Origin of the sequence: Streptomyces sp. 142MFCol3.1 (assembly GCF_000424945.1) — a bacterium.
Classification (GTDB): Bacteria; Actinomycetota; Actinomycetes; order Streptomycetales; family Streptomycetaceae; genus Streptomyces; species Streptomyces siamensis.
The window spans coordinates 57,672-115,342 of record NZ_AUKV01000016.1; the positions used below are offsets into that span (position 1 = coordinate 57,672).

Annotated in this window: 48 protein-coding genes and 1 pseudogene (2 of these 49 cut by a window edge); 14 read left to right on the forward strand and 35 right to left on the reverse strand. The window is 69.9% G+C overall.

All coding sequences use genetic code 11. From position 1 onward, the window contains the following. The 8 genes from obgE to H305_RS0123750 all read right to left on the reverse strand — a co-directional run. Positions 1-16: the 5' end (the start) of a GTPase ObgE gene (obgE, locus tag H305_RS0123715; RefSeq protein ID WP_028802587.1), read on the reverse strand. It extends 1,421 nt beyond the left edge of the window; 16 of the gene's 1,437 nt are visible here — the first part of the coding sequence; it begins with the start codon at positions 14-16; the stop codon falls past the left edge of the window. Positions 17-211: 195 nt separating this feature from the next. After that, positions 212-466, reverse strand: a complete 255-nt coding sequence (rpmA, locus tag H305_RS0123720) for a 50S ribosomal protein L27 (protein WP_028802588.1) — start codon at positions 464-466, stop codon at positions 212-214. Positions 467-480: 14 nt separating this feature from the next. Next, positions 481-801 carry a 50S ribosomal protein L21 gene (gene rplU / locus H305_RS0123725; protein WP_028802589.1) on the reverse strand — a complete coding sequence of 107 codons (321 nt, stop codon included), beginning with the start codon at positions 799-801 and terminating at the stop codon, positions 481-483. A gap of 186 nt (positions 802-987) precedes the next feature. Beyond that, positions 988-2,067 carry an iron-containing alcohol dehydrogenase family protein gene (locus tag H305_RS0123730; protein ID WP_028802590.1) on the reverse strand — a complete coding sequence of 360 codons (1,080 nt, stop codon included), beginning with the start codon at positions 2,065-2,067 and terminating at the stop codon, positions 988-990. Beyond that, a complete protein-coding gene (locus H305_RS0123735) occupies positions 2,055-2,807 on the reverse strand; it encodes a sugar phosphate nucleotidyltransferase (RefSeq protein ID WP_028802591.1) in 753 nt (250 codons plus the stop codon). Before H305_RS0123735 ends, H305_RS0123730 begins: the two co-directional genes overlap by 13 nt. 178 nt (positions 2,808-2,985) lie before the next feature. Beyond that, entirely contained in the window at positions 2,986-7,035 is a 4,050-nt protein-coding gene (locus H305_RS0123740) for an Rne/Rng family ribonuclease (RefSeq protein WP_028802592.1), read from the reverse strand. Between the two features lie 261 nt (positions 7,036-7,296). After that, a complete protein-coding gene (locus H305_RS0123745; protein WP_028802593.1) occupies positions 7,297-8,073 on the reverse strand; it encodes a TIGR03936 family radical SAM-associated protein in 777 nt (258 codons plus the stop codon). Positions 8,074-8,121: 48 nt separating this feature from the next. Then, positions 8,122-9,321 (reverse strand): hypothetical protein, encoded by a 1,200-nt coding sequence (locus H305_RS0123750; RefSeq protein ID WP_028802594.1) that lies wholly within the window; start codon positions 9,319-9,321, stop codon positions 8,122-8,124. A gap of 356 nt (positions 9,322-9,677) precedes the next feature. Between H305_RS0123750 and H305_RS0123755 the strand changes: the two genes are divergently transcribed. Next, entirely contained in the window at positions 9,678-10,262 is a 585-nt protein-coding gene (locus tag H305_RS0123755) for a TerD family protein (protein ID WP_028802595.1), read from the forward strand. 130 nt (positions 10,263-10,392) lie between these two features. On the opposite strand, the gene H305_RS0123760 is transcribed toward H305_RS0123755, so the two are convergent. The 4 genes from H305_RS0123760 to H305_RS54980 all read right to left on the reverse strand — a co-directional run bounded on the left by H305_RS0123760 (position 10,393) and on the right by H305_RS54980 (position 15,548). Further along, positions 10,393-11,391 carry a polyphosphate kinase 2 family protein gene (locus H305_RS0123760; RefSeq protein ID WP_028802596.1) on the reverse strand — a complete coding sequence of 333 codons (999 nt, stop codon included), beginning with the start codon at positions 11,389-11,391 and terminating at the stop codon, positions 10,393-10,395. Positions 11,392-11,561: 170 nt separating this feature from the next. Further along, the gene (locus H305_RS0123765) at positions 11,562-12,326 is read right to left on the reverse strand and encodes an SDR family oxidoreductase (protein WP_028802597.1); all 765 of its coding nucleotides are present in this window, start codon (positions 12,324-12,326) and stop codon (positions 11,562-11,564) included. Between the two features lie 103 nt (positions 12,327-12,429). Beyond that, the gene (locus tag H305_RS0123770) at positions 12,430-12,840 is read right to left on the reverse strand and encodes an STAS domain-containing protein (protein ID WP_051370900.1); all 411 of its coding nucleotides are present in this window, start codon (positions 12,838-12,840) and stop codon (positions 12,430-12,432) included. Between the two features lie 161 nt (positions 12,841-13,001). Further along, entirely contained in the window at positions 13,002-15,548 is a 2,547-nt protein-coding gene (locus tag H305_RS54980; protein ID WP_063611354.1) for an amino acid permease, read from the reverse strand. A 546-nt stretch (positions 15,549-16,094) separates the two neighbouring features. Between H305_RS54980 and H305_RS0123785 the strand changes: the two genes are divergently transcribed. Next, positions 16,095-16,790, forward strand: coding sequence for a DUF899 domain-containing protein (locus tag H305_RS0123785; protein WP_028802599.1), 696 nt, complete (start codon positions 16,095-16,097; stop codon positions 16,788-16,790). Positions 16,791-16,866: 76 nt separating this feature from the next. On the opposite strand, the gene H305_RS0123790 is transcribed toward H305_RS0123785, so the two are convergent. Continuing rightward, on the reverse strand, positions 16,867-17,439 hold the full coding sequence (locus H305_RS0123790; protein ID WP_028802600.1) for a hypothetical protein: 573 nt from the start codon (positions 17,437-17,439) through the stop codon (positions 16,867-16,869). A gap of 256 nt (positions 17,440-17,695) precedes the next feature. Then, the gene (locus H305_RS0123795) at positions 17,696-18,433 is read right to left on the reverse strand and encodes a GAP family protein (protein WP_234021012.1); all 738 of its coding nucleotides are present in this window, start codon (positions 18,431-18,433) and stop codon (positions 17,696-17,698) included. 398 nt (positions 18,434-18,831) lie between these two features. Between H305_RS0123795 and H305_RS0123800 the strand changes: the two genes are divergently transcribed. From H305_RS0123800 to H305_RS0123815, 4 genes are all read left to right on the forward strand, one after another. After that, complete coding sequence (locus H305_RS0123800; protein WP_078629211.1) at positions 18,832-19,059, forward strand: ferredoxin; 228 nt, start codon at positions 18,832-18,834, stop codon at positions 19,057-19,059. Further along, complete coding sequence (locus H305_RS0123805) at positions 19,056-20,450, forward strand: NAD(P)/FAD-dependent oxidoreductase (RefSeq protein WP_028802603.1); 1,395 nt, start codon at positions 19,056-19,058, stop codon at positions 20,448-20,450. The genes H305_RS0123800 and H305_RS0123805 overlap by 4 nt, the downstream gene beginning before the upstream one ends. 8 nt (positions 20,451-20,458) lie before the next feature. Continuing rightward, positions 20,459-21,679, forward strand: coding sequence for a cytochrome P450 (locus tag H305_RS0123810; protein WP_028802604.1), 1,221 nt, complete (start codon positions 20,459-20,461; stop codon positions 21,677-21,679). Between the two features lie 293 nt (positions 21,680-21,972). Further along, positions 21,973-22,461, forward strand: coding sequence for a gluconokinase (locus H305_RS0123815; RefSeq protein WP_037765133.1), 489 nt, complete (start codon positions 21,973-21,975; stop codon positions 22,459-22,461). Between the two features lie 292 nt (positions 22,462-22,753). Here the strand turns inward: H305_RS0123815 and H305_RS0123820 are convergent, their stop codons facing one another. After that, positions 22,754-24,361 carry an MFS transporter gene (locus H305_RS0123820; RefSeq protein WP_028802606.1) on the reverse strand — a complete coding sequence of 536 codons (1,608 nt, stop codon included), beginning with the start codon at positions 24,359-24,361 and terminating at the stop codon, positions 22,754-22,756. A gap of 509 nt (positions 24,362-24,870) precedes the next feature. On the opposite strand from H305_RS0123820, the gene H305_RS0123825 reads away from it, so the two are divergent. Continuing rightward, on the forward strand, positions 24,871-25,224 hold the full coding sequence (locus tag H305_RS0123825) for a DUF190 domain-containing protein (protein WP_028802607.1): 354 nt from the start codon (positions 24,871-24,873) through the stop codon (positions 25,222-25,224). Between the two features lie 68 nt (positions 25,225-25,292). Here H305_RS0123825 and crcB read toward each other — a convergent pair whose 3' ends face one another. The 5 genes from crcB to H305_RS0123855 form a co-directional block, all read right to left on the reverse strand. Beyond that, positions 25,293-25,667, reverse strand: coding sequence for a fluoride efflux transporter CrcB (crcB, locus tag H305_RS0123830; protein WP_028802608.1), 375 nt, complete (start codon positions 25,665-25,667; stop codon positions 25,293-25,295). Next, entirely contained in the window at positions 25,664-26,014 is a 351-nt protein-coding gene (locus H305_RS0123835) for a DUF190 domain-containing protein (RefSeq protein WP_028802609.1), read from the reverse strand. The genes crcB and H305_RS0123835 overlap by 4 nt, the downstream gene beginning before the upstream one ends. After that, a complete protein-coding gene (locus H305_RS0123840) occupies positions 26,014-26,502 on the reverse strand; it encodes a fluoride efflux transporter FluC (protein ID WP_107440085.1) in 489 nt (162 codons plus the stop codon). Before H305_RS0123840 ends, H305_RS0123835 begins: the two co-directional genes overlap by 1 nt. Positions 26,503-26,915: 413 nt before the next feature. Beyond that, the gene (locus H305_RS0123845) at positions 26,916-27,488 is read right to left on the reverse strand and encodes a DUF6529 family protein (protein ID WP_199791448.1); all 573 of its coding nucleotides are present in this window, start codon (positions 27,486-27,488) and stop codon (positions 26,916-26,918) included. Between the two features lie 656 nt (positions 27,489-28,144). Further along, positions 28,145-29,212: a MerR family transcriptional regulator gene (locus H305_RS0123855; RefSeq protein WP_078629214.1), complete on the reverse strand. Its 1,068-nt coding sequence runs from the start codon at positions 29,210-29,212 to the stop codon at positions 28,145-28,147. Positions 29,213-29,604: 392 nt separating this feature from the next. On the opposite strand from H305_RS0123855, the gene H305_RS0123860 reads away from it, so the two are divergent. The 4 genes from H305_RS0123860 to H305_RS0123875 all read left to right on the forward strand — a co-directional run bounded on the left by H305_RS0123860 (position 29,605) and on the right by H305_RS0123875 (position 35,003). Further along, positions 29,605-30,936 (forward strand): ferric reductase-like transmembrane domain-containing protein, encoded by a 1,332-nt coding sequence (locus tag H305_RS0123860; RefSeq protein ID WP_051370879.1) that lies wholly within the window; start codon positions 29,605-29,607, stop codon positions 30,934-30,936. Positions 30,937-30,979: 43 nt separating this feature from the next. Next, positions 30,980-31,594 carry an FMN-binding protein gene (locus H305_RS50965; RefSeq protein ID WP_028802614.1) on the forward strand — a complete coding sequence of 205 codons (615 nt, stop codon included), beginning with the start codon at positions 30,980-30,982 and terminating at the stop codon, positions 31,592-31,594. Between the two features lie 463 nt (positions 31,595-32,057). Further along, a complete protein-coding gene (locus H305_RS46880) occupies positions 32,058-33,734 on the forward strand; it encodes a PP2C family protein-serine/threonine phosphatase (protein ID WP_051370885.1) in 1,677 nt (558 codons plus the stop codon). Between the two features lie 273 nt (positions 33,735-34,007). Beyond that, a complete protein-coding gene (locus H305_RS0123875) occupies positions 34,008-35,003 on the forward strand; it encodes a terpene synthase family protein (protein ID WP_028802615.1) in 996 nt (331 codons plus the stop codon). Between the two features lie 162 nt (positions 35,004-35,165). Here H305_RS0123875 and H305_RS0123880 read toward each other — a convergent pair. Next, positions 35,166-35,579, reverse strand: a pseudogene (locus tag H305_RS0123880) (TerD family protein); the annotation flags it as partial. Between the two features lie 155 nt (positions 35,580-35,734). Between H305_RS0123880 and H305_RS49505 the strand changes: the two are divergent. Beyond that, on the forward strand, positions 35,735-36,409 hold the full coding sequence (locus tag H305_RS49505; protein ID WP_158690568.1) for a DUF4328 domain-containing protein: 675 nt from the start codon (positions 35,735-35,737) through the stop codon (positions 36,407-36,409). Between the two features lie 323 nt (positions 36,410-36,732). Here H305_RS49505 and H305_RS0123890 read toward each other — a convergent pair whose 3' ends face one another. The 3 genes from H305_RS0123890 to H305_RS0123900 form a co-directional block, all read right to left on the reverse strand. Continuing rightward, positions 36,733-37,863 (reverse strand): catalase family protein, encoded by a 1,131-nt coding sequence (locus H305_RS0123890; RefSeq protein WP_028802618.1) that lies wholly within the window; start codon positions 37,861-37,863, stop codon positions 36,733-36,735. Between the two features lie 40 nt (positions 37,864-37,903). Next, positions 37,904-39,256 carry a Dyp-type peroxidase gene (locus H305_RS0123895; protein ID WP_051370902.1) on the reverse strand — a complete coding sequence of 451 codons (1,353 nt, stop codon included), beginning with the start codon at positions 39,254-39,256 and terminating at the stop codon, positions 37,904-37,906. A 113-nt stretch (positions 39,257-39,369) separates the two neighbouring features. Continuing rightward, positions 39,370-39,957 (reverse strand): hypothetical protein, encoded by a 588-nt coding sequence (locus H305_RS0123900; RefSeq protein ID WP_051370887.1) that lies wholly within the window; start codon positions 39,955-39,957, stop codon positions 39,370-39,372. 435 nt (positions 39,958-40,392) lie between these two features. On the opposite strand from H305_RS0123900, the gene H305_RS0123905 reads away from it, so the two are divergent. Continuing rightward, entirely contained in the window at positions 40,393-41,070 is a 678-nt protein-coding gene (locus H305_RS0123905) for a GAP family protein (RefSeq protein WP_028802621.1), read from the forward strand. 318 nt (positions 41,071-41,388) lie between these two features. Here the strand turns inward: H305_RS0123905 and H305_RS0123910 are convergent, their stop codons facing one another. The 11 genes from H305_RS0123910 to H305_RS0123960 form a co-directional block, all read right to left on the reverse strand. Then, positions 41,389-43,368 (reverse strand): TIGR03960 family B12-binding radical SAM protein, encoded by a 1,980-nt coding sequence (locus tag H305_RS0123910; protein WP_028802622.1) that lies wholly within the window; start codon positions 43,366-43,368, stop codon positions 41,389-41,391. 151 nt (positions 43,369-43,519) lie between these two features. Beyond that, on the reverse strand, positions 43,520-45,034 hold the full coding sequence (locus H305_RS0123915) for a CYTH and CHAD domain-containing protein (RefSeq protein WP_028802623.1): 1,515 nt from the start codon (positions 45,032-45,034) through the stop codon (positions 43,520-43,522). A gap of 226 nt (positions 45,035-45,260) precedes the next feature. Continuing rightward, on the reverse strand, positions 45,261-46,460 hold the full coding sequence (gene rodA, locus H305_RS0123920; protein ID WP_028802624.1) for a rod shape-determining protein RodA: 1,200 nt from the start codon (positions 46,458-46,460) through the stop codon (positions 45,261-45,263). Between the two features lie 34 nt (positions 46,461-46,494). Next, a complete protein-coding gene (gene mrdA, locus H305_RS0123925) occupies positions 46,495-48,750 on the reverse strand; it encodes a penicillin-binding protein 2 (protein WP_028802625.1) in 2,256 nt (751 codons plus the stop codon). 113 nt (positions 48,751-48,863) lie between these two features. Next, positions 48,864-49,532, reverse strand: a complete 669-nt coding sequence (gene mreD, locus H305_RS0123930) for a rod shape-determining protein MreD (protein ID WP_028802626.1) — start codon at positions 49,530-49,532, stop codon at positions 48,864-48,866. A gap of 18 nt (positions 49,533-49,550) precedes the next feature. Then, a complete protein-coding gene (gene mreC / locus H305_RS0123935; protein WP_028802627.1) occupies positions 49,551-50,489 on the reverse strand; it encodes a rod shape-determining protein MreC in 939 nt (312 codons plus the stop codon). A 189-nt stretch (positions 50,490-50,678) separates the two neighbouring features. Next, the gene (locus H305_RS0123940) at positions 50,679-51,698 is read right to left on the reverse strand and encodes a rod shape-determining protein (protein WP_028802628.1); all 1,020 of its coding nucleotides are present in this window, start codon (positions 51,696-51,698) and stop codon (positions 50,679-50,681) included. 315 nt (positions 51,699-52,013) lie between these two features. Continuing rightward, complete coding sequence (gene ndk / locus H305_RS0123945) at positions 52,014-52,427, reverse strand: nucleoside-diphosphate kinase (RefSeq protein ID WP_028802629.1); 414 nt, start codon at positions 52,425-52,427, stop codon at positions 52,014-52,016. 159 nt (positions 52,428-52,586) lie between these two features. Further along, the gene (locus H305_RS0123950) at positions 52,587-52,940 is read right to left on the reverse strand and encodes a DUF4233 domain-containing protein (protein WP_028802630.1); all 354 of its coding nucleotides are present in this window, start codon (positions 52,938-52,940) and stop codon (positions 52,587-52,589) included. Positions 52,941-52,945: 5 nt separating this feature from the next. Next, on the reverse strand, positions 52,946-54,484 hold the full coding sequence (folC, locus tag H305_RS0123955; RefSeq protein ID WP_028802631.1) for a bifunctional tetrahydrofolate synthase/dihydrofolate synthase: 1,539 nt from the start codon (positions 54,482-54,484) through the stop codon (positions 52,946-52,948). 329 nt (positions 54,485-54,813) lie between these two features. Next, the gene (locus tag H305_RS0123960; protein WP_028802632.1) at positions 54,814-57,438 is read right to left on the reverse strand and encodes a valine--tRNA ligase; all 2,625 of its coding nucleotides are present in this window, start codon (positions 57,436-57,438) and stop codon (positions 54,814-54,816) included. A gap of 136 nt (positions 57,439-57,574) precedes the next feature. Between H305_RS0123960 and H305_RS0123965 the strand changes: the two genes are divergently transcribed. Continuing rightward, a protein-coding gene (locus H305_RS0123965; protein ID WP_028802633.1) for a hypothetical protein crosses the window boundary here: on the forward strand, positions 57,575-57,671 show its start. Its footprint extends 857 nt past the window's final position; the window shows 97 of its 954 coding nt (coding positions 1-97); the start codon lies at positions 57,575-57,577; its stop codon lies off the right edge, out of view.

Here is a 57,671-nt window from a genome sequence, read left to right on the forward strand (position 1 = left end):
CCACGAAGGTGGTCATGGGGGTGCCTCCAGCACTTCGGTTACTTCGGTGGCGTACGGAAATGTCTTCCGTACGGACGCGTACGGAGTTGCCTTCCGTACGGAATGTCTCTTGCCTAACACGCGAAAGGCGGACCCGCCTTCCCGACCGGGAAGTGAGGTCCGCCTCGCGAAGAACTCTGTTCCGCGGAGCCTGCGTCCTAAAGGGACTGGATCAGGCGACCGGAACGATGTTCACGACCTTGCGGCCACGGTGGGTACCGAACTCCACCGCACCGGCGTCAAGGGCGAACAGCGTGTCGTCCTTGCCACGGCCGACGCCGTTGCCCGGGTGGAAGTGGGTACCGCGCTGGCGGACCAGGATCTCACCGGCGTTGACGACCTGACCGCCGAAGCGCTTCACGCCGAGCCGCTGAGCATTGGAGTCGCGACCGTTCCGAGTGGACGATGCGCCCTTCTTGTGTGCCATCTCTCCTCAGTCCCTTACTTCGCAGCCGCGGGGATCTCAGTGACCTTGATCGCCGTGTACTGCTGGCGGTGGCCCTGACGACGGCGGTAGCCGGTCTTGTTCTTGTAGCGAAGGATGTCGATCTTCGCGCCCTTGTGGTGGTCCACGACCTCGGCCTGGACCTTGATACCGGCCAGCACCCACGGGTCGCTGGTCACGGCGTCACCGTCGACAACGAGCAGGGTCGAGAGCTCGACCGTGTCGCCAACCTTGGCAGTGGAAATCTTGTCAACCTCAACGATGTCGCCGACAGCAACCTTGTGCTGGCGACCACCGCTGCGCACGATGGCGTACACGCGGATCTCTCTCTCGCTCGGAACGGAATCCCCGCAGTCCAGCCGCTGGCACGCACGCACGAGCGGCCTCTACCGGAGCGCAGGACGCGTGAAACGCGCCTGTTTCCGGGAGGAAGAGGTTTACGGGGATGCGGCGCATCAGTGGACACGCCGACGGTCAAGGTTACGAGACCCTCCCCACCGGGGTCAAACCGGGCCTCCGTCCCACCCGGCGATCGCCGCGACGTAGTCGGCGTACGCCTCCTTGATCCGTGTCGGTGACAGATCCAGGTGTTCCAGGACTGTGAAGCGGCCGGGCCGGGTCTCCGGGGCGAACTCCACGGCCCGGACGAACTCGTCGTCGCTGAACCCGATCTCCTCCGCCAGCACCGGCAGCCCGTGCCGACGGAGTGCGCCGGCCATCAGCTTGGACCCGTCATGATCGCCCCGCAGGTGCATGGCGAAGGCCGCGCCGAGCCCCACCTGCTCGCCGTGGCTCGCCGTGCGCTTGGGATACAGCAGATCGAGAGCGTGGCTGATCTCGTGGCAGGCCCCGGACGAAGGCCGGGTGTGCCCAGCGATCGACATGGCGATACCGGACAGCACCAGCCCCTCCGACAGCACGGTCAGGAACCCGTCGTCGCCACAGCCGCCCGGGTGCCGCAGCACGGCCTCGCCCGCCTGCCGTGCCATCGCGGCGGCAAGACCGTCGACCTTCTCACCGTTGACACGGTTGGCCAGCTCCCAGTCCGCGACCGCGGAGATGTTGGACACCACGTCGCCGATGCCGGAACGCACGAAGCGGACCGGCGCCTCGCGTATCACCGTGAGGTCGATGAGGAGCGCGATGGGTGTCGGCACGCCGTAGGAGCCACGGCCCGCGTCGTTGTCCAGGATGGACACGGGCGAGCAGATGCCGTCATGAGAGAGGTTGGTGGCGACGGCGACCATAGGCAGGCCGATACGCGCCGCGCAGTACTTCGCGCAGTCGATGACTTTGCCGCCGCCGAGCCCGACGACCGCGTCGTAACGGCCCGACTTCATCTCGTCGGCCAGCCGCACGGCGTCGTCGATGGTGCCGCCGCCGACCTCGTACCAGGTCGCGCCGGGCAGGGTCGGGGCAAGGCGCTCACGCAGCCTGGCACCGGAGCCGTTGCTGACCGCGACAGCGATCTTCCCAGAGTGCGAGATACGCTCGTCGAAGAGCACGGCCGCCAGGTCGTCCAGGACACCGGGACGGATGTCGACGACGACCGGCGAGGGGATGAGCCTCGTCAGTACTGGCACGCGATCTCACGTCCCCTGGCGAGGTCGTCGTGGTTGTCGATCTCGACCCACTCGACGTCACCGATCGGGGCGACATCGATCTTGAAGCCGCGGTTGACGAGCTCCTGGTAGCCGTGCTCGTAGAACTGCTGCGGGTCCTTCTCCCACACCGTCTTCAGGGCGTCGGCGAGCTCCGCGGCGGCCTCGCCCTCGATGAGGGTGACACCGATGTACTCGCCGGTGGCCTCGGACGGCTCCATGAGCTTGGTGATCTTCTGCACGCCCTTGTCGGGGTGCACGACGACCTTCATCTCCTCGTCGGCGAGCTTCTTCACCGTGTCGAGGGCGAGGATGATCCTCTTGCCGTCGCCGCGGGCGGCGAGCAGCGTCCGCTCGACGGAGACCGGGTGCACGGTGTCGCCGTTGGCGAGGATCACACCGTCCTTGAGGGCGTCACGACCGCACCACAGGGAGTAGGCGTTGTTCCACTCCTCGGCCTTGTCGTTGTCGATGAGGGTGAGCTTGAGGCCGTACTTCTCCTCAAGGGCCGCCTGTCGCTCGTACACGGCTTCCTTGCGGTAACCGACGATGATGCCGACCTCGGTCAGGCCGATCTCGGCGAAGTTGCCGAGGGTGAGGTCGAGCACGGTCAGGCTGTCCGATCCGTCCTCCGTTCCCACCGGCACCAGCGCCTTGGGCAGATTATCGGTGTAGGGGCGCAGACGCCGCCCGGCGCCGGCCGCCAACACGAGGCCTATCATCGCGATTCTCTCCTTGCTTGCGGACATTCCACCGAGGTTGCGCGGTGTCGTGCGCCCCGCCTCACAGCTGTCCAAACGTGTCTGAACGAGCGCGGTCCATCGCACAGTGGCTCGGTCCTGCGGGAAACGGTGTGGTCCTGCCCGGAGTGGGCAGGACCACACCGCGTCAGCGACTGCTTCAGCCCTCGTCGGCCGAAGCCGAGACGGCGGACAGGGTCTGCTCCGCCGCGGCCGTCTTCTTCGTCGTGGCCTTGGTGGCGGCCTTCTTCGCGGTCGCCTTCTTGGCCGTGGCCTTCTTGGCGGCCGTCTTCTTGGCCGCCGTCTTCTTGGTGGCGGCCTTCTTCGCCGTCGCCTTCTTGGCCGTCTTGCGCGCCGCCGCCTTCTTGGCGGCGGCCGGAGCCTCGGCCTCCTCGGCCTCGGTCTCCTCGACCACCGCCTCGGCGGTGCCGGCCGTCTCCTTCGCGGGGGCCGCGGCCGACGGGACGACCACGACGGCCGCCTCCTGGGACGCGGCGGGCGCGGTGGCCTTGCGGACGGCGCGGCGGCGCGGACGCGCCGGGGCGGCGCTCTCCGCGGGCGCCTCGGCGGCGGTCTCCGCCACGGGCTCGGGCTGCGGCTCGGCAGCCGCCTCCGGCTCGGCCACGGGCGCCGCGACCGTCACCACGGCCTCCTCGGAGGCCTTCGGCGAACCGGCCGGGGCCGACACCTTGCGGGTGGCACGACGGCGCGTACGGCCCTTGGGCGCGGCCTCGTCCTGGACGGCCTCCACGACGGCGGCTTCGGTGACCACCGGAGCCTCGGTGACCGCAGGGGCCTCGGTGACCGCAGGGGCCTCGGCGGCCTCGGCGACGAGTTCCTGCGGCGCCTCGACGACCGGGTCCTCGACGGCGACCGGCTCGGACTCTGCGGCCTCACGCGACTTGGCGGCCCGCTCGGCACGCTCCGCGCGCTTCGAGGGACGCCCCTCCGCCCGCGGCGCACCCGCCGGAGCGGACGCCCGCCGGGTGGCCCGGCGGCGCGAACGGCCCCGGCCCGCGGCGGCTTCGGCCTCGGCGGCGCTGCTGTACAGCTCCTCGTCCAGGGCGAACTCGGGTGCGGGCAGCGCGGCGGGCGCCGCGGCCTCGGCGGCCACCTCGGCCTCGGTCTCCGCCTCGACGGTCTCGGCCGCCTCGGTGGTCTCCGCGACGACGGCCTCGTGCTCGTGCGGCTGCTCGGCATCGCCGCGGCCGCGCTTCTTGCGCTTGCCTCCGCCGCCGACGGAGGCCGGCTGCTCCATGTGCACGATGACACCGCGGCCGTTGCAGTGGACGCAGGTCTCGGAGAAGGACTCCAGCAGACCCTGGCCGACACGCTTGCGCGTCATCTGCACCAGACCCAGCGAGGTGACCTCGGCCACCTGGTGCTTGGTGCGGTCGCGGCCCAGGCACTCCAGCAGGCGCCGCAGCACCAGGTCGCGGTTGGACTCCAGGACCATGTCGATGAAGTCGATGACGACGATGCCGCCCAGGTCGCGCAGCCGCAGCTGGCGCACGATCTCCTCGGCCGCCTCCAGGTTGTTCCTGGTCACGGTCTCTTCGAGGTTGCCGCCCTGACCGGTGAACTTGCCGGTGTTGACGTCGACCACGACCATGGCCTCGGTCTTGTCGATCACCAGCGAACCGCCGCTCGGCAGCCAGACCTTGCGGTCCAGCGCCTTCATCAGCTGCTCGTCGATCCGGTGCGTGGCGAACACGTCGACCTCGGAGGTCCACTTCGACAGCCGGTCCGCCAGGTCGGGCGCGACGTGGGAGACGTAGCCGTGGATGGTCTCCCACGCCTCGTCACCGCTGACGACGACCTTCGAGAAGTCCTCGTTGAAGATGTCGCGGACGACGCGGACGGTCATGTCCGGCTCGCCGTAGAGCAGCGTCGGGGCGTTGCCGCTCTTCGCCTTCTTCTGGATGTCTTCCCACTGCGCCTGGAGCCGTTCGACGTCACGGCGCAGCTCGTCCTCGCTCGCTCCCTCGGCGGCGGTGCGCACGATGACGCCCGCGTCCTCGGGGACGATCTTCTTGAGGATGGTCTTCAGCCGGGCGCGCTCGGTGTCGGGCAGCTTGCGGCTGATACCGGTCATCGAGCCCTCGGGCACGTAGACCAAGTAGCGGCCGGGCAGCGAGACCTGGCTGGTGAGGCGGGCGCCCTTGTGGCCGATCGGGTCCTTCGTGACCTGCACGAGGACGGACTGGCCGGACTTCAGCGCGGTCTCGATGCGGCGCGGCCCGTTGGCCAGGCCGAGCGCCTCGAAGTTCACCTCGCCCGCGTACAGGACGGCGTTGCGGCCCTTGCCGATGTCGATGAAGGCGGCCTCCATCGACGGCAGGACGTTCTGCACCTTGCCGAGGTACACGTTGCCGACGTACGAGGTCGACTGCTCCTTGTTCACGTAGTGCTCGACGAGCACGTCGTCCTCGAGGACGCCGATCTGCGTGCGCTCGCCGCTCTGGCGGACGACCATCACGCGCTCGACGGCTTCGCGGCGGGCCAGGAACTCGGCCTCGGTGATGATCGGGACGCGGCGGCGGCCCTGCTCGCGGCCCTCGCGGCGGCGCTGCTTCTTCGCCTCCAGACGGGTCGAGCCCTTGATGGACTGCACCTCGTCGACCGGGTGCTCGTCCTTCTTGCGGGGCTCTCGGACCTTCACGACGGTGCGCTCAGGGTCGTTCTCGCCGTGCTCGGCCTCGCCGCCGGAGTCACCGGCGCGACGACGGCGACGACGACGGCGACGGCTGCTGCTGGAGCCGGAACCGACCGCCTCCTCGCGCTCGTCCGCCTCCTCGGCGTCCTCCTCGACCTGCTCGGCGGTGTCCTCGGCGTCCTGCGCGGCCTGTTCGGCCTGTTCGGCCGCGAACTCGTCGTCCGCGGACTCGCCGTCCGCCTCGGCGGACTCGCCACGACGACGACGGCGGCCACCACGACGGCGGCGGCGACGGGAGCCCGCGGACTCCTCCTCGCCCTCGTCACCCTCGACGGCCTCCTCGGCCGACTCGGCGTCCTCCTCCGGCTCCTCCTCGGCCTCGACGGCGGCCGGCACGGTCACCGGCTCGTCCTCGACGGCCCGGCGACGGCGGCGCCGGCGTCCGCCGGTGGTCTCCTCGGCGGCTTCGGCGACCTCGGTCCCGGCAGCCTCCTCGGCGGATTCGTCGGCCGCCTCCGCGGCCTCGGCGGCCTCGGCGGCAGCCGCGGCGGCGGCCCGCTCCGGGGTCTGGAACATCGGCTCGGCGAACACGGGCGCCTGGAACACGGCGACGGCCGGACGCGCCGGGCGCCGACCGCTCTCGTCGGTCTCCTTCTCCTTCGGCGCGGGCGCGGAGAAGCCACCGGCGGCCTTACGGGTGGCGCGTCGGCGGGTGCGGCGCGGTCCGCCCTCCTCGGCCTCGCCCTCGGTCACCTCGGCGGCCGTGGCCGGCGCGGTCTCGGCGGGCGCGGTCTCGGCTACCGGCTCGGGCGTCTCGGCGCGCTCCTCGACGGCCTCGCCCTCGGGCGTGGCGGCGGGCGCGGAGACTCGGCGGGTGGCGCGTCGGCGCGTGGTGCGGCGGGGCGCGGCCTCCTCGGCCTCGGCGGCGGGTTCGGCGGGGGCGGTGACCTGCGCCGCGGCGGTCTCGGCGGGCTCCACGGCCTCGGGCGTCTCCTCGGCCTCGGCGGTCACGACGGCCTCTGTCTCCTTGGGCGCGGCGGTGGGTGCGGTGGCGCGGCGGGTCGCACGACGGCGCGTGCGCCCGGCGGGCGCGGCTTCCTCCGCCACGGGAGCCGGGGCCTCGGCCACGGGCTCGGCCGCAACCTCGGCGGTCACCGTTTCGGCGGCGGGCACCACGGTCTCGGCGGACTCGGCCGCCTCCACCGACGCGGGCGCACCGGCGGGTGCGGACGCCCGGCGGGTGGCGCGGCGGCGTGTGCGACGCGGGGCCGTGTCCTCGTCGGCAGGGGTCTCGGTGTCGGCCGGGGTCTCCGCGGCGACGGCCTGCTCGGTCTCGACGGCCTCGGCGGCCTCTTCCTCCGCGAGTTCGTCGGCCGAGGCGAGGGCCGGTATGGCCGGAGCGGTGGTCTCGGCCGCGGCCTCGGTGGCGGCGGCCGGCGGGCCCGCGGGGCGCGACGCGGCGCGGCGGCGGCGCCGCGGCGGCAGGGTGTCGCTGGGGGTGTCGTTGTTCTCGGAGCCCGTGGAGGGCTCAGTGGGTTCGGTCGGCTCAAGCATGCGGGTGGATCTCCCGTCAGGCTCCCGGGCGCCGCGCCTGGTCCGGCGATGCCGGTGACGTCCGCGGCTCGCGCGATGCGCGGTGCCGCCGTCCGGGGCGCGGGCGCCGCACGGGAGCTCTCTGTGTCCTGTCTCGCCGGTTCCGTACACCATGTGTGCGTACGGCCTGGCGAAAGTCTTCTGGTCGGTGCGCTGCCCGATCCAGGTGGCTCCCGGATTCGAGGGCGGCGCTACGACGTCCGTCCTTACGCGGGACCTTCCTTACGCCGGCGCCTTCGCGGCGGCAGATGGGGCGGCCCCGGAGCGATCGGCTGGGGCGGCCGTGACTGCCTCGCGGTCGGGCGCGAGCGGGTCGGTCACCGTGCCGGTCTCTTCATCGAACAGCCCCTGCGCCAGCCTGGTCACCGCTGCGGGGACCGGCGGCGCCAGGTCGGCCACGGCGCGGAGACCGGACAGGACGTCGTCGGGTCGAACGGCAGGCGTCACGTGCCGAACAACCAGCCGCAGTATCGCACAGGGCTGGTCGGTCGGCCTATCAGCCTGGGGGGTGTGCGTCTCCAGGCTCGCGACGGCGGCGCGGGCGTCGAAGGTCCGCATGCCGTTCTTCGTCCTGCGCTGGACCTCGACGGTCCCGGCCGCGCGGAAGGCGCCGACGGCACGCTCCGCCTCCTGAGGAACCACGCCGTCGAGGCGCAGCTCCCACACGGAGGCGGTGAGCCGGTCGGCGAGACCCGGGGTGCGGGCCTCGACGGCCTCGATGATGTCGAGCCCGTCGGGCAGCGACTCGTCGAGGAGCACACGCAGGGTTTCCGGGTCACGCGCCTCGGTGAGCGCGATCTCCAGATACTCCGCCTCACTGCCGGTGCCGGTGGGTGCGGCATTGGCGTACGACACCTTCGGGTGCGGCGTGAACCCAGCCGAGTACGCCATGGGCACCTCGGCTCGGCGCAGCGCACGCTCGAAGGCGCGCTGGAAGTCACGGTGGCTGGTGAACCGGAGGCGGCCGCGCTTGGTGTAGCGCAGTCGGATGCGCTGCACCGCGGGTGCGGGCGGCGGGCCTTCGGGCTGTCGCTTGCCCAGTGTCGTTCAGTCCTTCGTGAGAGCGGTCGTACTGCTACCTAGAGTACGTGTCTCACCGGCCGTCGGTTCCCGGCGGGCGACGGTCTGCGGCTCGTGGGGCGGGCCGAAGAGCATCCGCCGGAAGTCGGCGCGGGCCTGCCGGGCGGAGTCCCGGGCGGCGCTCAGGGCCTGCCGGGTGGCCCGTCCGGCGCTGCGTGCGGCCTCGGCCGCGGGCCGCAGCACCAGGTCCCGCACGGCGTGCCCGACGGGTGTCAGCAGGGTCCGGTACACCCAGCGCACCGGCTCCACGAACGTCCACCGCAGGACTTTCGCGAGGAACCGGCCGACGGCGAGCGAGATGTGTCCGGCGACGCGCCAGGCGTGCACGAGGGCCTCGCCGATCTCCCTGCCGATGACGGCGAGCACGCGTCCGACCGGCGCGAGCACCCATCGCCACAGCGCGAGCGCGGGCAGCACCAGGAGGATGCGGCCCGTCCAGTAGAACGCGGCACCGACGCCGATGAAGATCATCCGTACGAGCCACACGAGACCGCCCCCCAGCCAGGCGATCCCCTTGCCTACGGGGGTGAGGACCCACTCGTACAGCCACAGGGCCGGGACCACGACGAGGTGCCGGACCAGCCAGGCGCCGGCGGTGTACAGCCCGAGGCCCACGGCGGCGAGGATCAGACCGACGCCCCTGACCAGCCAGGCGATCGCCCGCCCGACCGGGGTGAGCAACCGCGCGTAGACCCAGCCAAGCGCCGCCGCGATCCCGCCGAGGACCCAGGCGACGGCCGCGCCCACGCCCCGGGCCACCCAGGCGACGGCCGCGCCCACGCCCCGGGCCACCCAGGCGATCGCGTGCCCGACGGGTGTCAGCACCGTGCGGTACAGCCACACCGCGGGCACCACGAGCAACACGTGACCGAGCCGGGCCAGCGCCCTGCCGAGCGGCACGAGGGCGTACCGCCACAGCGTCACCCACGGCCAGACGAACACGGCCCACGCGGCCCAGGCGAGAGCCCGCCCCAGAGGGCGCAGCACGGTGTCCCGCAGAAACCTTCCGGCGACGACGAGCGCGTCCCACACCATCCGCACCGGTACGACCAGGACGAGCACCACGATCCGTACGGGAATGCGGATGGCGACGGCGAGGCACCCCTCGGGCTGCGGCCCTCGGGCCGGTGCAGGGGGCCGCTCAGCAGGCGTCTTCTCCCATTCCATACCCGCCTAGACGCGTCAGGCGCCCGGATGGATGCGGTCCCCGGCAATCCGCTGCCGCGACGCCCCTCGCGGATCACCGCCCCGCCCCCAGGAGCCACACGGGCAAGGGACATGAGGGGGCGTCATCCGCCGTGCGTGTCCGGCGTGCCGGGCCGTCGTGGCCCGATGGGCGCCGGGAGCGGCTCCTCCCCGTCCGCGACATGACCGCCATGTCGCCCCCTCCGAGCGGCGGTTGACACCGATCGGGCTCCGCAAAGGGGGCGAAACGGGAACCCGCGGGCCAGTTGTGTGGATCGTCGGAAGTTCCAGGCACACTTTGCGTGTCGCAGTCCCGCCATCAAGAGGATGATCCATTCATGATTACGCTCACGAAGGAAGACGGCCCTGCGGACCTGGACGGAGTCACCCATCTGTCCATCGGGGCGTCCTGGGACCCCACCGCCGGCGCCAGCGGCGGGGTGGTCGGCATACTCCGCCGCAAGACCGGCACCGACCTCGACCTGATCGCCGTCGCCATGCAGGGGTCCGACCCCGTGCGTCTGGCCGGCCTCGACTCGCTGGACCCCATGGGCAACGGCTCACTGGTGCACAGCGGCGACAACCAGACCGGCCGCGGCGAGGGCGACGACGAGACGGTGACCGTCGAGTTCTCGCGCATCCCGCCCCAGATCACGTCGATCGTGTTCGTCGCGGCGGCGTTCAAGAAGGGCAGTTCCTTCCAGAAGGCGCGCAACATCAGCTTCAAGGTGTACGACGCGACCGGCGGCAGCACCCAGCAGGTCGCCGACATCTGGCCGAGCCTGCTCACGCAGGACAACGGCTGCGCCGTGGCCAAGGCCGTGCGGGTCGGCGGGAGCTGGAAGCTGGAAGTGATCAACGTGACGGGCAAGATCAAGCAGGGCGACGAGCACGCCCTGATGCGCTTCGCCATCAGCAAGTAGGACGCGGCCCCCCTCGGCCCGGCTCCCGCGACGACACGTGATCCGGGCCCGGGGGCCGGCCCCGGCCCTCGGCCCGCACCCGGCGTCACGCCCGTCCCGCGGTCGCTCCCCCGACGCGCCGCGCGCCCCCTCAGCCCTTGCCGCCCCCGCGCTTCCGCTTGCCGCCACCCTTTGCCCTGCGGGCCCGCTGCGCGGCCTCGGCGGCGTACGGATCGCGGGGCTCGCCCTCCGGCGCCTGCCGCTCCAGCTCATGTTTCACCTCGGCCAGCTCCCGGCGTGTCCGGGCGCTGACGTGCGGGTACTGAGGGTCGATGTCCATCAGGGTGTGCGCCAGGACGGCCGCGGCGCAGACGCGCGCGAACCACTTGTGGTCGGCGGGCACGACGTACCAGGGCGCCCACTCCGTACTCGTGGCGGACAGCATCTGCGAGAACGCCCGCTGGTAGTCGTCCCACCGGGCGCGCTCTCGGACGTCCGCCGGGGAGAACTTCCAGTTCCGCTCGGGCACGTCGATGCGTTTGAGGAATCGGAGGCGTTGCTCCTCCTTCGACAGGTTCAGGAACACCTTCACGACCTTGAAGCCGTTGTCGCACAGATAACGCTCCCAGTCGTTGATCTCGCGGTAGCGCCGCTCCCACACGCCAGGACCGCGCGCCGCCTCCGGCAGCCTCTGCCGGTCGAGGTTCTCGGGGTGCACCCGCACCACCAGGACCTCTTCGTAGTGGGACCGGTTGAAGATGCCGATCTCCCCGCGCCGGGGCAGCTCGCGGGTGTAGCGCCAGAGGAAGTCGTGGTCCAGCTCCTCGGCCGAGGGCACTTTGAACCCGGCCACCCGCACGCCCTGGGGATTGATGCCGCTCATCACGTGGCGGATCGTTCCGTCCTTGCCGCCGGCGTCCAGTGCCTGGAGGCACATGAGCACCCCGTACGTGTCCTGGGCTGCCAGCCGCCGCTGGTAGTCGGCGAGCAACTCGACGCCCTCGCGGAGCAGTTCGACGCCGTCCTTCTTCTTCCGGATGCCCGCCTTGTACCCGGGGTCGAAGTCCTTCGCCAGACGCACCTTCGTACCGGGCTCGACCCTCAGTGGCCTGATGAACTCCGCAATGCGTTCGGCCCTGTCCTCGGCCATCACCGCACGCCCTCTCGTCGCCCGGCCCGCGGCGCCCTGGAGCGCCCGCTCGTCGTGCACCAGCAGCCTCCGCCCGGCCCGGGCGCCGGGGCCTCACCCACCGTGGGTGATTCACGCCGCGCCGTGCCCCGCGAAGATGCCGGGGCCCGGCCCCGGACACCGCGGCCCCGTCAGTGCGGCAGGAGCTGCTGGCCTCCGTCGATGTCGTACGTGGCCCCGGTGAGCGCGTCGTTGCACATGATGTGCAGGGCCAGAGCGGCGACGTCGGCAGGACCGACGACACGTCCGATGGGGAGCCTGGAACGCAGGTCCTCACGCCGGGCCTCCAGCTGATCGCCCAGGAGCGAGGCCGACAGGGGGGTGTCCACGAACCCGGCGGCGATGAGGTTGACCCGGATCGGCGCGAGTTCGAGCGCCAGGTTGGCGACGAGGGCGGGCAGCGCCGCGGTCATCGCGGAGACGACGGCCAGGCCGACGCCGGGACGCCGGCCGCCGGTGCCGCCGATGAACACGAGCGTGCCTCCGGCTCTGACCTTGTCACGGCCGTGCAGGGCGATCCCGAGCGTGACGGCGAGGCGGTCGCCGAACTCGCGGCGGGCCATGTCGAGGTCCAGCTCCGCAAGCGGCGCGTACGAAGGGCTGCCGGCCGTGACCATCACATGGTCGACCGGACCGGGCAGATCGTGGAAGAACTGCGCCACGCGATCGCTGTCGGCGGCGTCGAACGCCGCCGTGCTCACGGCGTCCAGCTCCTCGGCGGCCTGCCGCAGCCGTTCGGGGTCGCGGCCCACCAGGACCACCTGCCCGCCGTCCGCGCGGACCTGGCGCGCGGTCTCCAGTCCGATGCCCGAGCTGCCGCCGATCACGACGACGGTCCGGCCGTCGAGGCCGGGCCGTCCGTCGGCGCCGGTGACACCGGCCGTGGCGCCCGTCATACGCACCTCCAGGTGTCGGTAACGGATCCCATGGTGGTGGCGCCCTCCCTTGATCGTCCGCCGGCCGGCGCCCGCGACCGCGCCGCCGCTCCCGGCGGACGGCTCACGCCCCGGCCTCGCCGTGCGGCCAGTGCGCGAGACCGTCGGCGGACGGGGCGTCGACCGTCGCCTCCTCCGGCGAGACGTAGAAGTCGTAGGCGTCGTGGAGGCCGCTGATCTCGAAGACCTTGAGCAACCGGCCGGAGGGGCAGGCGATCCGGAGCGATCCCTCCTGCTCCCGGATGCGCTTCGTGCTGGCCACGACCGTCCCCAGCCCGACGGAGTCCAGGAACGGCACGAAGCACAGGTCCAGGACGAAGTGACGGTGGCCCTCACCGAGCAGTTCCACCACTGCCTGCCGGATCCCGGGCGAGGTGTGGACGTCGATCTCGCCGTCGACCTCGAGCACGGTCCAGCCGTTGACCACGTCGTAGCTGATGGCCATGCGCTCGCTGCGGATGATGCTCGTTCGCATGGCCATCCCTCTTCTCGTCCTCCGGACGGCACAGGGTCCCCGGCGCGGCACCCGGCACAGGCGCACACAATGCCCGCGGCCGCGTGCAGACAGGGCTTACTCCACTCCAAGCCGCGGGGCCGCTGATCGCAAGTCGGGAACGCTGATCACGCGTGGCGGGGCTACCCCTCACCCGCCGGCGGCAGGTCCTGCTCGGTCCAGATCGTCTTGCCGGTGGGCGTGTAGCGCGTGCCCCAGTGGTGGGTCATCTGCGCGATGATGAACAGGCCCCGGCCGCCCTCGTCGTCGCTCGCGGCATGCCGCAGGTTGGGGGTGGTGTGGCCGGTGTCGGAAACCTCGCAGATCAGGGTCCGGTCGCGGATCAGGCACACCTGGATCGGGCCGCCGACGTAGCGGATGGCGTTGGTGACCAGCTCGCTGACGATGAGCTCGGTGGGGAACGTCAGGTCCTCCAGCCCCCAGTCGCGGAGCTGTTTGCCGACAGCGGTGCGGATGGTGGCCACCGCCGCCGGGTCCGGGGGCAGCTCCCACTGGGTGAACTGGCTCCGGTCGAGCAGGCGCGTACGGGCCAGGAGCAGTGTCGCGTCCTCGTCCACCGGCCCCGGCAGCAGCGCGGTCACCGCCCGGTCGCACAGCTCGTCCAGGGACGCGGTGTTGTCGGCGAGGGCCTGGGACAGCTGTGCGAGCCCGGCCTCACGGCTGTCGGCCGCCTGCAGGAGGCCACCCGTGAAGAGGGCGACGAGACTGCCCGCCGGGAGGTCCAGCTCCTTGCTCTGGTAGGGCGGGCCGCCGAACCCCAGCTGTGGTCCGGGGGGCAGCTCCGGATAGTGCACGACGTCCTTGTGCGGTTCGACGACCGCCAGCACCGACTCCCCGGCCCGTGCCAGGCTGCACTTGCCCGTGACGGGGTCGTACACCGCGTACAGACACGTCACGCCGAGAGCGGCGTCGGCCGGCATCCTCAGGTGGCCCCGGCCGTGGCCGTCGCCGCGCCGCTCGTGTTCGGTCTGCTCGACCAGGTCGTCGAGGCGGGACAGCAGCTCGTCCGGGCTCAGGTCCAGCCGGGCCAGGACGCGCACCCCGGTGCGCAGACGCCCCATGGTGGCCGCGGCGCGCAGGCCGTGGCCGAGCACGTCCCCCACGACCAGGCCGACGCGGGTTCCCGACAGGGGAATGACGTCGTACCAGTCGCCGCCCACCCCGCTTCCGCTGTCGGCGGGCAGGTAGCGGCTCACCGAGTCGAGGGCGGTGTGCCGCGGCAGGCGCCGCGGCAGCAGAGTCCGCTGGAGTCTGAGGGTCACCGCATGGCCGCGGGTGACCACCGGCATCAGCAGGAAACCGAGCAGCAGGGCGCCCAGGCCGACGACGGTGACCCCGCCGGTCGGCCCGATCAGGGGCAGGTCGACGCTGGTCGCGCCGTAGTCGGGGGCCGCGTAGACGATGGTGGCGTAGACGAACAGACAGAGCATCATCAGCCCGCCCAGTCCCGGTAGTACGCCCTTGAAGACGAAGTCCTTGGTACTGCGGGTGAGGATCTTGCGGTGGTACCAGAGGCAGGCGAACCCGGTCAGCCCGTAGTGGAACGTGATCGCGAGGCCGACCGAGTCGATCGAGTCGGCCAGTACGTTCCCGCTGAAGGAGGTCAGCAGCACGAGCAGGGCGATGGAGACCACGCCCATGCCGACGGTCGACCAGGTCGGGGTGAGGAACCGGCGGTGGACCCGGGCGAGCCGCGAGGGGAGGGCCTTGTGGACCGCCATGGAGAAGACGGTCCTGGCCAGCGGCAGGATGGTGGTCTGGGTGGAGGCCAGTGCCGAGGTCAGCACCATCAGGACCAGCAGGGTCGTCAGGACGAGTCCCGCGGCCTCGTTCCCGAAGACGGCCTCGCCGAGTGCGGAGAACACGTCGTCCGAGTTCCGTGAGTTGCCCAGTCCGATGCCCGAGGAACCGACCCCTGCGTAGGCCTGCGCGGAGGTGGTCACCAGCGCGTACATGATCAGCAGCAGTACGGTCGACGTGACCGCGGCGCGTCCGGGGATACGGGTGCTGTCGACGGTCTCCTCGTTGATCGAGACCGCGGTGTCCCAGCCCCAGTAGATGAAGACGCCCGCCAGGAGGCCCGACGTGAGGGCCTTCACCGATGACACCTCGAAGGGGTTGAACCAGGAGGCGGAGACGTGGATCGCCGTCGGCGGAGCGTCGGTGTACGACCTGACCAGTGCGGCGACGGCGAAGACGGCCAGCATCCCCACTTCGAGGCACAGCAGCCAGCGCTGGACGGCCGCCGAGAACTCGATGCCGATGTAGCAGACCGCGGTCATCACGGCGATCCAGACGATGCCCGCGACCGTGGTCCACAGCCGGTCCTCCGCCAGCCCGTCCAGGCCCACCAGCCGGAAGCTGTAGATACCGGCGATCTCGGCGAGGCTCGCCATCACGATGACGTTGGCGACGATGATGCCCCAGCCGCCCATCCAGCCGGTGCGGGGGCCGAAGGCGCGGGTCGCCCAGGTGAAGGTGGTCCCGCAGTCCGCGTTGCTCGCGTTGAGCTCCCGGAAGGCGTACGCGATCAGCAGCATCGGGACGAACGCCAGCATGGTGACGATCGGGGACTGGAGGCCGACCGCCGCCACGATGAGGCCGAGCGTCGCGGCGAGACTGTAGGCCGGAGCGGTGGAGGCCAGCCCGATGACCACCGAGGAGAACATGCCGAGGGCGTCGTTCTTGAGCCCTTTTTGGCCGGCCCCCGTCCCGGGTGCGGGGCGGCCGGGGGACCCGGCTCCGCCGAAGTGCCTCACACTTGATTCCAACGCCGGGTCATGGCCCTCCGCAACAGCGGGGCCTTCGGAGGGCCGTACAGGACGGAGCCCTCCGGAACGGAAGGGGCTCGGCAGATCACACGGCCTGGCGGACAAGCCTGCCGCGGGACTCACGTGGCCCCCTGTCGTGAGGCTCGCGTCGCCCCCTGTCGTCGCCCTTGCCTCGCCCCCTGTCTCGGCCTCCGCGTTCCGTGACCTCCTCCGCCGTTCAGCCGGCGCGTCGCGGCGCGCCCTCACGGACCGGCCGCGGGCCCGTACGGCGGATCGCGGAAGCCGGTTCGCGCCCGGCGCACGCCCCCCGAACGCCGACGCGCCCCCGGTGTGCCCGTTTCGGGCACACCCCCGCTCTGCCGGCCGGCGACCGATGAGTTCCGGAGTCCGGTGGAGTCCACCTCTGCACAAGCGAAAGTCGCGCACGAGCTCTGTGAGGGGACCATGACCAGCCACGCCCTACCACCCGTCGTCGACACCGAGACCTGGGAGCGCCGGCTCCAGGAACTGCGTGCCCGCGAGAAGGCCGCGACGCGGGAGCTCGACGCCATCGCCGCCGAGCGTCGCCGTCTGCCGATGGTCGAGATGCCCGACTACACCCTCGAAGGCGAGGACGGCGCCGTCCGGCTGGCGGACGTCTTCGACGGCAGGCGGCAACTGATCGTCTACAACCACATGTGGTCCGCGGGCCAGGAATGGCAGTGCCCGGGCTGCACCGGATTCACCTCGCAGTACACCCGCCTGGAATTCCTCGACAACTACGACGCGCGGTTCGTCGTCGTCACCCAGGGGCCGATCGACGAGGCGCTCGCCTACAAGCAGCGGGTCGGCAACCGGATGCCCTGGTACTCGACCGCCGACAGCTCGTTCGGGGCCGACGTCGGCGCACCGCCCGAGGGAGGATTCGCGGTCAACGTGTTCCTGCGCGACGGCGACACCGTCTACCGCACCTGGCACACCAACGGCCGCGGTACCGAGCAGCTCAGCCACACCTTCGGGCTGATCGACCTCCTGCCGTACGGACGCCAGGAGGAATGGCAGGACTCGCCCGAAGGCTGGCCCCAGTCGCCCACCTACAGCCGATGGGTGACGTCGAAGGACATCGCCGCCCTCTACGGTCCTGGCTCCGGCCGCGACTGAACGGATCACGAACCCGGTCGAGTCCCCTCTCCATCGGGAGGGAGGCTCGACCGGACAGGCGGATCGCCGCCCGTGGTCAGGAGTCGCCCTGCGCCAAGCCCCTGTCCGTCATGCGCAGGGCCAATGCCTCCGCCCGGCCGGCACGGGCCAGCAGGCGCTCCCGTCTGCGGGGCCACCACATCAGGTCGGCCAGCAGGAGCACGACCACCAGCCACGAGACGACCGTCTCGCCGGTCTCGCCCGTCAGGGTGTCGTACACGGCGAGGGCGACCGCGAGCGCGGTGACGAGCAGGACGAGCGGGCGGTGCAGGCGGTCGTCCTCGGCGGCCCGGCGCAGGGCACCGGCGTACTCGACGACCGAGAGCGCCGGCCGGGGGGCGTCGACGGCCTCGCCGCGCCGGGTGGCGCGGACCACGGCCACGCGGTCGGCGTACGGCATCTCCTTCGCCGCGGGCCAGATCCGGTCCATCCGGCGCGCGGTGCGGATCCCGCAGAACAGGCTCAGCGCCACGAAGACCACCGCGGCGCCCGCCCATGACCCCGACTCGACGAGAACGAACGCGCCGAAGAAGACGCCGGCGGCGAGGCCGGCGGCCACGGCGCGGCTCACCGCCCCCCGCTGCCACAGCCACCCCGGAACGAGAATCACCCGGTCACGGTCGCCGTCCCCCACGCGGGGCGCAACCAACGCCCCGGCACGTCGCGCTCGGCACACGCGGACGGCGCACCACGGCGGACAAACCCACCGGCTGCTCCCTCACCCGCGGCGCCGCGGCCGACGCGTGCCTCTCCGCCCACTCGGCGCGGACGGTCGGGCATGGCGACACGCCGCCGTCACAGCGGCCGTCGCGCCGTGCCCCGGGAGCACTCCGCACCCCCGACCGGGCGGCACCGCGCACCCGCGGTCAGGAACTCAGCACGTCGATGCCGCTCCCCAGCAGTTTCAGCCCGAACACGAAGAACAGGACCGCCATGATGGCGACGTTGTGGCGCGCGGCCCATTCCTTCCAGTTGCCCAGCACGCTCTTCGCCCGATCCCCCATGACCAGGAACACGCCCAGCGGGGCCAGGAGTCCGAGGGAAGCGATGACGACGAAGATCGCCAACGCGGCGGTCTGCTGTCCGACCGGCAGCCCCGACGCGCTGATCGACGCTGCTGCGGCAATGGTCAGCGGGGCGTTCTTCAGGTTCCCCGCCGACAGCAGGAGGGCGAGGAGGAAGATCTTCACCGGCGAGAAGCGGTCGATCGCGGCCATCCACTGCGGCAACTGCGCCTGCGTGACATCGGTGGGGCGGCGGCGCCACAGCCGCACGGCGAAGAGGGCCAACGCCACTCCCAGCACGAGCTTGAGGACACCCACCCAGTCGGCGGGTTGCCCGTGGCTGTCGGCACCCCCCTTGCCGCCGATCAGCAGCATCACCGCGCCCAGGGCCGACAGACCCACCACCCAGCCGATGGCGAACACCCACCCGTTCAGGCGTCCCTGAGGCGTGGCCAGCACGATGATGATGGCGACGATCGGAAGCGGACTGACGGCGACAGCTGCCGCCAGGCCCAGTACATCGCCCAGTGCGTTTCCCATGCGTGCCTCCGGCATTCCAAGAACTGCACTGATCGCGGCCGTCAGCGCGACGGACACCACGAAGCAGGAGCACTCCGCCGACCGGGTCGCTCCGACCACCTACAAAGGATCACCGACCACGGTCGTGGCCGCAGGGGCACGCGGCATGCGGGGGACGGACACGCACCGCTGCCCTGGTTCCCCAAGTGCAGGTGATGGGCGCCCGGGATAGGCTTTTCGACAAGTCAGGTTCTCTGGGCGGTTCTACAACACGCCAGTCGCTTCTGCAGATGCCAGTCGCTCTGTTCGCGGCGAACAATTTCCTTCTGTGGAGACCCGACGGACCCGGTGTCCGCACCCCTCGCACTCCGCAGGGCTGAGCAACGACCGACTTCCTCCCCCGAGCATGTCCCGCGCAGGGCGTGCCGCAGTGGCACCGGCTTCAGGGTCCGCAGTTTGCAGTGCCCGTGGAGGCCGGGATGAGAATTGTCGTTGATCTTTCCCGATGTGAAGGTTATGCGCAGTGCGCCTTCCTGGCTCCGGACGCGTTCCGGATGCACGGCGAGGAAGCGCTGATGTACGACCCGAGCCCCGACGACGCCCGGCGCGAGCAGGTGCTGCGCGCCGCGGCGGCCTGCCCGGTCCAGGCGATTCTGGTCGACCAGCTGGAGGGGCGAAAGGCACCGGTGGAGGCGTCGGCGTCATGACCAGCGCCGACACCCTGCGAGCGTTCAAGCGCGATGGCCGCATCGTGATCGTCGGAGCCTCGCTGGCGGGGCTGCGGGCCGCGGAGGCTCTGCGCGCCGAGGGCTTCACCGGTTCGCTGACCATGATCGGTGACGAGTTGGGCGAGCCCTACGACCGGCCTCCCCTGTCCAAGCAGGTGCTGACCGGATGGGTGCCGGCCGGGAGCACCACGCTGCCGCGCCGTCGTGACATCAATGCGGAGTGGCTGCTGGGCGTGCCCGCCGCCGGGCTGGACATGGCGAGCAACGTCGTACGTCTCGCCGACGGACGCGAGGTTCCCTTCGACCGGGTGCTGATCTCCACGGGGGTACGGGCCCGGCCCTGGTTCGTCGAGAGCGAGGCGGCCCTGGACGGAGTGTTCGTCGTGCGTACGCGCGAGCACGCCGAGGGTCTGCAGCGAGCCCTAGCCGCCGGACCCTCCCGCGTCCTGGTCATCGGGGCGGGATTCACCGGCTCCGAGATCGCCTCCATCTGCCGCGAGCGCGACATCCCGGTGACCGTCGCCGAACTCGCGCCGGCCCCACTGGTCGGGGCGCTCGGCGCCATGATCGGTGAGGTCGCGGCGGACATGCAGCGCGCTCACGGCGTCGACCTGCGCTGCGGCGTCAAGGTCACCCGGCTGGAGGGCGACGCGCAGGGGCATCTCCGACGCGCCCACTTCGACGACGGCAGCACGATCGACGCCGACGTCGCGGTGGTGGCACTCGGGGGCATCCGCAACACGGACTGGCTCCGGGACTCGGGACTGGCGGCAGGTGTCTGGGGAATCGCCTGCGACACGGGCTGCCGCGCCCTCGACATCAACGGCCTGATCACCGACGACGTCTTCGTCGCCGGAGACGTGGCACGCTGCCCGAACCCGATCTACGAGTACCGGCTGATCTCGCTGGAGCACTGGGCCAACGCCGTGGAGCAGGCCGAGGTCGCGGCGCACAACATGGTCAGCGCCCAGGCGGACCGCTGGCCCCACCTGTCCATCCCGTTGTTCTGGTCGATCCAGTTCGGCGCCAACATCAAATCCGTCGGCGTGCCGACCTTCGCCGACGAGGTCGTCGTCACCCAGGGGTCGGTGTCCGACCGCCGGTTCGTCGCCGCGTACGGCTACCAGGGCCGCGTCACCGCGGCGGTGAGCTTCAACAACGCGAAGTGGCTCGACCACTACCGGCAGCTGATCGAGACGGCCGCGCCCTTCCCGCCGCCCTGTCCCACGCCCGACCAGCCCGTCGACTCCAAACCGGTGCCCGTCGACTTCCCCGGACCCGCCCTGATCGCCCAGGGAGCCACGGTGGTCGTCACCGGCAACGCCCCGAGCGAGCGGCGCGTCACGTCTCTGCGTCAGCACCATCGGTAGGAGGGAAGATGACCACGACCCAGATGCCCGGCACGCTGCGCCGGATCCTCGACTACTCCTCCCGGGCCGACCCGTACCCGCTGTACGCCGAGCTGCGCAGGACGCCGGTGGCCCGGCAGGAGGACGGCAGCTACGTCGTCAGCACCTACCGCGAGCTCACCGAACTGCTGCACGACCCGCACCTGAGCTCCGACGTCCGCAATCTGGCGCATCCGATGCCCTCGGTCCAGTCGGACGCCACGCCGGCGTTCATCAACATGGACCCGCCCGAGCACGATCGACTGCGGCGCATGGCGATGCGGCATTTCGGCCCGCCGCACACGCCCGGGCTGGTGACCGGCTTGGAGCCCGCCCTGACGGCGACTGTGAGCAGTCTGATCGACGACTTCGCGGGCAAGGAGCGGATCGACATCGTCGACGACTTCGCCTACCCGTTCCCTGTCACGGTGATCTGCCACCTGCTCGGCGTGCCGCGCGAGGACGAGGCGCGTTTCCACGTGTGGGTGAACGACCTCATCAACTCGATCGACTACGACCCCAAGACCGACCCCGAGGAGAAACTGGAAAAGGGGCTGCAGGCCCGCAAGGACCTGCGCCAGTACCTCGGCGGACTGCTGGAGCAACGCCACGGCCGGACGGGCGAGGACCTGTTGACGCGGCTCGCCAACGACGACGGGCCGGACGGGCGGATGACCGACGAGGAGATCGTCGCCACCGCGAACCTGCTGCTGATCGCCGGCCACGAGACCACCGTCAACCTCATCACCAACGGCATGCTGACGCTGCTGCGCCACCCGGAGGTGCTCCAGCGTCTGCGTGACGACCCGGACCTCGTCGTCCCGCTGGTCGAGGAACTCCTGCGCTACGAGCCTCCCGTGCACATCATTCCGTGGCGGGCGGCGTACAGCGACATCACCGTCGCCGACACCGTCATCCCCCAGGGCTCGCAGATCATGCTCATGCTGGCCTCGGGCAGCCGCGATCCGGACCGTTTCCACGATCCCGACCGCTTCGACCCCGACCGGCGGGACAACCAGCATCTCGGCTTCGGCAGCGGTATCCACCTGTGCTTCGGCGGCCCGCTCGCCCGGCGGGAGACCCATATCGCGCTGACCGAGCTGGTACGCCGGCTCGACCGGCCCCGGCTGGTCGCCGATCCACCGCCGTACCGGCGCAGCCCGGTTCTTCGCGGTCCGATCCATCTGCACGTCGAGCAGGGCGCCGGCTGACGCGACAGCCGAAGACGCGCCGACGGGCCACTCCCGGCCTGGCGTTCTCCACCATCAGGCCGGGAGGGTCCTGCTGTGAGGCCGTGGTTGCCGACTCCGGGCGGTGGGCCGTTCCCGCGCGACGGTCTGCCGCGGGTGAGGGGCAGAGCGAGCGGGACGCGCTCCGCGGAGGGCCGGCTCATGGAGCACGTCCTGGAATGACGGGTGATAGTGGATGTGGCTCCAGTCTTCCGCCGTCGCTTCAGGGAGGCTCGTTGACCAGTGTGGTCGGTGGTTCACGCGTGGTGATCGTGATGGGTGTGTCGGCGTCCGGCAAGTCCACCGTCGGCCCACGCCTCGCGCAACGGCTCGACGTGCCGTTCCTGGACGGCGACGACCTCCATCCCCCGGCCAACCGCGCCAAGATGGCTGCCGGGCACCCCCTCGACGACGCCGATCGCGAGCCGTGGCTGGTCTCCTTCACGGAGTGGATTCGAGCGACGGCGGCAGGCGGACACGGGGGCGTCGCCACGTGTTCCGCGCTCAAACGCGAGTACCGGGACCGGTTCCGGCGGACGGGCGCGGACCTGTGCTTCGTCCACCTGGCTCTGGACCGAGCGGTGGCCGCGGAGCGGATCGCCCGTCGCAGGGGACACTTCATGCCTCCGCGGCTGCTCGACTCCCAGTACGACATTCTGGATCCGCTCGAGGCCGACGAGCCGGGCCTCACCGTCGACGCTTCCGGCGACCGGGAGCAGGTTCTGGCGGCGGCGCTGCACGCGGTGGCTGAGCGGGAGCCGTAGTTCGCGCTCGTTCTCGTGGCCGCGGCTCACCGGCGAGCAGACCGAACAGACCGAACAGACCGAGCGGGCCGAGCGGGCCGAACAGCGGCGAGGTCGAGGGCAGCGACCGGCGGACGACCACGGGATCCGGAGATCCCGCGTTCAGTGCCGGAGCGGGCCCAGCGCGTGGTGAGCGTCGGGGCGGCCATGAGGAGGGAGAGGTGGGTGAACGCCCGGGGGAAATCGCCGAGTTGCTCAAGCAGCGGGAAGCCCGGCGCGAGCGTCGGTCGACTGCCGGGAAGCTCGTGGCGGGCTATCGGGCGGGACCCGTGGTGGCGGCGGGCCCGAGGTCCTCCGCGTGGTATTCGGCAAGGCACGCGGCCTCGCGTTCCTTGCCGGGGAAGAAGACGACGACGACGAGAGCACCGACCACCGTCGCGGCAATGCCCGCCGTGTAGGCCCATTGATCCCCGTTCAGGAACGCCGTCTTGGCGGCCGAGTCGATCTGAGAGGCGTACTGCGGATACCGCGAGGCGGTGTCCGCCGCGCTGGAAAAGGACTTCGTCAGTTCCGTCTGCGTGCCATTGGTCACTTTCGACGCCTGTGCCGACGCGCCGATCAGATCGGTCATCTCCCGCGCATAACCGGCGGTGAGCAGGGCGCCGAAGACCGACTGCATCAGCGCGCCCCCCAGATCCCGCTGCAGATCCGCGGTTCCGGAGGCCATGCCGACCCGGGTGGGCGGCACGGAACCGGTCAGGGCATGCGCGGCCGGTGTCTGCGCGAAACCGACGCCGACCCCCACGAAGGCGTAGCCCAGGGCGACAATCCAGTACGGCGTGCCCTGCTTCCACAGCAGCAGCATCGTGACAAAGGCCAGCAGCACGAACACATAGCCCAGCAGCAGCGTCCGGCGGGACCCGATCGAGTCGACCAGCTTGGCCGACCGGGGCGCAACCACCACCATGAGCACCGCCGTCGGCAGGATGGCCGCCCCCGCCGCCACCGTGGAGTACCCCAGCACGTTCTGCAGGAACTGCTGGCCGACGAACATCGCGCCCATGAGCGAGCCGAAGACGATGATTCCGGCGACCGCGGCCACCCAGAACGTCGGCCGGGCCGCCACGCGCAGGTTGTACAGCGGGTTCGCGGCCCTGCGCTGGCGGATGACGAACGCCGCCAGCGCGGCCACCGTGACGATGGCAAGGGTCAGCAGGACGGTGCCGGCATTCGGCACGACGGCGAAATTGATGCCCAGGATCAGCGCGCCCACCAGCACGATCGAGAACACGCCGCCCAGGTTGTCGACGGGGGCGGTCGCCTCGTTCACGTGCGCGGGTACGTGGCGCCACGCCATCGCCAGAGCCGCCACCGCGATCGGCACCGTGACCAGGAACACCGACCCCCACCAGAAGTTCCGCAGCAGGATTCCCGACGCCAGCGGACCGAGCGACGCAAAGGCCGCTCCGATCGCCGACCACAGGGCGATCGACCGGGTCCGGGCCGAGCCGCTCCACAGTGCCGTGATCAAGGCCAGGGTGGTCGGGTAGCACATGCCGCCCGCCACTCCGCCGAGGATCCGGGCGGCGACGAGCACCTCGGCGCTCGGCGCGTACGCGGCGAGGAACGAGAAGGGCAGCGACAGCGCCGAGCCCGCCAGCAGCATGAGCTTTCGGCCGTGCCGATCACCCAGGGCCCCGAGATACAGCACCGACGCGGCCAGGCCCAGGCTGTAACCGACCGCGATCAGGTTCAGTTCGGCCTGGGACGCGTTGAAAGCGCGCCCGATCGTCGGCAGGGCCACGTTGGCGACCGCCAGGTTCAGGTTCGCGACCGCGGCGGCCAGGATCAGCGCGACCAGAACGAGCGACGCGTGCTTCGGGCCGGCCGACGCCGCGGCGGGCGGGTTCGGGGTCGTCATGGACGTCCACCCGGTGCGACCGCGGCTGCCACGTCGTACAGCATGCTGGTCACCGCCCGTCCCGAACCCTCGCGACCCCCTTCACCAGAAGCTATCCAGCCCTCCCCTCCACCGCCTCTCTCACTGGGCGAAACGGGCGATGGCGTGGCTTCATGCCCCCGCCGGCCCGATTCGTTCCATAGGGCGCCGATTAGCGATATCTTGGTCATGTAGCCGAAGTCGTCCTTCTGACGGCGGCTACGCGGCGGTGGGGCTCGCCGTACCCCAACCGTGGCATTCGGTGCCACCAACAGTCCCTACTCGTGAAGTGATCTCGGCCTGTCTGTCGGCCCGCGCGAGTAGGAGGGCTACGGAATGGAAGGCCCCAACTGCAGCTCACGTTGTTCGGCCGTCTGGGTGAGCGTAGAGGCCGGTTCTCCGGGGGGCTCGGTGAGGCCCGGGACACGACGGTTGCCGCTGGGCCCGGCGCGCGCAGCGCAAGGCGCCTGGGTGATGGCCAGGAGGACGTCATGATGCCTATGGAATCGGCCCTGCAGGTGACGATCTTCGTAGAGGAGTGCGACACCTGGCATCACCGGCCACTGTTCGCGGAGATCGTGCATCGCGCCCATGAGGCGGGGTTGGCCGGCGCGACGGCGTTCCGTGGCGTCGAGGGCTTCGGAGCCTCATCGGTCATGCATGCCCCTCGGCTGCTGTCGCTCGAGCAGGACCTGCCGTTGGTGATCGTCATCGTCGACGAGGAGGAACGAGTACGCCGATTCCTTCCGACGCTGCGCGAGCTGATCGACGAAGGGCTCGTGATCGTCGAAAGGGTCGGGATCATGCGGTGCGCCGACCGGGATTCCGTCCCCGCACAAGTCTGAGGGGGCCGGTTGCCGGCAGACGCCTGAAGGGGCGGGTGCGGATCGTGGGCCGACCCCGGGGCGTCGGCCTAGCCGAAAGCTGCCTGCGCGAAGGTCAGGCCGATGAACACGGCGCCCAACCCTGCCACGATCGAGGCCACTACGTTGACCGCGGCGAGAAAGCGCGCTCCGGCCTCGGCGAGGCTGAGCGTTTCGTAGGAGAACGTCGAGTAGGTGGTCAGGGCCCCGCACAGGCCCGTGCCCAGGAAAAGCTGGACGTTCTGCGAGGCGGCTCCGGCGAGCGTCGCTCCGGTCAGCGTCCCCAGGATCATCGATCCGGTGACATTGGCTCCGAACGTGCCCCAAGGGAACGTGGTTTCATGACGTGCCTGGACGCTCCGGTCGATCAGATACCGCATGGGGGCGCCGATCGCCCCTCCGAGAATGACGAGCAAGAACCTCATGTGGCCGCAGCCTCCCGGCCCTTGTAGTGGACCACCTCGACCGGCTGGACGGTGACGAGGCCGTTGATGGGCAGTTCTTCGAGCTGGGACAGGAAGGCTCGGATGCGGTCCTCTTCATCGATGATGATGACGGCCGTCGGCAGGTCGTCGGCCATGGACAGCAGCCGTGTGGTGTGCACGACCGATGTCGCTCCGAACCCCTCCACACCTCGCAGAACCGTCGCACCGGCCAGGCCGAAGGCATGAGCCCGGTGCACGATCTCCGTGAACAGGGGCTTGTGGTGCCAGGTGTCCGTGTCGTCCACGATGATGGTCAGGCGCAGTGCGTGTCCTTGGAGTCGCATGATCACAGTCCTCTCGTCGCGAGGATTCGTCTGGTGGAGACCATGCCGATTTTCGCCGCGGCCAGTGCGATGACCACGGTCGCCGCCAGGTACGTCAGGGCGAGGCCGGCCCTCTCCGCTCGCACCAGACGTTCGATGTCGACGCAGTACGTGGAGAAGGTCGTGAAGCCTCCCAGAACTCCGGTCCCGAAGAACGGCCGCAGCAACGGGTGCCCGGTGAAGGCTTCCGTGATCATCACCAGGAACACGCCGATGATGAAGCACCCGACCGCATTGACGCCCATGGTCGTCCAGGGGAACGCCGCCTTCCCCGTGGGCCAGATCACCGCTGCTCCGTAGCGGGCACAAGAACCCAGGGCACCGCCCACAGCAATGACCGAAAGGGTCTGCAGATGCGTACGGCGGGCCTCCCGACGCACACGCGCCCGTCCCGCCGCGGAACTCTCCGGGACCGCGGTGGCCGGTGAGCGCTGCGCAGGCCCATCACTCACGTTGCCTCGCCCTCACGAGCCGCAGGACCCCCGGCTCGGGATGAGCACCCGGTGCGGCCGTTCGGAGCTGATCGAAGGTCCCTGACAGGCCGCTTCCTCTACCCACCAACCCTAAGCCTTGACCCGGACAGCACCAGACTCGTGGCTCACTCCCGTCCCGTCCGGCGTCCTTCGCCGTGGTCGCGGTGGTGTTCGGCGTTGCTGCTTTCACCGTCACGAGAACGGGTGCTCTTGACCGGCACCGCCTGACCCACGGGCTCCCGCACTCACCTCCGCGCGTAGACGGTCCCGAACCGGCCCTTCTGCCTACGCCCCCGCGGGGGGTCGGTGGCCCTGAAGCAGGCGATCAGGCGCATGGTGTGCCTGCCGACGGGGCTGCGTGCAGGCCATGGCGGGCCTCGATGGCAGCACGGTCAGAAGCCGGGGGCGGAGCCGACGAAGAACCACAGGGCGGCTGTGTACCACAGCAGTGCGATGGCGATGACCAAGGCGCCGCCGGCGGCCGGAAGGGCCCAACCGGGCAGTCGGCGGCTGCGTACCACCAGCACCTTGGCGACGAACACGCCGTACAGGACGCATCCGGCGATGGAGTGCACCGCCACTCGGCTGCTGGTGAACTCGACTCCGTAGGCGGTGATGCACTGGTAGGCGATGGGCAGCGACAGCAGAAAGGCGAGAAGGCCGATGAGCCGGTGGGTGGGCTGCACCCGGTGCGGCGCGGCGCCCGCTCCGGGTAGCCGCCGGTACATCCACAGTCCGAGCAGCAGTTGGACGACCGCGAGTGCCATCAGAGCACTGCCCAGGCGCGCCTTGAGATCGATGACGCCGACGCCGTGCTGCCCGAACAGGCCCCTGGTGTAGTCGGGTGTGTGCACGCGGCCGAACACATACACCCCCACCGCGACCGCGACCGGCAGCAACGCGATCGAGAAGCCCGCCACCGTTCGTGCGGGGCGCCGCTTCTGCTCGCCCGTGTGCCCGGTCATCAGTCCCCAATCGATCGGGTTCGGCCTTGCTGCCGGATGCGTTGACGACGTACCAGCACTTGAGTGATGCCGTCGGAGTGTTTTCGAGGTGCTGATCAGGCCGCTCCCCACGAACGGGGTCGCCTTGGGCGTGCCGGAGGTGAGCGGCGGCGGGACCCGCGCCGGGCATCCGCAGCACCGCTTCGCGGGTGACACGCCGGCCGGTGACACCGACGGTGAGGAAGCCGGCGCGTCCGGCGCCACAGCGTTCCTTTCATGAGCGCTCCATGGTGTCTGACGGCGCATCCGTGCAGCCGCGGGAAACGACCCCGGCGGACCTCTTCTCCCAGTTGGCCCCGGGTGCTCGGGGCCTGTCCACTCCAACTGGTCTGCCTGGGCGGTCGCTGCTCCATCGGTGAGGTCCCCGTTCACCTGACTTCGGCTCGGCAGGGTGACGTCGAGTCGTCGAGGGCCCGGCCGGTCGGGTGCTCGTCTCGTGCCGCCGGGCCCTGCCCAGCGGCCGTGACGTCTTCCATGGGCGGCCCGGGCACCATGGCGCGGGTTCGTTCGGTCGACGATGGTGCGTCTGTCGCCCTCAATGGGTTCGCCTGCACCCTGAGCCCTGAGCCGGCTGTGTCCGCTTGGTCCGGGCGAGCCGGATCAGGGTGAGTGGGCCGTCAGTCCTCCAGGCGGACCGGCATCAGGATCGAGAAGGCGCCCTCGTCGTCGGGCCGGCGGATCGCGATCGGCGCTGCGGGGGTGTCGAGCTCGAGAATCAGTCGGTCCCGGGCTCCGGCGGCCAGCGCTTCCAGCAGGAACTCACGGTTGACGGCGACGCGGTTCGAGTCCGCGTCACCGTCTGCGCAAAGGGTCGCCGTGCCGCCGTCCTCCACCCTGAGCACGCTGAGGTCGGGCGCTCCGGCCTCTCCCGAACGGACAGGACCGGTCTCCAGGGCTTCCCGGAAGGCCGCCACCTCGACGACGGCGCGGCGCCCCGCGGCCTGCGGGAGGAGACGACGGTAGTCGGGGAAGCCGTGGTCGAGGCACTGACCGGCGGCCAGCCTGTCCCCCGCCTCCAGCGTCACGCGGTCACCGTCGACAGACAGCCGCACGGGTCCCTCGCTGTCCAACAGCGCCCGCATCGCGTCGGCGAGCGGGGTGGGCACGACGACCTGCACTCGACTCCCGTCGTGCCCGGCGATATCGGCCTGCGCGACAGCCATTCGGTACCGGTCAGTAGCCACGACGTGGAGTCTCCCGCCCTCGATGTCGAAAAGGACCCCGCCGAGCATCGGCAGTTCAGGGTCGGTACTCGCCGCGAAACGGACCGCGTCCAGCGCGGCTGCCAGCTCGGGTGCGGCGCTGGACAGCCGGACGGTGGTGATGCGGAGCGAAGTCATGGCATTCTCCCGATGGTCGAGTAGTGCTCGGAGCGCGGAGAACTCGTTGCGGGCATCGGACAGTCCCCGTTCGAGACGGCACAGGTGCGCCTCGAGCAGTTTTCGGACCAGGTCGGTGTCCGCGCCGGACCAGCCGGCCAGCACCAGCCTGATGTCCGGCAGTGGCATTCCGGCCCGGCGCAAGCGGGCCAGCAGCCGGGCCTCTTCGAGCTGCTCGGGTTCGTACCAGCGGTAACCGCTCACCGGATCCACCCAGGCCGGGACCAGCACACCGGCACGGTCGTAGAAACGCAGGGCACTCACGCCCAGACCGCTGTCGCGGGCCATCTCGCCAATGCTGTGCATGTCGCTCTCCACACCCAGCACTCTGGGCCCTGCACAAGGTCGAGGGTCAACCCGGCCCGGGAACGGATCTGGCGACAGCGCAAGGCAGGTACTGCGGCTCGACGGCACTGAGGCGAGACTGCCGGCAGAGGAAGCTGTCCCCCGTCCACAGTCGGTACTGCGGGCGTGTCCGAAACAACCCAGGCGACCACCGTTCCAAACGTGTGTGACGCCAAGCCCCGTCGGTGCGCTGGGCCAGGTGGCTGCGGGGAAACGCGTCCGCCTGCCACTCCTGCACAACCGATGGTTTTCAGCCATCCGCCCGCTGTACGGTACGCGGGGGGCGAAGGCCAGCAAAGGGAAGTTCAGCCTTGACGACCATCCAGCACAGCCGGGCGGGAAGACGGCAGGCCATGCGTCGGATCAAGCCCCGGCGTTCCCCCGCAGCACCCCTGCTCGCGCTCTCCTGGGCGGGAGCGGCCGTCGTGCTGTGGCTGTGGTGGCACAACACCCCGGCCGTCGCCGCGACCACCGCCGACCGACTGGTGAACGCGGGCCGGATCACCGGACTGCTCGCCGGTTACGTGATCGCTTTGGTGATCGCTCAGATGGCGCGCGTCCCGGCCCTCGAACGCCGGGTCGGATCCGACCGCGTGGTCCGCTGGCACGCCCGGAGCGGTCGCTACGCACTGATCCTGACCCTCGCCCACGTCGTCCTGATCACCTACGGGTACGCACTGCAGGCGGACACCGGCCTCGTGGCGCAGACGGTGTCCCTCGTCACCGACTACCCGCACATGATCGAGGCGACCGCCGGCACGCTCCTGCTCCTCCTCGTCGGCTTCGTGTCCGCCGGTGCCGTACGGCGCCGTATGCGCTATGAGCTCTGGTACTACCTGCACCTGCTCACCTACGCCGCGGTCTACCTCGCCTTCTGGCACCAACTCACCACGGGCAACGAGTTCGTGGGCGACCCCACCGCCCGTACAGCCTGGTACGCCCTCTACATCACGGTCGGCGCCCTCCTCCTCTGGTACCGCATCCTCATCCCGGTGCGGCTCAACCTCCGGCACCGCATGCGGGTCGAGTCGATCGTGCAGGAGGCACCCGGCGTGGTCTCCGTACTGATCCGGGGCCGGCGACTGCACCGGCTGGGCGCCGAGGCGGGACAGTTCTTCCGCTGGCGCTTCCTCACCAGGGGGCTGCGGTGGAGCGCCAACCCGTACTCGCTCTCCGCCCCGCCCCGCCCTGACCTGCTGCGGATCACCGTCAAGGCCGTCGGCGGGCACAGCGCGGCGCTCGCCAGGCTGCGGCCGGGCACGCGCGTGTGGGCGGAAGGCCCCTACGGGGCGATGACCGCGGCCCGTCGCAGCCGCGGCAAGGTACTGCTGCTCGCGGGCGGCGCCGGCATCACGCCCCTGCGTGCCCTGTTCGAGACGCTGCCCGGCGCACCCGGCGACCTGACGCTCCTCTACCGGGCCCGCACAGCCGAGGAATTGGCGCTGCGGGACGAACTGGAGGACATCGCGGACGAACGCGGGGCCCAGCTGCTGTACGCGGTCAACAGCCCGGACGGGCGACGACCCGCGATCACCGCGAAGATGCTGCGCAGAATCCTGCCGGACATCGCGCGGCACGACGTGTACCTGTGCGGTCCTCCGGGGCTGGCCGAGGAGTCCTACTCCGCACTGCGCGAGGCAGGGGTCCCGCACCGCCGCATCCACCACGAGTCCTTCGAGTTCTGAGCTGAACTGTGACGCCCCATACCCCTGACACGCTGGGACTCTCATGAGGAAGAGGCATCCGTTCCGTCACGCCCTGCTGGCCACCGTCGGCACCGTCTCCGGCATTGTGCTGCTGCTCGCGCTCAAGCCGACCACCGACCCCTCGCTGGCACAGGCCGAGCCCGCGACGACGTCGGACACCGTCGTGTCCGCGTCCCCGTCGGCGTCCTCACACGCCGCGTCCGCGTCCGCGTCGCCGTCGCCTTCGCCGTCGAAGACCCCGAAGAAGAAGCACACCGCGTCCTCTTCCCCCTCCGCGAGCGCGTCCCGCACGGCATCGGCCGCCCCCACGAAGACCAGCAGCGCGCCCTCCGCCCCGAAGACCACCTCGGCCGCCCCCACCACCCGTACCGTCACCGGCACCACGGCCCAGACGAAGTACGGACCGGTCCAGGTGCGGATCACCCTCACCGGCAGCAAGATCACCGGAGCTACCGCCGTCCAGTCCCCCGACGAGGCGGCGCGCAGCAAGGACATCAACTCCACCGCCATCCCCAAACTCAATCAGGAGACGCTGCAGGCACAGAGCGCGGACATCGACACGGTGTCCGGCGCCACGTACACCAGCGCGGGCTACAAGCAGTCCCTGCAGAGTGCCCTGGACCGGGCCGGCGGGTGAGCCGGGCAGCGTACTCAGCAGAGCGGCCGCCGCAGCGGCCGGCCGGCGGTGCGCTCGGCCTGGACAGGACCACCGCTCATGGCGCCCGGCAACGGCGCGCCGACAGCCCGACCGTGTCGCGCGTTCAGCGACCGGCAAGGTCCGGGCGGAGGAACGCCTTTGCGTGCCCGGCCGACGGAGTCTGCCGGGTGGGTGCCTGGCGCAAGATCCGGAAAGTCACTAGCATGCGGCCGATCCGGCCACAATCGGATCGGGCGGGCGATCTTCCCCGGAGGAGCGGGAGCACACTCCGCTGCAAGAGCCCCGTTCGTCTCCGGGAGGGAACGGTGTCGCAGTCCCCCAGGTTCTCGAGTCGCCTCACTGGCTGGTTTGCATCGGTCACCCACTACGGTGCGTGGCCCATCCGAGTGAGCGCCGTTGATTCCTCCAAGGGACGTAGTTCAGGCCACGGCAGGGAGATCCAGTGAAAGACGTCGGGCCGGTGCGTACTGCTGTACGAGAGGATGAGTCCAGTCCCGGCGCCTTCCAGGCCAGCGCGAGCATCGTGCAGGCGGGCTTCTTCTGCTGGGAGATCGCCACAGGCGAGGTGAGCTGCGATCCGCTCACCCTCGCCCTGCACGGCATGCCCGAGGACGGCCCGTCGGACATCTCGAACTTCCTGGCCGCAGTGCACGAGTCCGATCTGGCCGATGTGCGCGATGCCTTGGGACTGATAGCGGAATCCTGCGGCAACTACCAGATCGAGTACCGGGTCACTTCCGACGACGACCGGCACCGGTCCCTGGAAGCCCGGGGCCGCGTACTGCCCGGCGCCGACGGGCTGCCGGCCCGCATGGTCGGAGTGGTCATGGACACCACGGCCGTCCACGAACGCCACGAGGCGGAGAAGCGGCGGTTGTACGAGCGCGCCACCCGTGACCGCTGGATGCGGGAGCTGACCGCGGCTCTGGCCGCCGCGGTGACGGTCAAGGACATCATGGCCGCCGCACACGCAGGACTGCGTACCTTCGGAGCGGACGCGCTGGCGGTGATCGCCCCGGAGGGAGACCGGTTGACCGTCGTCGCCTCGTGCGCCGACGACGAGCAGGGCGAGGACTCCCTGCGAGTCCTCGGCTCCACGGCCCGCACACTCGTGGAGGAGTCACTCGACCGCGGGGCGCCCGTTCTCATCGGCTCAGCGGACGCGCTGATCACCGGTTATCCGCACCTGGCACCGCACGCGCAGTCGGCCCCACAGGCGTGGGCGGTACTGCCGCTCACGGACTCGCGCGGCCGCGTCAGTTCCTGCCTCGTCGGTTTCCCCGAGCCGCAGGAATTCCTGCCCGAGGAACGGGCCCTCCTGGTCGCCGCCACGGGACTGCTCGCCCAGTCACTGGAGCGAGCCGGCATGTACGAGTCGGAACACGCACTCGCCACCGAGCTCCAGCGCGGCATGCTGCCGCGCGGGCCGCTCACGGTGCCGGGTGTGACCATCGCCGCCCGCTACCAGGCCGCCACCTCCGGCATGTGGATCGGTGGCGACTGGTACGACGCCATCAGCCTGCCCGACGGCGGCGTAGCCCTGGTCATAGGAGATGTGCAGGGGCACAGCGTTCACGCCGCTTCTCTCATGGGGCGGCTGCGTACCGCCGTACACGCCTACGCGAACGAAGGACACACGCCCGCGGCCGTCCTGGAACGCACCAACCGCCTGCTGGCCGAACTGAACACCGACCCGGACAGGGCCCTGTTCGCGACATGCTGCTACATCGCACTCAACCCGTCCGACGGAACGCTCCGGGTGTGCCGGGCGGGCCATCCGGCCCCAGCACTGATCACGCCCCGCAAGCCGCCGCGCCTCCTGGAGGTCCCCGGCGGTCTCCCCCTGGGGATCGACCGGGAGCAGCGGTACCCGACCACCCGCTTGCGGATCGCTCCGGGCAGCGTGCTCGCGCTGACCACCGACGGCCTGCTCGAGGCCGTGAACAAGGACATCGACCAGGGCATCGAGAGGTTCCTCCGGGGTCTGCGAGGGGCTCCCACGGCGGACCTGGAGACCGTTGTCGACGACCTCCTTGCCGGTACGCAGAAGGCTCACGGCTTGGGCGACGACGTGGCTCTGCTCCTGGCTCGTCTGAACAGGCCCGGCCGCCACAGCTGACCCGGTCCTGACCCGGCCTGTTCTCAACAGGCGTGTATCGCCGGGTACTTGTATGGGCGGCCAACCGAATTTGCCCGGTCTGTGACGCTCCCCCGCGCACGGCGATGAGGACCGAAGACACGAGACCTTGGTCGAACGCCTTCGACAGGCAGGGTAATTTACGTCGATGGCGGGGACTGCCTGGTCGTGCTCCATGCGAGTTCTGGCGTGCTGCATCGGCAGTGTCGCCGGACGTCGCGAATGGCAGAGGATCACCGAGAAGCGAGCTGACGTATGGACAATTTCCGGATACCGGACCTTCACATACCCGTACCGGCAGCGCTCAATCCGGAACTCCAGGAGGCTGCCACGGCGGCCGAGGCGTGGCTGGACGAGTTCGGCCTGGTGCCCACGGAGGAGGCGCGTCGGCATGTGCAGCGCACTCGCGTGGACCGGCTCACCGCGTGGCTGTGCCCGAACGCTTCACAGGACGCGCTGACGCTGATCACCCAGTGGAACGCATGGCTCTTCCAGTTGGACGACCAGTTCGACGACGACCCGGTGCGCGGTTACCGGCCGGAGCGGTGGCGGGAGGCGTTCGGGCCGTTGTTCGCCGTATTCGACGGACATGTTGCGGCCGGGCGGCTGGCGCGTTCCCTGGCTGATCTTTGGCGCCGTACGACGGATGTTCGCTCTTCCATGTGGCAGCGCCGATTCGTCCCGCACCTGTTGTGGTATTTCGACAGCTATCGGGCCGATATGATCCATCGCGAGCAGGGGCGTGTGCCCGGCCTGCAGCAATACCTGGCGCACCGCCGTGCCTCGTTCGCATTCGACGCCGTCCTTGACCTGATGGAAATCGGCACCGGTGTGGACCTGCCCGACCAACTGCACGCCAACCCTGCCTTCGCCGACATGCGAGAGGCAGTGATCTACGCGAATGCCTGCATCAACGACCTCTACTCGCTGCCCAAAGAGGTCGCCCATGACTATGCGTTCAACGCGGTCACGGTGATCCGCCATCACCACCGGTGCAGCCTCCAGGAGGCCGCGGAGCGAGTGGCCTTGATGCAGGCCGGATACGTCCAGCGCATCCTTGATCTCGAACAGGTCCTGCCCGGGAGGCTGAGCCGTTCCGGCCTCGCCGACGCCGCCGTCGACGACGCGCTGCGCTGTGTCAGTGACTTCAAAACGCTCACCGCCGGGAACGTCGCCTGGTCGAAGGAGACTGGTCGCTATGCGGAGATAGAGGCCCAACCGACTTATCTGGCCGACCTGTTCATTCCGTAGGACCCTCGGCCATCGTCCACGTGCGCCGCAGCTCACGCCGCCATGGCCCGCGGATCGACACCACGGCCGTTTCGGCGAGATTCTCCGGGGTTGACGGTGTCATTTGATCGACAGCAAGGAACCACGACTGATCGGCAGCAAGAAATCACGACACCACTCGGGCTACTCCACCTCGATGCCGTAATCCTGGACGAGCTCCTCCAGGCCTCCCCTGTAGCCCTTTCCGCCCAGTACGAAGTCCCAGTCGCCACTTGACCTTCGGCGGAAGGAGCCGAGGACCAGCGCCGTTTCGCCTGCGCGGCCGTCAGAGACCTCAAGCCGGTCGACATCGCTCATCGACCGGTCGAGCAACCGGATACAGGCATCGGTGAAGCCGGAGAGGTCAGCGTCCGGATTGACCTCAGGATCCACGGCCGCGACCAGGACGAACCGGTCAGCGCCCCGCGGCAGCGCGTCGAAGGCGACCCTGATCGCCGCTTTGTCCGGCGCCGAGGCCGGCACCGCACGTACCGAACCGTCCGGCGTCTGCGGGTTGTTGAAGAAGACGAAGTGGTCCTCACTGATGACCCGATTGCCCGGAGGCTCCCCCCGACTCGGGCGGTCAGCCGCCGATGTCAGCTCCCTGTGGCGGCCTTGACCTGCCAAAACGCTGTGTCAGCCGGTCCCCCGGGGGTTAGGATCCGCTGCCGACCTGCGGGAAGTCCGACCGGGCGGCTTCCCGGAGGTGTGAAGTGGCTGAAGCAGTCAGGTTGCCGCGTGGGCAGGCCCGGTTCGCCTGCGGTGCGCTCGCCGCGTTCGCGCTGGTGACTGTCGCGGCCGCGCTGGCGGCCTGGCACAAGTACCAGCTGCTGGCGCAACCGCTGACGCCGGGACCCTACGTCGACAACCCACTGGTCGAGGTCGACACGTACTTCAGAAACCTCATGGGCTGGCGCACAGGGCTGCTCCTCGTGGCCCTGCTGCAGTTCAGCATCTGGCTCGCCACCATGCGCGATGTCGCGGACGTGCTCTGGCGACAGGGACAACGGTGGCGTAGGGCGTGGCTGGTCTTCGGCTGGGTGATACCGGTTGTGCAGCTCTTCGTGCCCAAGATGTTCGTCAACGACCTGTGGGCCGCCGCCCGGCCGGAACCGCAGCGCCGACGCGGACATCCTCTGCTGACGGCGTGGTGGCTGTCTGTCCTGGCCGCAGCCAATGCTTATACCGTCGGCGACGCCTCCAAGGATTTGAAGAAGGCCGTCACCACGGCCCAAGCTCGGGACGCCCTGCGGCAGATCATGTTCAGCGACGGCCTGTACATCTGCGCCGCCGCGCTGTCGATCGTGGTCGTCCGGGCGCTCGTCCAGAGGTTGGAGCACGCCGCTGCGAAGGCGCCCGCCGAGGTCTGGTCGACGGGGCTGCTGTAGGACGCCGACGGCGCGTCGAAGGCAGTCGGACATTTCGAAGAAGCTATTCGACATGTGGTCGGACCCGTGGGCCGTGGTGGCCGAAGCCGATCGAGTGGAGTGGCGTTTCATACCGCTCGAAAGCGTCGGCCCTCTGCGCTTCGGCATGAGTGCGAAGGAAGCAGTTGCCACGTTGGAGGGGCTGGGATTCACCGGCGAACCCGTCGGAGTCGGCGGCAGGTTTGGCCCCCATGGACAGTCAGGCGTTGAATTCCGCGCGGCGAAGACGCCTGTCCAGACCCTCCTCAATCCGATGTCACGCCGGGCTGAGGGCGACGTCGGCTTCACCGGGTCGGACCAAGCACCTCGTCGGCGCTGCGGGGTTCTCTACGCGGCTGCTGGTTGAGCTTGTGACGCGCGATGGAGGACCGCCGGTAGACCTCCTTGCGGGCCCGCATGATGTTGCCCAGGGGCGCGTGCTCGGCGGTGACCCGCCAGGGCGTGAAGGACAGTGAGTCCATCTTCTCCAGGTTCTCCGGTCCGGAGATGTCCTGCTGCGGCAGCCGCAGCTTGGCCACGGTGACGGACGGCGAGAGCTGCTCGGGCCACTCCACGGTCGTGTCCTCTACCGGCATGCGCGCCAGGTCGGTGCAGAGCTGGACCTGGATGTCGAAGGCGTAGGGCCGCTCCCGCAGCTCGGCCTCCAGGGCCGGTCGGAAGACCTCCGCCGCCGAGCTCGGATCGATGTCCCGCCGCACCACCGCGGCGGCGAAGTCCGGGTCGGGCGTTATGCGGACCTTGGCGATGTAGTCCCCGTGCCGGACCGCGCCCATCGTCCAGTAGCTCGACAGCAGTACGTTTGCCGGAGGGGTCTTCGACAGGCGCAGAAAAGCCAGGAACTCGTCCCACGCCCAGTTGTCCTGGTCCAGCGTTCCCTTTCCGGTCAGGAACTCGGTGAAGAAGCGATGCGCTCCGGGTCGGCCCTGGGAGAAGTAGGCCGGCGCGTTCAGGAACAGATCCTGGATGAACAGGTAGTGCTCGACCGTGTTGCAGAAGAAGATCGGTCCGTTGATGTTGGCGTAGTCGAAGGTGCCCGTGTCCGGTTCGTCTTCCAGCAGGGTCGGGCCGGGGATGTCGAACATCTTCAGTGCCAGTCCGGTGGCCGCGCCCAGCCGTGCGTCGGCTCCGGCGTGCGGCGAGCCGTTGGAGAAGCGGATGAGCGCGTCGTGGGTTCCCGGCGTCGCGTAGATGCCTTGGGCGTACTCGGGAGGTAGCCCGTCCAGGATCTCCACTTCCCCTCGGACCAGCCCGTAGCCCTTGGCATGGGCATCGCGCAGGGCCCGGCCGGTGCCACCGGCTTCGACGGATTCCGCGATGTAGCCCTCGGTCTTGCTGATCACCGTCTGCAGGTTGCGGTCGAAGTGCGGATCGTCGGCTTCGACGTCGGGCGTATAGCGGACGAACTGTGCTGCCATGGTGTCCAACCCTCCTCGAAGACCGTGGTGGAAACCGCCCTCAGTCCTCCAGCTCCGCGAGCCAGCGCAAGGCGCGCAGCCCCGGTACAAAGCAGTACTCGCCGCCCCGGGTGACCACGAAGCTGGGCAGGTTCCGCAGACGCCGCCGGACCGGCCTCTCCGGGATGGTCAGGGTGCCGGTCCCGCCGTGATGCCCGGCCACCGCGTCCTTCTCGCCGGGGTAGCCGATGAAGTTGCCGTCGTTGATCCATTGGGCCTTGATGAACTCGAACTGCCGTTCCAGGTGGGCGCCGAGGAACACTCCGACCAAACCACGGTCGGCACCGTCGTCCTCCAGCACACCCTCCGGTAGCGGCGGGCCGTAGGTGGTGCCGCGGCGGATGAGGCGATGCATCCGTGCGTCGCCGATGATGGTGGAATCGCGGGGGTTGGTGCGCCGGATGTGCGCACCGGCAGGGCACCGGAAGCCGCGATCGTCGTGCTCCCGGTACAGAAAATTGTTGACGCGGTGCGGATCCGCCGCCAGCTCAGGATCGTCGTGCTCCGGCGCCAGCGCCAGCGGCGCCCCGCTGGGCCAGCGCCCGACCATCTTCGCCGCCAGGAGTGCCTCCTCCTCGGCGCTGGAGCTGTTCGCACGCAGAAACCGGCGCCAGGCCGCCACGTTGGTGTGGGCCTTGCGCACGGCCGCGTAGGTCCCGTTGCGGCCCAGCACATCGGGGGTGGGCATGGGCGGCAGACTGCCGGTTTCGTCGGGGTAGCCGAGAATGAACTCGCCGGCTTTGATGGGGGCTTCCTGCGGGTTGGAGCCGGGCAGTCCGACGCCCTCGATGTTCGGATGGCTGATGCCGTCCCGGAAGCCGAAGGTGGTGCGCCCGGTCGGGAGCTGGCGGACCTCCTGCTGCCAGATCACCTGGACACCGGGCGTGTCCTCGAAGGCGACACGGGCCTGCTCCAGCTTCTTGCTCAGCTGCGCCGCATCGGAGGCGAGGGCGCTCAGAGCGATATGGACATCGCCCGTTCCGAACGGTGCCTCCCAGTGGGCCGGGGCACTCTCGCCCACGTCGCCGATCAGCTCCGCTCGGGCGGCCATGCCCTCACGAAACGCCCGCGGAAAGCTGTCCAGGGACTCCTGGGGCACCCCCAGGGCTTTCAGCCCCTGATAGGTGAGCCCCACGGACACCCAGGCATCCTGGCTCCGGTCCGAGCCGGGCAGACCGCCCGAGGTCACCGGAAGCAGCCGCCGCAGCATGGCGCGACCGGCGTGGCGGTCATCGACGCGCAGGAAGACGAACTTTCCCTCGTAGGGCACGGGCCGCGGACGTAGGGCCCCGCTCTGGACGTCGTCGATCTCGACGCGCATGCCGGCCGCGCTGTGACTGTCCGCAGTGTTCATGATCGCTTGCGCCTCCACATCGGTCTCCGCTTACGCAGCCCCGCAATGGCCGGCCCGCGCCCGCCGATGCAGTCCGCCATCGGACCCGGTCCGAGAGTCGGTTACGTCGGGTTCTAGGCCGAGGCTTCCTCCAACAGCTTCTGGAACGCGGGCGTTGCCACCAATTCCGCGTTGGCCGGGTTCTCCAGCGCCGCCCGGAACTCGGGGGTGTCCAGCACCTCCTGGAACGCTTCGTCCACGCGCTGGTCCTTGTAGATCTGCTGAACGGTCAGATCGGGGTAGGCGCTGACGAAGACCCCTGCGGGCTCCTGATGGGCGAGGAACCAGTCCTTGGCCCCGGGATCTTTGACGCCAGGGAACCCTTCGCTGTGCGAGAAGACCTTGTCGAAGCGGGCCCCGACCACCGTCCTGGCGAAGTCGTCGATGTAGGTGTCCCAGGAGCCGTCGAAGACGCTGGCGAACATGAACCTGGTGTCGTTGTCGAAAATGACGTGCCGTGCGTCATGCAGCGTGCCGATCTGGCGCAGCGCCGCATGGACATTCTCGTCATTCGCCGCATCACTCAGCATGGCGAGATCCTCACGCAACGCATCGGCCTCGCCCTGCTTGATCTTGGTGAAAACGGTGAACTCGTTGGAGACCCCATCCGTCCGGCCCGGGTGCTCAGGGTGCGCCGGCCGGGTTGCACCTGTCGCAGTCATCGCGAGGCTCTCCTGCCGCAGATCGGTGCGAGGGTGCCAAGCGCTCGGGCATGAGGCGCCATCGCCCCCACATCGTCGATCCTGCCTTCGGCTGAGCCGCCTCGCATCTCGGCCCCTGGGCGTAGCGCTCACCTTGAACGGCGTCTCGAGAAACTCCGACCCCTGCGGGCCGCCTGCCCGGTGCGGCAGGTCAACGCCGACGTCCTCACGCGTCCCGAGAGGCTCCCGAGGACAGATCGGGCCAGGCGCAGGAAGATGGAATGTCGTGAGACGTGCCAAGTACGTCGTGATCACCGTTGTCGGGCAACCACTTCCGCGCGGCCGTGAAGACGGTGTCGCAACCCGTCACACACCAACCCCTTGCGCCGCCCAGGCGGTGGGGTCACCTGCTTCCGCCGCTCCCCTGCTCCTTTGTCTCGCCACCCGGAGGCAACCATGGGCCACGTTCTCGGTGACGTGCTGGGTTTCGCGGCCGCCGTCGCCGTCAGCCCGCTCCCGATCATCGCCATCATCCTCATACTCGCCACGCCTCGGGGGCGCCTCAACGGAGTCCTCTTCACCGTCGGCTGGATCCTGGGACTCGCGGCACTGGGCGCGATCATGCTGGGGATCGCTTCTCCCTCAGGCGCCTCCGACCACAATCAGCCGGCCACCTGGGTGGGAGCGCTCAAGCTCGCTCTGGGCCTGTTCCTCGTCCTCTTCGGCGCCCGGCAATGGCATCGGCGCCCAGAGGATCCATCGCAAGCCCAACTGCCGAAGTGGATGGGCGCGATCGACCGCCTCACGCCGGTCAAGATCTTCGCACTCGGACTCGCCCTGGCCGCGCTCAACGCAAAGAACGCCCCGCTGACCATCGCCGCGGGCGCCTCGATCGGCTCAGCCGGACTGCCGGTCGGGCAGCAGATCGCATCACTGGCGATCTTCGTCCTGATCGCCACCCTTGGCCTGCTGGCCCCGTTGGGAGTCTTCCTCCTCGGGGGAGAGCGAGCCAAGACCACGCTCGGCAACTGGAAAGAGTGGGCAGCTCAGCACAACGTCGCAGTGATGGCCGTCCTGTTCTTCGTCCTCGGGCTGAAGCTGCTCGGAGACGGTATCTCCATCCTCGTCTCCTGACCGGCTCACCCAGGCATGACGCTGTGCTCGCTCACAGCCCGTGCAACAGGCCAGCGAGCCCCCTCCCAATCAGGAAAGGGGGCCCGCTGGGCCAGGCAGTCGCGCACAGACCTGGAACAGCCCTCAGACCCACTCCACCTTGAAGACGATGCGCGGATCTCGCCCAGGGCCCGGCAGCGGCGTCCGAGAGGAAGACTGGGGTGCCGGCAGGCGAGGGACCGAAGCGCCGACCGCAGCCAACGCCGCAGCCACCTCCTCCTCGCTCACCCCGCCAGCGCCTCCATCACCCGATCGAGTGCCTCGCTCACCTAGCTCACGTCAGTGCGCGTGACCACTCGAAGCGGGCGCCTGACCTGCGTTCTTGACCGTCAGGGGCAGCAGCTTCTTGCCCGTGGGGCCGATCTGGATGTGGGTGTCCATCTGCGGGCAGACGCCGCAGTCGAAGCACGGGGTCCAGCGGCAGTCCTCGACCTCGGTCTCGTCAAGAGCGTCCTGCCAGTCCTCCCACAGCCAGTCCTTGTCGAGGCCCGAGTCGAGGTGGTCCCAGGGGAGGACCTCCTCGTAGGTGCGCTCGCGGGTGGTGTACCAATCGACGTCGACGCCGAACGCCGGGAGCGTCTTCTCGGCGCAGGCCATCCAGCGGTCGTACGAGAAGTGCTCGCGCCAGCCGTCGAAGCGGCCGCCGTCCTCGTAGACGGCGCGGATGACGGCGCCGATGCGGCGGTCGCCGCGGGAGAGCAGTCCCTCGACGATGCCCGGCTTGCCGTCGTGGTAGCGGAAGCCGATCGAGCGGCCGTACTTCTTGTCGCCGCGGATCTTGTCGCGGAGCTTCTCCAGGCGGGCGTCCGTCTCCTCGGCGGAGAGCTGCGGGGACCACTGGAAGGGGGTGTGCGGCTTGGGGACGAAGCCGCCGATGGACACCGTGCAGCGGATGTCGTTCTGGCCGGAGACCTTGCGGCCCTCGGCGATCACGTTCATCGCCATGTCGGCGATCTGCATGACGTCCTCGTCCGTCTCCGTCGGCAGGCCGCACATGAAGTACAGCTTCACCTGGCGCCAGCCGTTGCCGTAGGCGGTGGAGACGGTACGGATGAGGTCCTCTTCCGAGACCATCTTGTTGATGACCTTGCGCATCCGCTCACTGCCGCCCTCGGGGGCGAAGGTGAGGCCGGAGCGGCGGCCGTTGCGGGTCAGCTCGTTGGCCAGGTCGACGTTGAAGGCGTCCACGCGGGTGGAGGGGAGGGACAGACCGATCTTGTCCTCCTCGTACCGGTCCGCGAGGCCCTTGGCGATGTCGCCGATCTCCGAGTGGTCCGCGGAGGACAGGGAGAGCAGGCCTACCTCCTCGAAGCCCGTCGCCTTCAGGCCCTTCTCGACCATCTCGCCGATCCCGGTGATGCTTCGCTCCCGCACGGGGCGCGTGATCATGCCGGCCTGGCAGAAGCGGCAGCCGCGTGTGCAGCCGCGGAAGATCTCCACGGACATCCGCTCGTGGACGGTCTCGGCCAGCGGGACCAGCGGCTGCTTCGGGTAGGGCCACTCGTCGAGGTCCATGACGGTGTGCTTGGACACGCGCCACGGCACGCCCGACTTGTTCGGGACGACCCGGGCGATACGACCGTCGGGGAGGTACTCGACGTCGTAGAACGCCGGGATGTAGACGCTGCCGGTCCTCGCGAGGCGGAAGAGGACCTCCTCGCGGCCACCGGGACGGCCCTCGGCCTTCCAGGCGCGGATGATCTCGGTCATGTCGAGCACGGCCTGCTCGCCGTCGCCGATGATCGCCGCGTCGATGAAGTCGGCGATGGGCTCGGGGTTGAAGGCCGCGTGGCCGCCGGCCAGCACGATCGGGTCGTCGACCGTACGGTCCTTGGACTCCAGGGGAATCCCCGCGAGGTCGAGGGCCGTGAGCATGTTCGTGTAGCCCAGCTCCGTGGAGAAGGACAGGCCGAACACGTCGAAGGCCTTCACCGGGCGGTGGCTGTCCACGGTGAACTGCGGGACGCCGTGCTCCCGCATCAGCGCCTCCAGGTCCGGCCACACGCTGTAGGTGCGCTCGGCGAGGACGCCCTCGCGCTCGTTCAGTACCTCGTAGAGGATCATGACGCCCTGGTTGGGCAGTCCGACCTCGTAGGCGTCGGGGTACATCAGCGCCCAGCGGACGTCACAGGCGTCCCAGGGCTTGACCGTGGAGTTGAGCTCTCCGCCGACGTACTGGATCGGCTTCTGCACGTGCGGGAGCAGAGCTTCGAGCTGCGGAAACACAGACTCAGCGGGCTCGGCGGTTTCGGCGGGCATCTCGCGAACCTTCGTGAGCTGACAGAGGTGACCATCTAGCGTAACGCGGCCGGAGGGGAGCACCGGACCGTCGGCCGGGGCCGGGGCTGGGAGCCGCGGCCCCCAGCCCCGGCCAGGGGCCCCGAGGGACGGGCAGGGGCCCGCCGGGCGGTCAGACCGCCGTCTGCTCCTCCACGGCCTCCCACAGGCCGGGCAGCGCCGCCTCGGCCGCCGCCGCCCGCTGCTCCTCGCGCCCGTACAGCACGCCGTAGGTGAAGGCGTTCTCCCCCGCCCCGTGGGCCTGTGCCGACAGTTCGCGCAGCGCCTCGCGGGTCATCACGCTGTCCTGGTGGTCGCCGAGCAGGGTCTGCAGGGACTTCGTCGACCTGACCAGGTCCGCCGCGGGCCCGCCGAGCGCCGGGGTGGCGGCCTCGGCCGCGTACCGGGCGCGCTTGGCCTTCTTGCGGGCCTCGTGCATCGCGCTGTCGCGGTCTGCGCCCGGCGGCAGGTCGAGGGCCGTTCCGACCAGGCCGGCGACCTTCCCGTAGTCCTTGCGGACCGCCTTCGCGATCACTGTCGCGGGGTCGCCGCCCGCCGCCTCGAGCAGCGGCGGGTCGGTGACGAGCGCGTCGAGCGCGATCAGCAGGTCGAGGTACCTGCTGCCGTCCAGTACGGCGATCAGGCGTTGCCGGGAGCCGCCGCTGCGGGTGTGTGCCCAGGTGCGCAGCCGGGCGCGGACGGGCCCGGCGACCAGAGTGCGGGGAAGGCCTTCGAGGGACTCGGTGAGCCGTTCGGTGAGCACTTCCTGGTCGCGGTCGACGCCCAGCTCGCCCGCGAGCCATTTCAGTTCGTCACCGATCGGATCGGTGACGGAGCGGTCGAGGACCTTGGCGTACGAGCGCAGGGCGCTGCGCATCCGGCGGGTGGCGACGCGCATGCTGTGCACGGAGTCGTAGACGTCGCGGCGGACGGCGGGGTCCAGCTCGACGATCGCGTCGCGCTGGGTGCGGAGGTAGGCGAGGACGTGATCGCCCGCCGTGACGAGGGCTTCCTCGGGCCCGGCGGTGGCGGGCTTCTTCCCGCCCGTCTCGCCGAGCGCCCTGGCGAGCTTCGAGGGCGAGGAGGAGCGGCTGATGCCCGCCTTGAGGAGCTCGTTCTCGACCTTGTCGAGGAAGGCGGGGTCGCCGTCGTCCGCGAGTTCCACCTCGATCTCGGTCCACTCGGCGGTGCCCTTGCCGCCGCTGAGCCGCTCCGCGTGGACGCGGTCGAGGCTGACCTCGGCGAGCAGGGCGCCTGAGGCGTCGACGAGGTGGCGGACGTCGCGGCCCGACAGCAGGCGGACGAGGGGGACGAGTTCGGCGTCGCGCACACGGGAGCGGACGAGGCCGCTCAGCGCGCGGGGGACGGTGTCTGAAAGCGGCGCGCGGACCTCGTCGCGGACGCCTTCGGAGACCGGGAGTTTGAGGTGCCAGCCCGCGTCGTCACCGCCGGTGCGGCGGCGCAGCGTGAGGGAGGCGGCGGCGAGCCGCTGGTCGGCCGTGTCGTAGTAGGTGGCGTCGAGCTCGGCCAGACCCTTGTCGATGACGCCGGCGACTCCGGGTACGCGGGTCAGGTCCGGCAGGCCGGTATCCCCGCCGGCCGAGGAACCCTCGTACTTTCGCTCGATTTCGCGCTTCGTGTCCGCCATGAACCGAATCTAGTGCCGCCGGGGCCGGGATGGCAGTGCCCGGCCCCGCGGGAGTGCGGGAAGGGGCCGGAATTCGCCCGGGCCCCGGACCGGGGCCGGCCTCGGCCCGGATCAGCGCCCGTACCGGCTCGGCACTGACCTCGGCCCAGCGCCGGCGTCCGCCTTCGGACCGGCGCTCACCTCGGTGCGGCACCGCCTCCCGGATCGGCGACGGCACCCGCACCGACTACGCGGACATGGGCCGCTGCACCCGGATCGACTGCAACAGCCCGACGGCCACCCACACCGCGAACATGGACGAGCCGCCGTACGAGACGAACGGCAGGGGAAGGCCGGCGACGGGCATGATGCCGAGGGTCATGCCGACGTTCTCGAAGGCCTGGAAGGCGAACCAGGCGATGATGCCGGCGGCGACGATCGTGCCGTACAGCTCGGTCGTCTCGCGGGCGATGCGGCAGGCGCGCCACAGGATGACGCCCAGCAGGACGAGGATCAGCCCGGCGCCGACGAAGCCCAGCTCCTCCCCCGCCACCGTGAAGACGAAGTCGGTCTGCTGTTCGGGGACGAACTGGCCGGTGGTCTGCGAGCCGTGGCCGAGTCCGGTGCCGAAGAGACCGCCCGAACCGATGGCGATACGGGCCTGGTTGGTGTTGTAGCCGACTCCGGCCGGGTCGAGGTCGGGGTTGGCGAAGGCGGCGAAGCGGTTGATCTGGTACTCGTCCAGGATGTGCAGTTGCCAGACGGCGATCGCGCCGAGGGCGCCGGTGCCGAGGAGGCCGAAGACCCAGCGGTTGGAGGCCCCGGAGGCGAGCAGCACACCGAGGATGATGATCACCATGACCATGACCGAGCCGAGGTCGGGCATGAGCAGCACGATCATGATCGGGACGGCGGCGAGGCCGAGGGCCTGAAGGACCGTGCGGTGGTCGGGGTAGGGCTTGTCGCCCGCGTCGACACGGGCCGCGAGGAGCATCGCCATGCCCAGGATGATCGTGATCTTCACGAACTCGGAGGGCTGGAGCGAGAAGCCGCCGCCGAAGACGATCCAGGCGTGGGCGCCGTTGACGGTGGCGCCCAGCGGGGTCAGCACCAGCAGGATCATGAAGACGGAGACGCCGTACAGGATCGGCACGGCCGTGCGCAGGGTGCGGTGGCCGAGCCAGATCGTGCCGACCATCAGGGCGAACCCGATGCCGGTGTTCATGAGATGCCGGACGAGGAAGTAGTACGGGTCGCCCTGGTTGATCTCGGTGCGGTTGCGGGTCGCCGAGTAGACGAGTGCCGTACCGATCAGCGAGAGCGCGATCGCCGACAACAGTATCGGCCAGTCGAGCCGGCGGGCCAGCGAGTCGCGGGCGAACAGGCGGGTCCAGCCGGCACGTTCGGGTCCGTACCCGGAGACGGAGAAGTTGTTCGCTCCGGTCATGTCGGCATCCTCAGCAGCTTCGTCACTCCGGTCGTCATGTCAGGTTCCTCCGCCGCTTCTTCGGGCGGGCGGTGCGCCTGCGGGTGTCGCGGTTCGTCCCGGTCGGCGACGGTGTGGTGCCGGCGGGCGGCTGCTGGTCGTCGCCCTCGGACGTGTCCTTCTCGGCGGCCTGAAGGTCCTTGGCCGGGTCCTTGGACATCGCCGGTGCGTCGATCGAGCCGTCGGCCTGGATCTTCGGCAGGCTCTTCTGCGGGGTGGGCAGCAGGGCCCTCTTCTTGTCGATCGAGCCGTCGGTGCCGACGCCGTAGAGCGCGTTGTAGATGCTGCGCACGGCCTCACCGGAGGCGCCGGAGCCCGTACCGGCCTGGGCGATCGTCATGACGATCGTGTAGTCCTTGGAGTACGTGGCGAGCCAGGACGTGGTCTGCTTGCCGTAGACCTCGGCGGTACCGGTCTTGGCGTGCAGCGGGATCTTGTCCTGCGGCCAGCCGCCGAACTTCCAGGCGGCCGTACCGCGGGTGACGACGCCTTCGAGGGCGGCGTCCATGCCCTTGAGCGTGGCCTTGGTGATCGGCAGCTTGCCGCTGACCCGGGGCTTGATCTCCTGCACCGTCTTGCCGTCGGCGCTGACGATCGCCTTGCCGATGGTCGGCTTGTACATGGTGCCGCCGTTGGCGAGTGCCCCGTAGATCACGGCCTCCTGGATCGGGGTGACGAGCGTGTCGCCCTGACCGATGGAGTAGTTGATCGAGTCACCCTCGCGCATCTTGTTGCCCTCGAGGCAGTTCTCGTACGCGATCTTCTCGACGTAGCTGCCGTTCTTCTTGCCGGTCTTGCACCAGGCGTCCTTGTTGGCCTTCCAGTAGTCGGCCTTCCACTTCCGGTCCGGGATGCGGCCGGTGACCTCGTTGGGCAGGTCGAGGCCGGTCTCCTTGCCGAGGCCGAACTGGTGGGCGGTCTTGTAGAAGAAGTCCTTCGGCTGGCCCTTCTTGGGGTTGATGCCTCCGTCCTTCTTCCACTCGCGGTCGGCGAGGCCGTAGAAGACGGTGTCGCAGGAGACCTCCAGCGCCCGGCCGAGCGAGATGGGACCGAAGCTCTCGCCCTCGAAGTTCTTGAAGGTCTGGCCGCCGACGGAGTACGAGCTGGTGCACGGGTACCGGCCGTCGAAGTCGTATCCGGCCTCGACGGCGGCGGCCGTGGAGACCACCTTGAACGTCGAGCCGGGCGCCGACTGACCCTGTATGGCGCGGTTCAGCAGCGGGTAGTTGGACTTCTTGCCGGTGAGCCTCGCGTAGTCCTTGCCGGAGATGCCGCCGACCCAGGCGTTCGGGTCGTACGACGGGTTGGACGCCATGGCGACGACCCGGCCGGTCTTGGCCTCCAGCACCACGACCGCGCCGGAGTCGGCCTTGTAGTTCTCGCCGGTGATCTTGTCGAACTGGGTGCGGGCGATCTTCATCGCCTCGTTCAGTTCGTACTCGGCGACGCGCTGCACCCGGGCGTCGATGCTGGTGACCAGGTTGGCGCCGGGTTCGGCCTCGTCGCTCTTGGCCTTGCCGATGACGCGGCCGAGGTTGTCGACCTCGTAGCGGGTGACGCCGGCCTTGCCGCGCAGCTCCTTGTCGTACTCGCGCTCCAGGCCGCTGCGGCCGACCTGGTCGGAGCGCAGGTAGGGCGAGTCGCTGTCCTTGGCCTTGGTGATCTCGTCGTCGGTGACGGGCGAGAGGTAGCCGAGGACCTGTGCGGTGTTGGCCTTGCCGGGGGCCGCGTAGCGGCGCACGGCCTCGGGCTCGGCGGTGATGCCGGGGAAGTCCTCGGAGCGCTCGCGGATCTGCAGGGCCTGCCTGGGGGTGGCCTCGTCGGTGATGGGGATCGGCTGGTAGGGCGAGCCGTTCCAGCAGGGCTGCGGCGTCTTGGCGTCGCAGAGGCGGACCTTCTCCATGACGTCCTCGGGCTTCATGCCCAGGACCGCGGCGAGCTTGGTCAGGACGGCCTTGCCGTCGTCCTTCATCTTCAGCAGGTCGGTGCGGGAGGCGGAGACCACGAGCCGGGTCTCGTTGTCGGCGATGGGCACGCCCCGCGCGTCCAGGATGGAGCCGCGCACGGCGGGCTGCACGACCTGCTGGACGTGGTTGCCGGAGGCTTCCTTGGCGTACTCGTCCCCGTTGCGGATCTGGAGGTACCAGAGGCGTCCGCCGAGCGTGCCGAGGAGGGAGAGTACGAGAATCTGGATGACGACGAGCCGGATCTGGACCCGTGGTGTCCGGCCGGTCTCGGGAATGTTGGTCACTGGTGCCTCCCCCTCTCAGTGTGTGTACGGGACGTACGAGTACACGGCGAACCTGTGCGCGGCGGCGCCGCGGCCGGTCGAGTCCCGTGTCGCGAGCGGCGCTTGGGGTGCGCTCACAGCCGCTTGACCCCCTTGATGCGTCCGGCGCGGGCGACGCGCGCCTTGGCCGCCTTGACGCGCAGGCCGCCGCGCTGGCTGCCGATGCGCAGGCCGGTGCCGGACGAGAGCCAGCCGGCGGAGACGTCGGCCGACTTGGACGAACCGGCCTCGGCGAGCGGGTCGTTGTCGGCGCGCCGGGCCAGGGCCATCAGCGCGGGGACGACGAACGGCGCGAGCAGCAGGTCGTAGAGCGCGGCCGTGAGCAGCAGGCTGCTGAGGCCCACGTGGCGGGCGGCTGTGTCGCCGACGAGGGCGCCGACACCGGCGTACAGCAGAGTGGAGCCGATCGCGGCGGCGACGACCACGGCCATCGGTCCGGTCGCGGACTTGAGCCGGCCGGTCTCGGGCTTCGCCAGTCCGGCGAGGTAGCCGATGACGCAAAGGACGAGCGCGTAGCGTCCGGCGGCGTGGTCGGCGGGTGGTGCGAGGTCGGCGAGCAGGCCGGCTCCGAAGCCGATGAGGGCTCCGCTGACGTGGCCGTAGACCATGGCGAGGGCGAGGACGGTCAGCAGCACCAGGTCCGGGACGGCTCCCGGGAGGTGGAGCCGGGCGAGGACGCTCACCTGGATCACCAGGGCGACGACCACCAGGGTGGCGGAGAGCAGCATCCGGTTGAAACGCATGGGATTCGGCTCCTCCTGTTACTGCTGCTGGCCGTCGTCGGTGGCGTCCGCCGAGGGGGTGACCGTGACGGTCACCGTCGGCGTGGGCGTCGGTTTGGGTTTGGGCGGCAGCACTTCGTCGCGCGGATCCTTGCGGGGGGCCGTGACGACGACGCCGACGATGTCGAGCTTGGTGAACGAGACGAACGGCTTGACGTAGATCGTGCGGGTCAGGCCTCCGCCGGACGGGTCGACACGGGAGACGACACCGACGGGGACGCCGGGCACGAAGGGCTTGTCGGCCTGCGAGCCGAAGGTGATCAGCCGGTCGCCCTTTTTGATCTTGGCTTTGCCGTTGAGGAGTTCGACGCGCAGCGGGCGGTCGCCCTGCCCGGAGGCGAAGCCGAGTTCGTCGCTCGACTCCATCCGCGTGCCGACGGTGAAATCGGGGTCGTTGGCGAGGAGGACGGTCGCGGTGTCGGGGCCCACCGTGGTGACGCGGCCGACCAGGCCGTCGCCGTTCAGGACGGTCATGTCGCGCTTGACGCCGTCGTCGGCGCCGACATCGATGGTGACGGTCCAGGAGAAGCCCTGGGCGGCCCCTATGGCGATGACCTCGGCTCCCTTGATGCCGTACTGGCCCTCACCGGCCACCTTGATCATCTTGTCGAGCTGCTTGAGGCGGCTGCGGTTGCGGTCGTCGCTACCGAGTTTCGCCTTCAACGCCGCGTTGTCGCGCTCCAGTTGCGCGATGCGGTCGTGCCGGTCGCCGGAGTCACGAACCGCCGAGATCGCGTTGCCGACGGGGTCGACCGCGGACGACACTCCGTTCTCGATCGGGCCGAAGACGGTGGCGGCGGCCTGCCGGGCACCGTCCACCGGCGAGTCCTGCCCGCCGCGGATGTCCACCGTGATCAGTGCGAACGCGATGGCGATCAGCAGCACCAGGAGCAGCCGGCTCTCTCGTGTGTCCCTCACGTGCGGCGGCCGTGCCTTCCTCGTCGGAATGGTTCAACAGGGGCGAACCCCGAGCAAGAAGATGCTCACGGGGCGATCAGGCTGTCATGGGGGAGGATATGACTCTATGTCGGAGGAGTTTATGCCTCCATATCAACGATCCGCCGCACGAGAAGGGATGATCTCGTACGGCGGAATCGAAGTGTTACGTCATCTGCGGGGCTGGGCGTCCAGGACCTGCTGGAGCGCCTCGAACTCCTCGACACACTTGCCGGAACCGAGCGCCACGCTGTCCAGCGGGTCCTCGGCGATGTGGATCGGCATGCCGGTCTCGCGCCGCAGCCTCTCGTCGAGACCGCGCAGCAGAGCGCCGCCGCCGGTCAGAACGATTCCGCGGTCCATCACATCGCCGGAGAGCTCGGGGGGGCACTTGTCGAGCGTCGTCTTCACGGCGTCGACGATCGCGTTGACCGGCTCCTCGATCGCCTTGCGGACCTCGGCCGCGGAGATGACGACGGTCTTGGGCAGTCCGGATACCAGGTCCCGGCCACGGATTTCGGTGTGCTCGTCAGCGTCCAGGTCGTACGCCGAACCGATCGTGATCTTGATCTGTTCGGCGGTGCGCTCACCGAGGAGGAGGCTGTACTCCTTCTTGATGTGCTGGATGATCGCATTGTCCAGCTCGTCGCCCGCGACGCGGATGGACTGGGCGGTGACGATGCCGCCGAGCGAGATGACCGCGACCTCCGTGGTGCCGCCGCCGATGTCCACCACCATGTTGCCCGTGGCCTCGTGGACCGGCAGGCCGGATCCGATGGCCGCGGCCATGGGCTCCTCGATGATGTGCACCTGGCGGGCGCCGGCCTGGGACGACGCCTCGATGACGGCACGGCGCTCGACGCCGGTGATGCCGGAGGGCACACAGACGACGACACGGGGACGGGCGAGGTAGCGCCGCTTGTGGATCTTCAGGATGAAGTAGCGGAGCATGCGCTCGGTGATCTCGAAGTCGGCGATCACACCGTCCTTCAGCGGACGCACGGCCACGATGTTTCCCGGCGTCCGGCCGATCATCTTCTTCGCTTCCGCGCCGACCGCCAGGATCCCACCGGTGTTGGTGTTGATCGCGACGACGGACGGCTCGTTGAGTACGATCCCGCGACCCCTGACGTACACCAGCGTGTTGGCGGTCCCGAGGTCGACAGCCATGTCACGGCCGATGAACGACATTGAGTTCCCCATCAGGATTCGTCTGGCCTTCCCAAGTGGAGCTTTGACGGCTTTTTAGGACGGCGAGGTGGGTGCAGTGACGTGAAGGCTTCCATCGTAGACGCGCCTGCCCGAACACTGCGCGAGGGTCTTCGCCATTGTCAGCAGATGACGAACCGCCTCGCTTCTGGAGACGGGCCATCGGAGGCATGCGTTCCCCCGATCGCCGCGCATATGCCACGGGACGGCCGAAAACCGTCGGCCGTCCCAGGTCAGGCATCCGAGTGACGTGACGGGCCCTCAGAAAATAATTCGAAAACTTGACGCCCGAGACCCTCAGGCGCGACCCGGGAAGAAGATCTTCAGCTCACGCTCGGCCGACTCCTCGGAGTCCGACGCGTGGATCAGGTTCTCACGGACGATGACACCGAAGTCACCGCGGATGGAGCCCGGGGCCGCGGCGATCGGGTCGGTCGGACCGGCCAGCGCCCGCACACCCTCGACGACGCGCTCGCCCTCGACGACCAGCGCCACGACGGGGCCCGAGGACATGAACGCCACCAGCGGCTCGTAGAAGGGCTTGCCCTTGTGCTCGCCGTAGTGCTGCTCCAGCGTGTCCTGGTCCAGCGTCCGCAGCTCCAGCGCGGTGATCTGCCAGCCGGCCTTGCGCTCGATACGGCTGATGATCTCGCCGGTCAGTCCCCGACGGACGGCATCGGGCTTGAGGAGGACGAGGGTGCGCTGGCTCACGGGGTGGCTCCTTCAGGTCACAAGTGTGCGGGGGACCGAGGCTACAGGGCGTGTCCGGGTGCCTGTTACGCAGAGTCAGGTGTGACGGGCGCCGGACGCGCCCGGCCTCCCGGAACGGGCCCTCCCGCGCGCCGCACGGGAGGGACAAGTCGCGGGCGGCTACGCCGTGTTGCCGCCGGCCTCCGCCTGGGCGGCGAACCTCGCCTTCGCCTCGTCGATCTTGCGACCGTAGTGGACGGACGCCCACCACAGGGCCGCGAAGATCGCGCCGAGGAAGAACATGGACGGCACCACGAACCCGCCGGCGATCAGCGCGATCTGCAGCGCCCAGCCGAGCTGGACACCTCCGGGCCGGGTGATCATGCCGCAGAGCAGCACGCTCAACGCCATGACGATCCCGCTGACGGTCCACACCGTGGACGTCGACAGATCCGGGTCCTTCATGGCGACGAGCCCGGCGAAACCGATCACGAAGAACTCGCCGATCAGCGTCGAAGCGCAGAGCGTACGCATGTGGGTCAGCCCCTCCCCAGCAGCAGCCGGGCCTCGCCGACCGTGATGACCGAGCCGGTGACGAGGACGCCTCCGCCCGCGTACTCGCCCTCCTCCTCGGCGAGCGTGATCGCGGCCTCCAGGGCGTCGTCGAGCCGCGGCTCGACCTGCACCCGCTCGTCGCCGAAGATCTCGACGGCGATCCCGGCCAGCTCGTCCACGTCCATCGCGCGATGGCTGGAGTTCTGCGTCACGACGACCTCGGCGAAGATCGGCTCGAAGGCCTCCAGCAACCCGCGTACGTTCTTGTCGCCGCTCGCGCCGACGACACCGATCAGCCGGCTGAAGTCGAAGACCTCGCTGACGGCCTCGGCGGTGGCGCGGGCTCCGGCCGGATTGTGCGCGGCGTCCAGGACGACGGTCGGCGAGCGGCGCACGATCTCCAGGCGGCCCGGCGAGGAGACCGAGGCGAAGGCCTTGCGGACGGTGTCGATGTCGAGCCGCTCGGCGCGGGCGGCGCCGACGCCGAAGAACGCCTCGACCGCGGCGAGCGCCACGGCCGCGTTGTGCGCCTGGTACGCCCCGTGCAGCGGCAGGAAGACGTCCTCGTACTCCCCGCCGAGCCCGCGCAGCGTCACCAGCTGTCCGCCGACGGCGACCTGCCGTGCGGCGACGCCGAACTCCAGGCCCTCGCGGGCGACGGTGGCGTCGACCTCCACGGCCTTCTTCAGCAGCACCTGGGCCGCGTCGACCGGCTGCTGCGCCAGGATGACGGTCGCACCCTGCTTGACGATGCCGGCCTTCTCGACGGCGATCTCGCCGGGCGTGCCGCCGAGCCGGTCGGTGTGGTCGAGGTCGATGGGCGTCACCACGGCGACGTCACCGTCGATCACGTTGGTGGCGTCCCAGCTGCCGCCCATGCCGACCTCGACGACGGCCACGTCGACCGGCGCGTCCGCGAAGGCCGCGTACGCCATGCCCGTCAGCACCTCGAAGAAGGACAGCCGGTACTCCTGCTGCGAGTCGACCATCTCCACGTACGGCTTGATGTCCTCGTACGTCTCGATGAACCGCTCGGCGGAGATCGGCGCCCCGTCCAGGCTGATCCGCTCGGTGACCGACTGCACGTGCGGGCTGGTGTACCGCCCGGTGCGCAGGTCGAAGGCGCCGAGGAGGGTCTCGATCATGCGGGCCGTGGACGTCTTGCCGTTCGTCCCGGTGATGTGGATGGAGGGGTAGGCGCGCTGCGGCTCCCCGAGCACGTCCATCAGGGCGGCGATCCGGGCGACGGACGGCTCCAGCTTGGTCTCGCCCCAGCGGGTCGCGAGCTCCGCCTCGACCTCGCGCAGCGCCTTGTCGACCTCGGGGTCGGCGGGGCGCGCGGGGACGTCGGCCGTCGAGGCGCCACCGCCCTGGGTGCGCAGGGTGCGGCTGCCGGCCTCGATCACCGCCAGGTCGGGGTCTCGGTCGGTCTCGGCCGCGACGATCTCGTCGAAGAGACCCAGCGGATCGCGGGGCTCCGGCTCGTCCGGCTCGCTGCTGTCGTGCGGGGGCAGGTCACTCACGAGGCCAGTCTACGGAGCGCCGCGGGCTTGTGTTCGTGTGGGGTTTTCGCCCCATCCGCCCGACCCGTCCGGGGTCCGAACACGTGGGGCTTCCCGGGCCCCCGCACGGGCGCGTACGACCTCGGCCCCGGGCGCCGTACAGGCTGGAGCGCGCCGCGCCCGCCGGGCGCCGGAGGGGCGGGAGGACCTCTCCATCGCCGGGCCCCGCACGGCTGGAGGACACCCCGGTCGCCCCCCGCACGGGGCGGGAGGACGCCCCGGGAGCTGGAGACGCCAGACAGCGTGACACCCCGGGGAGCAGGGCTCCCCGGGGTGTCACGCGCCGGCGCCTACGCCTCGGGCAGGCGGTCCAGCTGTGCCTGGATACGGGCGATGTCCTCGTCCGCCTTGGCGAGCCGCGTGCGGATCTTCTCCACGACGTTGTCCGGCGCCTTGGCGAGGAAGGCCTCGTTGCCGAGCTTGGCGTTCGCCTGGGCCTTCTCCTTCTCGGCGGCCGCGAGGTCCTTCGCGAGGCGCTTGCGCTCCGCGGCCACGTCGATGGTGCCCGACAGGTCGAGGGCGACCTCGGCGCCCGCGACCGGCAGGGTCGCCGTGGCCGAGAAGCCCTCGCCCTCCGGCTGAAGACGCAGCAGCTGGCGGATGGCCGCCTCGTGCGGGGCGAACGCCGTGCCGTCGAGCGTCAGCCGGGCCGGGACGCGCTGGCCGGGCTGGAGGCCCTGGTCGGCGCGGAAGCGGCGGACCTCCGTGATGACCTGCTGGAGCGTCTCGATCTCACGCTCGGCGGCGGCGTCGCGGAAACCGCTGTCCTTGGGCCACGCGGCGATGACGACCGACTCGCCACCGGTGAGGGTGGTCCAGAGGGTCTCCGTGACGAACGGGACGATCGGGTGGAGGAGACGCAGGGTCACGTCCAGGACCTCGCCGAGGACCCGGCCGGAGACCTTCGCGGGCTCGCCGCCGCCCATGAACGTCGTCTTGGACAGTTCGACGTACCAGTCGAAGACCTCGTCCCAGGCGAAGTGGTAGAGAGCGTCGGAGAGCTTCGCGAACTGGAAGTCCTCGTAGAACGCGTCGACCGCGGCCACGGTCTTGTTGAGCCGGGACAGGATCCAGCGGTCGGTCGCCGACAGCTTCTCCGGTTCGGGGAGCGGGCCCTCGACCGTCGCGCCGTTCATCAGCGCGAAGCGGGTGGCGTTCCAGATCTTGTTGGCGAAGTTCCGGGACGCCTGGACCCAGTCCTCGCCGATCGGCACGTCCGTACCGGGGTTGGCACCGCGGGCCAGGGTGAAGCGGACGGCGTCGGAGCCGTACTTGTCCATCCAGTCGAGCGGGTCGACGACGTTGCCGAAGGACTTCGACATCTTCTTGCCGCGCTCGTCGCGGACCAGGCCGGTGAGGGCGATGGTCTTGAACGGGACCTCGCCGTCCATCGCGTACAGACCGAACATCATCATCCGGGCGACCCAGAAGAAGATGATGTCGTGGCCGGTGAGCAGGACGTCGGTCGAATAGAACTTCTGCAGGTCGGGGGTGTTCTCCGGCCAGCCGAGCGTGGAGAACGGCCACAGACCCGAGGAGAACCAGGTGTCGAGGACGTCGGTGTCCTGACGCCAGCCCTCACCGGTCGGCGCCTCCTCGTCGGGACCGACGCAGACGACCTCGCCGTCCGGCCCGTACCAGACGGGGATGCGGTGACCCCACCACAGCTGGCGCGAGATGCACCAGTCGTGCATGTTGTCGACCCAGTCGAAGTAGCGCTTCGACATGTCGGCGGGGTGGATGGCGACCCGGCCGTCACGGACCGCGTCACCGGCGGCCTGCGCCAGCGGGCCGACCTTGACCCACCACTGCATGGACAGGCGCGGCTCGACGGTCGTCCGGCAGCGCGAGCAGTGGCCCACGGAGTGGACGTACGGGCGCTTCTCGGCGACGATCCGGCCCTGCGAGCGCAGCGCCGCGACGATGGTGCTGCGTGCCTCGAAACGGTCCAGGCCCTGGAAAGGCCCGTGAACGGTGATGACGGCCCGCTCGTCCATGACCGTGATCGACTCCAGGCCGTGGCGCTGGCCGATCGCGAAGTCGTTCGGGTCGTGGGCGGGGGTGACCTTGACGGCACCGGTGCCGAACTCGGGGTCGACGTGGGTGTCGGCGACGACGGGGATGCTCCGGTCGGTGAGCGGCAGCTTGATCCGCTTGCCCACCAGGTGCTTGTACCGCTCGTCGTCGGGGTGGACGGCGACGGCGGTGTCGCCGAGCATCGTCTCGGCACGGGTGGTGGCGACCACGAGGGTCTCGTCGCCCTCCCCGTACTTGATGGAGACGAGCTCGCCGTCGTCCTCCTGGTACTCGACCTCGATGTCCGAGATCGCCGTCAGACAGCGCGGGCACCAGTTGATGATGCGCTCGGCGCGGTAGATCAGCTCATCGTCGTACAGCTTCTTGAAGATGGTCTGGACGGCCTTCGACAGGCCCTCGTCCATGGTGAACCGCTCGCGGTCCCAGTCGACGCCGTCCCCGAGGCGCCGCATCTGGCCGAGGATCTTGCCGCCGTACTCTTCCTTCCACTGCCAGACACGCTCGACGAACTCCTCGCGCCCGAGGTCCTGCCGGGACTTGCCCTCCTCGGCGAGCTGCTGCTCGACCTTGTTCTGCGTGGCGATGCCGGCGTGGTCCATGCCGGGCAGCCACAGGGCCTCGTACCCCTGCATGCGCCTGCGGCGGATGAGGGCGTCCATCAGCGTGTGCTGGAAGGCGTGGCCCAGGTGCAGGGAACCGGTCACGTTCGGCGGGGGGATGACGATGGTGTACGCCGGCTTCTCGCTCTTCGCGTCGGCGGCGAAGTACCCCTTGTCCACCCAGCGCTCGTACAGCTTCCCCTCTACCTCGGCCGGCGCGTACTGGGTCGGCAGTTCGGGAGTGGATGCTGGCGGCTGCTGCTGAGCGTTGTCGGTCACGGGGTCAGTTTAGGGGCGTCACACCCCTGTCCCGAAACACGATTCTTTCGTAACGGTGCGGGCCCCGGGGGGTGGGGCGCCTGACCTGTGCGCCAGGATGTTCGGAACACATAAGCATCTGGAGGGGAACCCAGTAATGAGCTACAACCAGCCGGGCCCGTACGGCGGGCAGCCCCAGCAGCCCGGACCGTACGGTCAGCCGGGCCCGTACGGCCAGCAGCCGCCGCAGGCCC

Bases quoted from the DNA above. Each gene is read 5' to 3' on its own strand.
- rpmA (WP_028802588.1), bottom strand. From the start codon at position 466: ATGGCACACAAGAAGGGCGCATCGTCCACTCGGAACGGTCGCGACTCC.
- H305_RS0123735 (WP_028802591.1), bottom strand. From the start codon at position 2,807: ATGATAGGCCTCGTGTTGGCGGCCGGCGCCGGGCGGCGTCTGCGCCCC.
- H305_RS0123740 (WP_028802592.1), bottom strand. From the start codon at position 7,035: ATGCTTGAGCCGACCGAACCCACTGAGCCCTCCACGGGCTCCGAGAAC.
- H305_RS0123750 (WP_028802594.1), bottom strand. From the start codon at position 9,321: ATGGAATGGGAGAAGACGCCTGCTGAGCGGCCCCCTGCACCGGCCCGA.
- H305_RS0123755 (WP_028802595.1), top strand. From the start codon at position 9,678: ATGATTACGCTCACGAAGGAAGACGGCCCTGCGGACCTGGACGGAGTC.
- H305_RS0123760 (WP_028802596.1), bottom strand. From the start codon at position 11,391: ATGGCCGAGGACAGGGCCGAACGCATTGCGGAGTTCATCAGGCCACTG.
- H305_RS0123765 (WP_028802597.1), bottom strand. From the start codon at position 12,326: ATGACGGGCGCCACGGCCGGTGTCACCGGCGCCGACGGACGGCCCGGC.
- H305_RS0123770 (WP_051370900.1), bottom strand. From the start codon at position 12,840: ATGCGAACGAGCATCATCCGCAGCGAGCGCATGGCCATCAGCTACGAC.
- H305_RS54980 (WP_063611354.1), bottom strand. From the start codon at position 15,548: ATGTTCTCCTCGGTGGTCATCGGGCTGGCCTCCACCGCTCCGGCCTAC.
- H305_RS0123785 (WP_028802599.1), top strand. From the start codon at position 16,095: ATGACCAGCCACGCCCTACCACCCGTCGTCGACACCGAGACCTGGGAG.
- H305_RS0123800 (WP_078629211.1), top strand. From the start codon at position 18,832: ATGAGAATTGTCGTTGATCTTTCCCGATGTGAAGGTTATGCGCAGTGC.
- H305_RS0123805 (WP_028802603.1), top strand. From the start codon at position 19,056: ATGACCAGCGCCGACACCCTGCGAGCGTTCAAGCGCGATGGCCGCATC.
- H305_RS0123810 (WP_028802604.1), top strand. From the start codon at position 20,459: ATGACCACGACCCAGATGCCCGGCACGCTGCGCCGGATCCTCGACTAC.
- H305_RS0123815 (WP_037765133.1), top strand. From the start codon at position 21,973: ATGGGTGTGTCGGCGTCCGGCAAGTCCACCGTCGGCCCACGCCTCGCG.
- H305_RS0123820 (WP_028802606.1), bottom strand. From the start codon at position 24,361: ATGACGACCCCGAACCCGCCCGCCGCGGCGTCGGCCGGCCCGAAGCAC.
- H305_RS0123825 (WP_028802607.1), top strand. From the start codon at position 24,871: ATGATGCCTATGGAATCGGCCCTGCAGGTGACGATCTTCGTAGAGGAG.
- crcB (WP_028802608.1), bottom strand. From the start codon at position 25,667: ATGAGGTTCTTGCTCGTCATTCTCGGAGGGGCGATCGGCGCCCCCATG.
- H305_RS0123845 (WP_199791448.1), bottom strand. From the start codon at position 27,488: ATGACCGGGCACACGGGCGAGCAGAAGCGGCGCCCCGCACGAACGGTG.
- H305_RS0123855 (WP_078629214.1), bottom strand. From the start codon at position 29,212: ATGCACAGCATTGGCGAGATGGCCCGCGACAGCGGTCTGGGCGTGAGT.
- H305_RS0123860 (WP_051370879.1), top strand. From the start codon at position 29,605: ATGCGTCGGATCAAGCCCCGGCGTTCCCCCGCAGCACCCCTGCTCGCG.
- H305_RS50965 (WP_028802614.1), top strand. From the start codon at position 30,980: ATGAGGAAGAGGCATCCGTTCCGTCACGCCCTGCTGGCCACCGTCGGC.
- H305_RS0123875 (WP_028802615.1), top strand. From the start codon at position 34,008: ATGGACAATTTCCGGATACCGGACCTTCACATACCCGTACCGGCAGCG.
- H305_RS0123890 (WP_028802618.1), bottom strand. From the start codon at position 37,863: ATGGCAGCACAGTTCGTCCGCTATACGCCCGACGTCGAAGCCGACGAT.
- H305_RS0123895 (WP_051370902.1), bottom strand. From the start codon at position 39,256: ATGAACACTGCGGACAGTCACAGCGCGGCCGGCATGCGCGTCGAGATC.
- H305_RS0123900 (WP_051370887.1), bottom strand. From the start codon at position 39,957: ATGACTGCGACAGGTGCAACCCGGCCGGCGCACCCTGAGCACCCGGGC.
- H305_RS0123905 (WP_028802621.1), top strand. From the start codon at position 40,393: ATGGGCCACGTTCTCGGTGACGTGCTGGGTTTCGCGGCCGCCGTCGCC.
- H305_RS0123910 (WP_028802622.1), bottom strand. From the start codon at position 43,368: ATGCCCGCCGAAACCGCCGAGCCCGCTGAGTCTGTGTTTCCGCAGCTC.
- H305_RS0123915 (WP_028802623.1), bottom strand. From the start codon at position 45,034: ATGGCGGACACGAAGCGCGAAATCGAGCGAAAGTACGAGGGTTCCTCG.
- rodA (WP_028802624.1), bottom strand. From the start codon at position 46,460: ATGACCGGAGCGAACAACTTCTCCGTCTCCGGGTACGGACCCGAACGT.
- mreD (WP_028802626.1), bottom strand. From the start codon at position 49,532: ATGCGTTTCAACCGGATGCTGCTCTCCGCCACCCTGGTGGTCGTCGCC.
- H305_RS0123940 (WP_028802628.1), bottom strand. From the start codon at position 51,698: ATGTCGTTCATCGGCCGTGACATGGCTGTCGACCTCGGGACCGCCAAC.
- H305_RS0123950 (WP_028802630.1), bottom strand. From the start codon at position 52,940: ATGCGTACGCTCTGCGCTTCGACGCTGATCGGCGAGTTCTTCGTGATC.